Genomic DNA, 52,362 nt, shown 5'->3' with positions numbered 1-52,362 from the left:
ATACGCACCTATAAAAAGAGTGGCTATGCCACAATACGCACCTATAAAAAGAGTGGCTATGCCACAATACGGAACTTATACACCTATAAAAAGAGCAGCTATGCTGCAACAACGGATCTTAATTATTTCAGTTAGCAGTTAACAGTTTACAATTGAGTAGAAAAGTAGATGGCTATTCCATAATACAAAATTTTCCTGCAACCAAGAACTAATTCACTTTTCCCTTTGGGATTTCTTTAATTGCAATGTATAATTTTAATTAGAATTTATATATATGAACAGCTTATATTTTTATATATACATACTCAAATTGTTTTAGAAATTGAAGTCCCTTGTGGTTCAGCTACTTATTTTTTTTGTATATATATACTCAAATACCAATTAAAAGTATTGGAATTGGAAGTATAAGATTATATAATAGTGGTTGAATAACTAAATTTTCATTAGAAAAGAATATGTTCTAATATTCATAATAAAGATGAAGTTAAGAAAGGGAATTGATTTATGAAGAGAATCGAATTAATTCTTATGAAGCTTAAAGAGAAAACGAGTACAAATCCTGAGGGATGCTCTGCAATGGAAATTGCAGAAACTTTAAAGCTTATTAGAGGAAATGTAAGTACTGATTTAAATAAATTAGTAAGTGAAGGCAGGGCTATCAAGTTAAAAGGAAAGCCAACTTTATTTATAGCTGCTGATGAAGAAAAGGCTGAATCAGAAGTATCGGTAATAAATAAATTTTCAGAGGCAAACCCAAGCCTATATACAGCAATAGAACAAGCTAAAGCAGCTATATTATATCCACCTAATGGTATGAATTTATTGCTTCTTGGAGAAACTGGTGTTGGTAAATCTACTTTTGCAGGTATTATATACAAGTATGCAATTGAAATGAAGGTAATGCCTAAAGAAAGTCCCTTTATAACCTTTAACTGCGCAGATTATGCAAACAATCCTCAGTTATTACTTGGACAATTATTTGGAGTAAAAAAGGGTGCATATACAGGTGCTGATTCTGATAAGCAAGGTCTTTTAGAAAAAGCTGATGGGGGGATTTTGTTTTTAGATGAAGTTCATAGACTACCAGCAGAGGGACAAGAAATGTTTTTTACCTTTATGGATAGAGGTGTATATAGAAGACTTGGAGAAACTGATAGTGAAAGAAGTGCAAAAGTACTTATAATAACTGCCACAACTGAAGATCCAAACATGAATTTACTTCAAACCTTTACAAGAAGGATTCCAATGGTAATAAATATACCAGCCTTACGAAATAGAGGAATGGAAGAAAGATTTAATCTTATAAAGCAATTTATGATTGAAGAATCTGGCCGCTTAGGAAAGAGTATTAAGGTATCAGTAAATTCCTTAAAAGCCTTTTTATCTTATGATTGCCCTAATAATATAGGACAGTTAAAATCTGATATACAGCTTACTTGTGCTAAAGCTTATGCAGAATTTCTTTCTAATAGAAAAGAAGATATAAGGATTAGTAGTCTAGAATTGCAGCCTTATATAAGAGAAGGGTTATATAAAGAAGTTGAGCATAGACAATTATGGAACAAATTAATTGATATAAATAATAGATATTGTGTTTTTGACAAAAATGAAAAGCAAATGATTTTTGAAGAAAAAGAACAAAATCAAAATATTTATGAAATGTTAGAGGCAAAAACCAGGGAACTTAAAGCAAAGGGAATTGAAGGTAAACAATTTGAAGAAGAAATGGAAAGTGACATAGAAGAGTATTTTAAAAATTACATGATTAAGTTTCATAATAAGGCGGATACTGCAAATTTTGAAAACATCATTGAACCATATATTATGAGTGTAATAAAAAAAGTTGTGAACTATTGTGAAACAGAATTAAAAAGAGAGCTTGATAAGCAGATATACTATGGCTTAGCAGTTCATATAAGCAATTCTATAGATAGAATTAAAAGAAATAAAAAAATTGAAAATCCAAAGTTAAATAAGATAAGAAAAGAATATAGTAAAGAATTCAATATTGCCCTAGAAGCTTTAAAGCTAATAGAAGAAGCTATAGACAGGGAAGTTCCTATTGATGAAGCTGGATTTTTAACTATGTTTTTAATTTACAATAGCGGAAAAATAAAAAATAAACGAGATAATGTAAAGGTAATAATAATTGCCCATGGGGAAGGAACAGCTACTTGCATGGCTAATGCAGTAAATGGACTTTTAGGAACACAATATACTAAAGGAATAAATGCCCCAATAGAGGAAAAACCACAAGTTATATTAGAAAGAACTAAGGATTACATTAGGGAAAATAAAATTACCTCAGATGTTTTATTCTTAGTTGATATGGGTTCCTTGGTTACCTTTGGTAAAGAAATAGAAGTAGAATTTAAAATAAAAACAAGGACAATTCCCTTGGTAAGCACTTTACATTGCATTGAAGCTACTAGAAAAGCTATGATTGGATATACTTTAGATGAAATATATAGAGATACCTTGGAGGTAAATAATTTATATGATAACAATGTATTAGATTATATTCCAGAAGCACCTGAAGAAAGAAAGTTAGCAATCATAACGGTATGTACCACTGGTGAAGGCAGTGCTAAAGCTATGAAGGCATTACTAGAAAGAAATCTAAAGTTTGAAAATGATTTTTTAGAAATCGTTCCTGTTAATTTTATAGGAAAGGAAAGCATATACAGTAGATTAGATAAATTATCAAATAAATATGAAATAATTTGTTTAGTTAGCCCTTTTGAACTTGAAAGTGATTATATACAATATAATTTGGAAGATATCATTGAGGGCAATTGCATAGAAAATATACAGGATTTAATAAATAGAGAAAAAGTTTATGCAAGGATGGAAGAAACATTAGAACATCAATTAAAGAACATTGAAGGTAAAGCAGTTCTTAGTGATATAAAAAGGTTCACTACAACCGTTACTAAGCTGCTAAATATAAAATTAACCTCAAATGCAGTTATAGGAATAACGCTTCATATGGCAGTAATGATAGATAGATTATGTGGTGACCAAGGTGTAGCTGCATATAACAACATGGATTCATGCATAAAAGAAAATTCAGAATTATATAGAATAATAAAAACTGAATGTTCAAGAATAAATACTAAGTACACAATTTATATTACAGATGATGAAATATGTTATCTTATGAATCTATTTACAATGAAAAGTAGAAAAAATAAAGCACATTGATAATGTGCTTCAAAAGGTTTTCAAAAAGTAAAGCACATAAATACTTTTTGGAAACCTTTTTTATATTAAGCTAAAAAGGCTGAAATACAGGGCTTGAAGAAATTAATAAAAAAATTTTATTAATTCTTTAAGTTGGCATGAAGATTGCTATATATATTATTGAGATGCAAATCAAATAATTAAAATAGAAGGTGAAGAAATGGATACATTATCAATGGATCAAGTAGTTATGGAATTAGTAGTTAATGGCGGACATGCGAGAAGTAAATCTATGGAAGCTATTAAAGCAGCAAAAAAAGGTGATTTTGAGTTTGCAAAGGAAAAAATAAAGGAAGCTAATGAAGCCTTAAATAACGCTCATAATTTTCAAACTAGCTTAATTCAAAAAGAAGCAGCTGGAGAAAAAGTAGAAATAAGTTTACTTATGGTGCATGCTCAAGATCATTTAATGAATGCTATGACAGTAAGAGATTTAGCAAAAGAAATGGTTTCTATGTATGAAGAGTTTAGAAAGTAGTTATTATATTTATATTGCAATTGTCAATATTCAATTCCCCACAGGGTACCCTTTTAGGGCATCAAGGATCAATTGATGACGAAGTCCCTTCAGGATTTCTTGAATTGAAGGTACAATCTTAATTAGAATTTTTATATTAAAATAAAAAGTTAAATTTTAGGAGGAATAAAAATGAGATATATAACTTTAGTTTGTGCAGCAGGTATGTCAACAAGTATATTAATGGGCAGGATGCAAGAAAGTGCAAAGAAACAAGGAATAGAAGCAAAGATTGTTGCTATGTCAGAATCAAAATTTGAGGAATATGAAGAACCAACAGAAGTTTTACTTTTAGGGCCTCAAATTGAATATATGGCAGATGAAATGAAGGAACAATATGAACCAAAGGGAATTAAAGTAGCAGTTATAGATATGATGGATTATGGAACTCTTAATGGAGAAAAGGTTTTAAAGGATGCACTTGCATTATTAGATTAATCTAGAAAATTAGGATTAATATTTTAGTGAATTGCAAAACTAATGAAAATTAAATTGGATAAATTATTGAGGAGGAATTATTATGTCAAATTTTGATGCAAAAGCTATATCTAAGAAAATATCCCCAATATTAAATAAGATTCAAAAGAGTAAATTAGCTAATGGTATTTCAGGGGGAATGATGGTTGCAATGCCTATTACACTTTTTGGTGCCTTTGCTGCATTGTTTTTAAATGTACCAATACCAGCATGGAAAGGTTTTATAGCAGCAACAGGAATTGCATATGCCTTAAATGTAGCTATCATGTTTTCAACAAACTTTTTAGCTGTAGTTTTTGCAGTAACTATAGCAAGCAGTTATGCGAAACAGTATAAAGAAGATGGTACAGTTCCATCGCTATTAGCTTTGGTTTGCTTTTTCATAGTAACGCCGTTTACTACAGAGAAAGCAGGTACTACACTCTCTATGTACTGGTTAGGGGCACCTGGTATATTCTCAGCTATGATTATTGCTATAGTATCAACTAGAGTATACATCTATATTAAGCAAAAAGGGATCACTATTAAGATGCCTTCAACTGTACCACCTGTTGTATCAAGTAGTTTTAGCAGTTTGATACCTGGTTTTGCATCTATTATTATATTTATAATTGTAGCAGCTCTTTTTGCTGCAACACCATTTAAAACTATGCACCAATTTATATATAACTTTGTTCAAACTCCACTACAAGGGGTTGGTGGAAATATTGTATCAATAATAATTTTATGGACATTTGCTCAAGTATTATGGTTCTTTGGTATTCATGGAACATTGGTTATTTATTCAGTTGTGCTTCCAATATTTACAGCAATGGATGCTGCACAATTAGCAGCATACTCAGCAGGAGAAGCTCTTCCTAACATAACAGGCCGTGCATTTGTAAGTACCTATACAATGTCTGCAAGTGCTATTGGATTTACACTACTTATGTTATTTGCAGCTAGGAGTAAACAATATAAAACTTTAGGAAAGCTAACAACAATACCAGCTCTATTTGGAATTAGCGAACCATTAGTTTTTGGTACACCTTTAGTATTTAACTTTAAGTTTGTAGTTCCATTCGTATTTATGAATGCAATTAACTTAACTATAGCTTATTTTCTAACAGTAGTAGGAATAGTTCCAAGAGTTGCAGGAATATCTGGTATGAGTGGAATACCAATAGTAATTACTGGTTTTGTAGAAGGAAGCTGGAAGATAGCTGCATTACAAGTTGTACTTGTAGCTTTATCAACCTTAGTATGGTATCCATTCTTTAGAAAAGCAGATAGAGAAGCTTATGAATTAGAACAAAATACAGAAAAGCAATAATATAAGCTTAAAATAAAATATAGATATCCAGCGCGAGAATTAAACTTATGTGGTAAATTACCGAAATCCAATACATTTATCTTCCACAGGACTAGTGAAATTTTCGCTGGAAGGTTCTAAATGGCGGCTTGTAGTCATTTCAGCGTGTTCCGATTGATAAATCGGACAAGCTGAAATGAAACAAGCCCCCATTAACAACCTTCAACAGCTCAATTTCACATGCCTGCTTCCAGAAAAATGTATCTGATTTCTAGTGTAGTGTTACGATTATAATTTCTCAATGATGCATTTATGTTCCATTTATAAGTTTGATAATTAATTGGGATATCTATATGTATAAATAAATTTAATTTTTGACCACCACTTTCTTAGTGGTGGTTGAATTATTATTCATAAGGAGGAGAAGATTTTGAAGACAATAGATTTGAATGATAAATGGTTATTTACAAAAGAAAATAGTGAGATTTGTATAGAAAAAGAAATAGATAAAGGTGAAAATGTAAGCTTACCACATTGTTTTAATGCTGTGGATGGACAAAGTGGAGAGGGTATGTTCAAAGGAGAAGTCTGTTATCAAAGAAAATTAAATATAACAGAGGAAGAATTAAAGAAGTTTATATTTTTAGAAATAGGGGCAGCAAGTCTTGTAGCTAAAGTATATGTTAATGGAAAATTGGCAGGAGAAAGTAAATGTGGATTTTCTATGTTTAGGACTCAGCTTACTTCTTTTTTGAAATGTGGAGAAAACCTTATTTCAATTATTGTGGATAATAGCCGTCATGATGATGTTTATCCTCTTATGGCTGATTTTTCATTTTATGGAGGAATATATCGCGAAGTAAAACTTATAGTTGCTGAAGATCTTCACTTTGACTTATTGGACAATAGTAGGGACGGCATATATTTAACTCAAAAAAGTATTGGCGAAGATAAGTTTGAATTAAAGATAAATGGAAGAATTATAAATGAATTAACTGAAGCTAAAGCTTCTAAAGTTGAATTTAAATTATTAAATAAAGAAGAAAAAATAGTATTTAATAAAACAACTGAGGTTGAAGTTTTAAAGGAAGCAGGATTTGAATTAATAGAAGAAATAAATAATCCTGAGTTATGGCAAGGGATAGAAAATCCTTACCTTTATAAATTTGAAGCTGAATTATACTCTGAAGGAGAAATCTGTGATAAACGAAGCATAGATATTGGCTTTAGAACAGTTGAAATTACTCCAGATAAAGGTGTTTTCTTAAATGGTAAAGCCCTTAAGTTTAATGGTGTAAGCCGTCATCAAGATTTTGCAGGTATAGGTAATGCTTTAACTAAAGAACATATGGATTTAGATATGTCTATTATTAAAGAAATAGGAGCTAATACAATAAGGCTTTCACATTATCAACACAATGATTATTTTTATAGCCTTTGTGACCGTGAAGGAATACTAGTTTGGGCAGAAATTCCATTTATCAGTATTCCAACGACTTCAGATAAAGAAAATACTAATGCAAAAGAGCAATTAGAAAGATTAATAAAGCAAGCCTATAATCATAGTTCAATTTATTGCTGGGGAGTTCAAAATGAAATTACTATAGCAATAGAAAATAAACAAATATATGAAATGGTAAAAGAGCTTGCAGTTATGGCTAAAGAGTTAGGCTCAAGCAGATTTATTGCACAGGCCAATATTCATTCTGTAGCTAATGAAAGTGCATTAAATGAGTTGACTGATTTTGTAGGTTATAACCTATATTATGGCTGGTACTACAAGGAAATGCAGGATTTAGGAACAAGATTAGATGATTTTCATAAAGCAAGACCAAATGTACCAGTAATGGTTACTGAATATGGAGTTGATACTAATCCAAAGCTTCATTCTTATAACCCAACAGTAAAAGATTATACAGAAGAATATCAGTTGCTGTTCCAAAATAATGCCCTTAAAACTTTTAATGAAAGACCTTTTGTTTTAGGTGGTTATGTATGGGCTATGTTCGATTTCGGAAGTGAAATAAGAAATGAAGGCGGAGAAAAGGGAAGAAATCAAAAGGGCTTAGTGACTATAGATAGAAAGCTTAAAAAAGATTCCTTCTATTTATGCAAGGCTTATTGGTCAAAGGAAAGCTTTGTTAAGTTGGCTGGCGAAAGATTTGTAAACAGACATGAAGAAATGAATGACATAGTGGTGCTTTCAAATATTAAGCATATTAAACTTTATGTTAATGATGAATTTGTAAGTGAAATTAATAGCAGTGAACCAATGAAAAAATTTGAGGCAGTTAAACTTGCTTTAGGGGAAAATAAAATTAAGGCAGAAGCTTTTGATGAAGCAGGAAATACTTATACTGATGAAATGCTTTTAAAGCATGTTAAGGAAGCAGATGAAAGCTATGTACTTAAAAAGCCAGAAGAACAAACCCATGTTACTAACTGGTTCCAAAAGTTTGATTTATCAAATGTTCAAGAGGTAGCAATTAAAGAGGGATATTATTCAACCTTTGATACCATTGAAGAACTTTATAAAGACGAAGAAGCAAAAGCTGTATTTATTAAATATTTTGGAGATATAGCTGAAAGTCAGCAGTTTAAAGTGATGATGGGATTGATGACTATTGATAGTATGTCCAAGAGATCAAGATTTAATATACCAAAAGAACTATTAACTGTTATTAATACGGAATTGAATATTATACCTAAAAAATAATACTAAAACAATTTAAAGATATTTTTAAAGTTATATAAAAATTCAAAGGGGGGCTGTTCAGTGACAGCCCTTTTCTATGCTACATTAATTAGTTTTATCTGAAACTTTACGCCTATATTGATTGGGACATTCCATTCTTCTAAATTCATGTTATTTCCCATTATATCTTGTTTTAAGTTACCAGAATAAACATATAACATTTCAAAATAAGAATGTTTATTAAAATTAAACTACTGCTTTTGCTATTTTTAAAGTATTGACATAATATAGTGTTTAAACGAAGTACATATATGATAGAATAATACTAGAGGATGGTGATTGAGCAATATGGAAAAGGAATTTAATGTAACAGGAACGTGCGTACCTGAAATCCATTATATAGTAGATACCTCTAATAAATTAGAAAAGGTTATAAAACTTATAGAAAAAGGAAAGTACTTCATAATAAACAGACCAAGACAGTATGGGAAGACAACAGCATTATTCATGCTTGAAAAAACTTTAACTCAAAATGAAGAGTATTCAGTCATTTCTATAAGTTTTGAAGGTATAGGCGACTTAATATTTGAAGATGAAACTAAATTTTCAAAAGGATTTTTGAAAATATTGCAAAGAACCGTTGAATTAGAAAATTTAGAAATAGCAGAATTTATAGATAGAGGAAAAGAAATAGTTGAAAATTTAGATGACTTATCAAGCTTTATAACAAAACTCATAAAAAAGATAAATAAAAAAGTAGTATTAATGATAGATGAAGTAGATAAAAGTAGTAATAACCAATTGTTTTTAAGTTTTCTAGGAATGCTTAGAAATAAATATCTATTAAGAAATGTAGGGAAGGATTATACATTTTATAGTGTAATTTTAGCTGGGGTACATGATGTTAAGACTTTAAAAGTAAAGATAAGACCAGATGAAGAACAGAAATACAATAGTCCGTGGAATATTGCTTCTGATTTTGATATAGATATGAGTTTTTCAAAGGAAGAAATAGGCACAATGCTTGTTGAATATGCAAAGTGCAATGATTTAACAATGAATGTAGCTAAGTTATCAGATAGAATTTATTTTTTCACATCTGGATATCCATTTCTCGTAAGTAAAATATGTAAAACTTTAGATGAGAAAATTTATCCTTACAATAAAAAAAATTGGAATGTAGATGATATTGATAAAGCTGTTAAGCTTATAATAGGAGAAGTTAATACATTATTTGAAAGCATAGTTAAAAATCTTGAAAACAATGAAGAATTATATGACTTAGTAAAAAGGCTTTTAATAAATGGAGAAATAATATTATTTAATGTTCTTGATCCATTAATCAATTTAGGTTTAACTTATGGCATTTTTAAACAAGGGATTAATGGAGTTGAAATAAGTAATAAAATATTTGAAGAAATAATCTACAATTATATGCTTTCAAAATCAAGAACAACCTATAAAGATATGAGTAAATACAATTTTAAAGATAAATTTATAGCGAATGATGGTGGTCTGTGTATTGAGAAGATATTACTTAAGTTTCAGCAATTTATTAGAGAACAATATAGTCATATAGATGCTTCATTCATAGAAAGGGAAGGGAGACTTCTATTTCTTGCATTTATTAAACCTATAATTAATGGTGTGGGATTTGATTTTAAAGAAGTTCAGATCTCAGAAGAAAAGAGATTAGATATAGTTATAACTTATAATAGTTTTAAGTATATAATTGAACTTAAAGTATGGAGAGGAGAAAAATATCATAAAAGGGGAGTAGAGCAGCTTAGTGATTATTTAGATATTAATCATATGAATAAAGGTTTTCTACTTGTATTTAATTTTAATCGAAATAAAGAATATAAAAAGGAAGTTATTATTGAAAATGACAAGGAAATACTTACTGTGTATGTATAATGCACAACAAATTAAATTCTAACCTTTAATTTTTAAAGATAGTAATGGAAAAGACTTAGATTAGAAAAAAATAAGTTGATGATAATAATATGGATTTTTTAGGGTCACATGGAGCTTGTGTTTAAAGAAAATATAATAAGTTTATAATGTGAAAAGAGGCTGCTGATTTAGCATCCTCTTTTTACTAAATTTAGATTTATATATGAAACTAAATTCACCTAGTTTTTTATGGATTTTTATGAACACTAAAATGAATTATATTATTGACATTGCAGTCATATATCCATCTCTAACTGAATCTCCAACCTTACCTGGCTTTTTACTATCGCCTATAACATATACATTTCTTTCTTTGCAAGCTTCCTTTAGACTTTCAACTACTTCAAGATTTGATTTCATTCCCATAGAAAAAATTACAGTATCGGCTTCAATAAATGATTCTTGTCCATCTTTTGAAACAAGAATACCATTTTTCTTAAATTCAAGGCATTTGGCTCCAAGAACCTGTTTAATAGATCTTTTATCCATTTCATCTAATAGCGCATTTCTATAATATCCAAAAGTTTCATAAGCCATCATTGTATTCATCTCAACAACAGTGACATCGCTACCTTCATTTGCAAGATGAAGTCCTACTTCACAACCAACAAGACCACCACCTACAAGTACAACTTTTTTGCCAATTCTATTTATAGAATCATATGCTTCAAGAGCATTCATAGCAGTTTCAATTCCAGGAATTTTGGGTACAAGCGGATGAGCTCCAACTGCAATAATTACTGCATCTGGATTTATATTATTTATAAGCTCTTCATCTGCAACTGTATTCATAATAACTTTAATATCAGCATCATTTTCAACTTCTCTAATTTAGTAGATTTTTGAAATTCCTTAAATCAACTTTGTCTTCATCTTTATCTGTAAAATTAATAATTCCACCTAATTTGTTAGTCTTTTCAATAAGGGTTACTTTATGTCCTCTTTCTTTAGCTGTCAATGCAGCCTGAAGGCCTCCTACCCCTCCACCTATGATTAATACATTCTTGCTTTCCTTTGGAACAGGCATACGATCTGGATAATGTCCAAAACCTGAATTAGGATTAATAGCACATCTTCCCATAGATGCTGGTGAATAAATTTTGAAAGCTTCTTCCTTAGGTAGCTTTTCCCATAGTGGAATATCTGTCTTATGTTCACAGAACCCTGGATAGCATTGGAAGCATCTTACACATCTTCTTATTTTGTGAGCTTCACCATTTTTTGCTTTATTAGCAAATTCAGGATCTGCAAAGCCCTGTCGGCCAAGCTCAATAAAATCTGCCTTACCTGATGAAATGATTTCTTCAGCTAGTTCAGGACTATTAATACCACCAATTACAGCTACTAATGATTTCTTTACAGCTCTTTTTATTTTTGCTGCATGCTCAACATTAACACCATGTTCATTAAAGAAATCTGAGAAGGTATTGGTTTGATTACCGGCCCATTTTAAGCCATTTGATACATGGATTATATCAACCTTTCCATCAATTAGTTTACAAAATTCAACTGTATCATCTATTGTAAGACCGCCATCAACACCATCTTCTGCACTTATCCTAAGCTCTATTATCATTTCCTCACCAATGGCTTCACGAACAGCATCAAGAATCATCATTGGAAAACGAGCACGATTTTCCATACTGCCGCCAAATTTATCAGTACGGTGATTTGTCCATGGAGAAAGGAATTGCTGCATATTGAAACCATGTCCACCATGAACTAATACACCATCAAAACCGCAGGCTTTAGCAAAACGTGAAATTCGAGCAAAATCATCACATACTTTCTTCATCATTGAAAGGTTCATTTCTTTAACTTCAACACCATCTTCCCTTACATATCCATCAGGTCCCCAAGGCTGATAAGGTGGCCTTGCTTCAGATCGTGAACCTTCATGACAGAATTCTAAATATGCAATAGTACCATGTTTCTTAATTCTTGTAGCAAATTCTTTAATGTCTTCAAAATCTGATCCTTCATATTTATTAAAATCTACTGGACGTTCTAAAAATAAGCATGAAGCTTCTTCAGCATTAACTGAAATTTCTCCAGTTGATACAGCTGCTGAACCCCCTTTTGCTCTATTTTCAACCATTCTATAGACATTCTCCTTTATTTCAGGGAGAAATAGCACAGAATGTGCAAATAAGGTAGGGGCATTTATAATTCTATTCTTATAAGTATAGTTACGCACCTTTATTGGATTAAATAAGTTTGGAAAATTACTCATATAAATTACACTCTCCTTTGTTAAATAACTCCTTTATTGTTTATGATAACGTTTTATATTATTATGATAGCATAGCTGTTTTTTTTAACAATCATCAAAGTTATTGTGAATTATTGCTTAAGCAACATTCTTTATATAAAATGTTTATTAACTTTTTTGAATGTGTTTAAATATTAAAAAGCAAGGAGTATAAATATGAGTGAAAAAGATTTAAGAGTGATTAAAACAAAACAAAGCATATATAATGCATTGCTCGAATGTATGAATAAATACCCAATAAAAAAGATTACGGTAGAAAAAATAACAGAGCATGCTCAAATTAATCGTTCAACTTTCTATAAGTATTATGTAGATAAATTTGATTTAATTGATACTTATATTAAAGAAGTTCTCGATAATTTTGTGAGAAATATAAATGCTGATTTTATTAAGGCTTCTAATAATGAGATTTATGATTCGATATATCATGATTATTTTAAAAATATATTGAAGTTTTTCAGTGATAATAGCAAAGCGTACAAAATTTTGTGGAATGCTAATATAGAAAAAGATATTTTCATTGAAATGCTTAATGTTCTTCAAGAAAATATACTTAATATTATTTATACAGATAGTACCTTTAATAAATCAAAGAATAGCTATGCCAAGCTATATTCTTATCTTTTTGCATCTAATTGTATGACTACTATTAGATGGTGGCTTGAAAGTGCTCCTGAAATGTCTATTGATGATGTTGGAGTACTTATGAAAAGTAACATGGAAAATGGCTTCTTCCAAACGTATAGATTAATAATTGATGATAAGTTACTAAGTAAATAGACACATTAATTATGATTTAAGATAAGCGCTGTAACAGCCTGTTTAAAGTGAAATTTTAGTTCAGCTATATCATGGAAACATTTGCTAATACCAGCAGAAAGCTTCTTTTCTTGGCTTAATAGAGTGTGTTAAGACCTCTCATCTAATTACTTTGTAAAAGTATATTAAATGAGAGGTTTATTTATATGATTATATTTGTTAAATAACCAATAATTTTTTGCCTTTTATATACATTCAACTAACATATTTATAAATTCTTCAAATGAATTACATCGAATCAATTTATCTAAATTAATTTCATCAGATAAAATGTTTGTTAATGCATCAAACATATCGTTAAATACCTTTCTTTCGCTTTTATTTATAGTTAATAAAAAAATAATGCTTACTTGCTGATTTCCCCAGTTTAAAGGTTTTTTATTTACAAGTGTAAACATACCTGTTTTTATGGCATTCATATGCATAGAATGTGGGATGGCTATACCATTAAAGGCTGTAGAGGACATAGCTTCACGTTCAAATACTTCTTGTTTAAAATCAGGCTTTATATAGCCTTTTTTCTGCATTTCATCACACATAAATTCAATTGCTTGATTTTCATTTTCAAAATATTTATCTTTAAAAAATAAGGATTCATTAAAAATTGAATGTAAATTCTCTAAAAATTCTGATTTTTGTTTATTTTTCTTTACTTCCTCAATTTTGTTAGCTATAAGTTTGCGATCTTTTTCTGTCAAAAAGGTATTTACAATAATAAAGGGGAAGGATTTAAAATTAACAAATTTAATTGTAGAAATAACAAAATCAACTTGTAGATCTTCTAATTCTTTTTCCTTTGTAACGATATTTTTAACTAATAGAGAATCACCAAAAGCTGAAGCTATGCTTTCTGCCAATTTTATATCTAAATCATAATGCTTAGGAAAAAGAATTGCACAAGTAATTTTAGTATGCATATTTTTTTGATTAACTAAATTAGCGCCAATATGCAAAGCTATATAAGCAATTTCATCTTCATTAATTTCACAATTTGTGTAATTTTTAATTTTGTATGAAATAGTAACAGCACAATCATAAATTAATGGACAATTACTTTTAATAGAGTCAGTTAAGGGATTTTTACTAAAGTTTCTACTTTTAATTCGAGTAAGTAGATTTTTTATATGTAGAGCAAAGCGTACTAAAAATTCGGGTTCATTAAAATCAATATAATATTGAGTGTTAATTTCTTTGATTAAATCGTTTACTATATTCATGCATTCTTTTCCAACAAATTGTTCCAAATTAATTTTATTAACATCTTTATAATCCACATTAGTTGCATTACTGATAATTAACAAGGTTAATTCATAAATTTCATTTTCATTATAATTAATTTCAAAAGCATCTTGAAGTTTTTTTACTATCTCTTGCGCTATTCCATATTCATGGTTTTTAATTAATAATTCTTTACTTGCTTCTGTATAATCATAAATGTTATTATTTTTAATTCTATCAATAGTAATAGTAATATGTAAAACTAAATTCATTAGAGAATATCCATTAATAAAATAATGATATTTCTTAAATGCATTTACAATTATTGATTCAATTTCTTCAATGTCATAGTCCACAAAGGCAGCTTGTATTGTATTAATATCTAATGGATTTTCATTAAGCTTTTCATATAAAATTGAGTTCATAATTTTTCGTTTATTCTTTTCTAATCCATCTAAAGAAATATTATTCCCCTTAATATATAAAGTTAAATCAAATTTATAACATTTTTTCTTAACCTTATTTAAATCTCCTTTTAATGTAGCTTCACTGATATAAATTTCTTGACTAAGATCATATATGTCAATGATTCTCTCAGTATTATTAATTAGCTTTATAATAATATAATCGATTCGTTCTTCAGGGGTTTGAGGAATCAAAGAATCTGACATTTTTAAAAACCTTTGAACTTCAGGCTTATTTACTTTATATCCATTTCTTGATGAAATAATTAAGTTATTATTGGCTTTTTTTATTTCTGAAATATAATTCTTTACACTCCTCAAAGAAACATTCAATTTTAATGATAATTGTAAAGCTGTTGTCCAATCGTCTTGATTTTGTAAATAACTTAATAATTTCAATGATTTTGAATTAACCATACAATCCCTCTATCTTAATTTATTTTATTAGCTTTAAATATACTACATTTTATAGTTAAAACTTAAAACAGTCAAATAATTATTTGCACCATAGATAGGCAATAAATACCTGCACCTTTAGGGTGTATTTATTTAGTTGAAAGGCTTTCTATTTTAGGCAATAATATAGACATAAGCTAACCTTAAACGTTATCAATTGAACTTCGAAAGGGGAATTATAATATGAAAAAATTAAATGTTTTATTAGTTTGCGGTTCTGGTGCAAGCAGCGGATTTATGGCTGCAAATATGAGAAAGTCAGCAAAAGAAAAAGAAATAGACATCACTATAACTGCAAGAAGTGAGGCTGAAATTGATAATTATGTAGATGAAATTGATGCACTAATGATTGGACCACATTTGGCTTATTTACTTGACGAAATTGATGAAATTTTAGATGGGACCCAAGTAAAAGCAATTTTAATGAAACCAGAATATTATTCTACACTTGATGGTAACAAAGCTTTAGATCATCTATTATCAGAAATTTAATATTTAATAAACAAAGGAGGATAAAAATCATGAATAATTTGATTAACTGGCTTCAAAATAGCTTTTCACCAAAGATGAATAAAATTAATAATAATGTGTGGGTTGTTTCAATAAAAGATTCTATAATGCAGACACTTCCATTCATTTTCTTAGGTTCAGTATTTTGCTTGTTAGCTATCTTAAACGACTATTTTCCAAATTTACCTAGCTTTTGGACACCATTTGGATGGACGATGGGAAAAATCTCTCTATTTGTTGCTTTCTTAATTCCATTCAACTTGATGGAAAAGAAACGTCTACGTAAACAACGTCTTATTGCTGGTATGAGCAGCTTGATATTGTTTCTAATAGTAGTTACTCCTCAAGTTGAATTTGATAAGGTAATAGGTTTTGGACACACTTCTTTAGGTGCAGGTGGAATGTTTATAGCAATATTCTGCGGAATTTTTACTGGATATGTCATGAGCCTATTTGGAAAATTTTCTTTCTTTAAAGAAGATTCTGTAATTCCTGATTTTGTAAGATCATGGTTTGACGCAATGTTGCCTATAGCAATTATTATATGTACAGGCTGGATTGTTGTATTAATTATGAAAGTTGATTTATATAATGCTGTACTTTCAATCTTTATGCCATTATCTACATTTATTCAATCACCATTTGGATTTATTCTAGTAATGTTTATTTATTGTTTCCTATATTCTATGGGGATTTCAAGTTGGGTATTAACACCAGTAACTTCACCAGTATTTTTAGCAGCTATAACTGCTAACATTGCAATGGCTCAAGCTGGGACAGCTACTGCTGCTAACTTAAATTTAGCTACAAGCAGTACAATTTATTCAGCATACCTATGGGTTGGCGGTATAGGATGTACCTTACCTCTAGTAGTAATGTTAATACGTTCTAAAGCAAAGAAATTAAGTGCATTAGGAAAAGCTTGTCTTGTACCGAGTATTTTCAATATAAATGAACCAGTAGTATTTGGAACTATAGCTTGGAATCCATATTTAATGATTCCAATGTGGATTCAAGGAATTGTACTTCCTATAGTAACTTATATATTTACTAAAGTAATTCCATTTGCACCAATTCCAACCTTACAATTTGAAATGTGGTATTGTCCATTCCCAATTTCAACATGGATTACAACCGGTTCAATTAGCGGTATCCTATTACTAGTTGTAAATGTTGTTATTTCGGCTACTATATGGTATCCATTCTTTAAAGCTTATGAAGCACAAGAAATAAAAGCATTAAATGAACAAGAAGCTGCTAATTAGAGCACAATAAATAATAATAAATGCAAGAGGAGAAAACACATATGGATGATAATAAATTACAAGCAGCTATGGAAATAATTTTAAATGCAGGTGATGCTCGTGTAAAGTGCAAAGAAGCTTTAGATGCAATCGCTGCTTATGACTTTAAGCTTGCAAATGAAAAGCTTAAAGAAGCTCAAGTAAAAATTAGTGCTGCACATAAAGTACAAACTGATGCTATTCAAGGAGAAAGTGCAGGAGAAACTAGCAGCTATTCAATATTATTTACCCATGCACAAGATACATTAATGACAATTAATAGTGAAATCATTATTGCAAAACAAATGATTAAAATCTTTGAAAGCTATGAAAAAAGAATTGCTGCATTAGAAAAATAATAATAACGTGTCTTCAAGAATTAACGCTTGGAGACACTTTTTAAAAAGGAGGAACAATATTATGAACAGAGTACCAAGTGGTTTTCCAAAAGATTTTTTATGGGGCGGCGCTGTTGCAGCGAATCAATTAGAAGGTGCATATGATTTAGATGGAAAAGGTTTATGCATTGCTGATATTAACGAATTTCATGACGATATAGCATTAGATAAAAAATATAATGGTGAAGTAACTTCTACATATATAAAAGAAGCTGTAAATAGCACCAAGAAAATATTTCCTAAAAGATGGGGTATAGACTTTTATCATACTTATAAAGAAGATTTGAAATTATTGGCAGAACTTGGGTTAAAAACCTTTCGTACATCAATAAACTGGGCACGAATATACCCAAATGGTGATGAGAGTACACCAAATGAGGCAGGATTAAAGTTTTATGATAATCTTATAGATGAAATTATTAAAAATGGTATGGAGCCAATGATTACAATATCTCATTATGAAATGCCATTAAACTTAACAACTGCTTATAAAGGCTGGTATTCAAGAGAGACCATTGGATTCTTTGTAAATTACTGTAAAGCTCTTTTTGACCGATTTAAAGGCAAAGTTAAGTATTGGATTATAGTTAATCAAATTAATCTTATTATTCACGAGTCCTTCAATCATTTAGGAATAGCAGAAGATATGGTAGATGATATGCTAAGTGCTAAATATCAAGGTGTTCACAATGAAATGGTAGCATGCGCTCTAGCAACAAAATATGCGCATGAAGTAGATCCAAATTATCAAATAGGCATGATGCTATGTGGCGGTCCTGCTTATGCTGCAACCTGCAAGCCTGAAGATGTATTTGCTACATTAAGAATAAATCAAATGGAATATTTCTTCTCAGATGTTTTATTACGCGGCTACTACCCTGGTTATGCATTTAGATATTTTGATGATAACAATATTCATATAGAATTTGGTGAAGATGATGAAGAAGCTCTAAAAAATACTGCTGATTTTATGTCTTTCTCTTATTACTATACTCGTATTTGTGATGCTGAAAGTGTTAAAGAAAAGCAAGGTACTTACAGGAATCCTGAATTATCTGCCAACCCATGGGGGTGGAGTATTGATCCAATCGGACTTCGCACATTTTTAAATTTATTTTATGATCGTTACCAATGTCCAATTTATATTACAGAAAATGGTGTTGGATATCATGATGTTTTAGAAGCAGATGGCTCAATTCATGATCCATACCGAATTGAATTCTTTAAAGCACATATTGAACAAATGAAAGAAGCAATTAAGGATGGAGTTGATTTACGTGGATATTATGCATGGGGACCAATTGATATAGTTAGCTGCTCCTCGAGTGAAATGAGTAAACGATATGGCTTTATATATGTTGACATTGATGATTACGGAAAAGGTAGCAGAAAACGTTATTTAAAAGATAGTTATACATGGATGAAAAAAGTTATAGAAACCAATGGTGAAGATTTAAATATATAAAAATCATACCAAAAATGTAGAAAAAATCTATCAAAATTAAAAAATAATTTTGATAGATTTTTTTCTATGCTCCATTGGCAGCATTTCAAATTTTTCTTTAAATTTTGAATAAAAGTAGTTTAAATTAGAGTATCCAATTTGCTCTGATATTGAATATATAGATGTAACAGGAGGAATAAACTATTAAAAAATTTAGATAAAACCAATAAAAATAATAGATGAAATATTTTAGCGAAAGTTATAAAATATAGATAAGAGTATAATTTTTGCTAATTTTTTGTATTAAAATTAGTTTTCTTTGGATAAGATTACAGGAGGGGATGATTTGCATGATAAAAGGGATAAAGCTAAAAGTATTGTTACCATTAATAACACTTAGTTTGTTTTTTTTGGTGTTTATGGCAATACAATTTAATTCAACAAGTAATAATCTAAAAAAAGTACGGGAAATGAATAGTAAATACTTCTATACAAGTACTAAAGCTGATCAGCTAAAATTGGATGTTGTACAGGTTCAGCAATTTCTAACCGATATTAGTGCAACAAGAGGCGCAAAAGGCTTTGATGATGGTTTTGATGAAGCAGAAAAATATGCTAAGGATTTAGAAAGTGTCTTAGGTGAGCTTAAAGAAAAAAATCCAGAAAGTGCAAGTGAATTAGATAATATACAAAAAAGTTTCAAACCCTATTATGAAACAGGAAAGAAAATGGCTCAAGCTTACATAGACGGTGGACCTGAAAAAGGAAATTTATCTATGGAGGAATTTGATTCTACTGCAGAAAAGATTAATGATGAAGTTGATAAATTTAACGAAGAAGCAGCAAAAAATATCGAGATATCTATAAATAGTATTGAGAATGATATAAGAAATACAGTGATTTTAATAGGAATATCCATCGTAGCTTTAATAATAATATTAGTTATGACTTGGAGATATATCTCTAAACATATTGTTACACCAATAACTACTATGCTTTCGAAACTTAATGAAATGTCTAATAATGGCGGAGATTTAACCCAAAGGATAGATTTTCATAGCAATGATGAGATTGGTGAAATGGCAAAAAGTTTTAATTTAATGCAGGATTCTTTTAGGCAGATTATCCACGTAGTTATTAATGAATCAAGAAGTGTTGAAAATAAAGTTGAAAAAGCTAATGAAAATATGGGTAAGTTATCTGGATTAATCGAAAATGTTTATGCTACAACAGAAGAATTATCAAGTGGTATGGAGGAGACAGCAGCGTCAACAGAGGAAATGAGCAGTACTACGTCTTTAATTAACTTAGATATGAAAGGAATTGCAGAAAAGGCAAAAAGTGAAGCTGAGAATTCTAAGTTGATCAATGAGAGGGCTAATGAGCTTAAAAATAAAGCTGTTCTTTCTATGGAAAATGCTAAAAGAATTAATTCACAAACTCAAAGTAAATTATTAGAAGCTATTGAAAAAGCTAAAGAAGTTGAAAAGATAAAGGTTTTATCAGAAGCTATTTTAGAAATTTCATCTCAAACGAATTTATTAGCATTAAATGCATCAATAGAGGCTCAAAGAGCAGGTGAAGCAGGCAAAGGGTTTTCAGTAGTAGCAGAAGAAATTGGAAATCTTGCAGAAGATTCTAAAAATACTGTATCAGAAATAAGTAATGTTAGTAATATAGTTATGGAAATAGTAGACAACTTAGTTTCTACTTCTCAAGATATGATTAAATTTATCAATGAGGATGTAGTAAGTGATTATGAAATGATTGTTAAAACAGGAGAGCAGTATAGTGAAGATGCAGCTATGATTTATGATATGACAACAGAATTTAGCAACAAATCTAATCATATAATGGATTCTATGTTTAGGGTTGGTGATGCTGTAAAGCAAATAACTGATTCAAATAATGAATTGGCTATTGGAACAAATAATATTGCAGAAAATATGAATACTATATCTGAAAGTTCAGGAAATGTTGTTGAATTAATTAAGGAAGTTAATGTAAGTACGAATGAGCTAGTTAGTATGGTTAATAATTTTAAGGTATAACTATTATTATTAAAAATAAGTAAGAGAAAAGACAAGTATAATAGAGATGAAAAAAATAATAGGCCAGTATGCTTGCATATTTGGTCTATTATTTTACAGACTTTTTTTCACAGTCTCTTTTTTTCATATGAATTAGTGGGGAAGTTTTTAGTATATGAATGTTTCAATTTAAATTAATTTAGCAGTTAATATCCAAACAAATTTATTCATTTGTTTGAAGTCTACAGTGAAACCTTCAGCTTCAAATAATTTATTTAAAAATTTACAAGTTGAATAAAATTCTGTTTCTAGATCATGTGCTAGTGCTAGGAAATTCTTGTTATAGGTATCTTTTATTATAAATTCTCTACTTTCAGTGGAATCATACATGGTATCTGTTATTATTATAGTCCCATTCTTCTTAAGTTTACTTTTTAGTAGCTTAATTGATTCTTCCTTTTCAGAATCTGTAAGGTGGTGAAAGGCATAACTGCTAATAATAGCATCAATACTATTATCATCAATAGGCAAGGATAAAAATGTTCCTGGCAAGAAGGAGAGTGATGGAGCTTTTTTTAAAGCAATAGTACGCATCTTAACATTTGGCTCAATGCCTACAACATTATAACCAGCCTTTGAAGCAGCTAAGGTTAAATTTCCAGTACCTGCACCAATATCAAGGATTTTAGCAGCTTTAGATTTTGAAATATGCCTAACAGTTTCATCCAATATTTCTGTATAATTTTTAAAAACCTCCTCATACTCACCGTTTTTAGTATAAACAGTTTCATCATAACTATCTGCCCAATCATCAAATAGAGCATTAAAGCGAAAATCAGATAACTTTATGGAAAAATCATATAAGTTTTGACTGAAATATCTATCACTTCTATCTGGCAAAATAACAACAATGTTACTTTTTTCTTTTGTTTTGTATGCCTGTCGTATAGCACCAGCCACAGCAGCACCAGAAGATGAACCAGCTAAAATACCTTCTTTTTGTGATAAAAGACGTACAAAATACATGGATTCATCATCAGGTATCTTTTCAACTTCATCTATATAATTTCTATCAAAAATACTAGGAATGAAGTGATTTCCGATACCCTCAACCTTGTAAGTGCCTTCTTCACCACCACCTAATATAGAACCGATTGGATCACTTAAAACTATTTTTATGTCAGGATTTTTTTCTTTGAGGTAGGAAGCGATTCCAACAATTGTTCCACCAGAGCCAGCGCCAGCAACTAAAATATCAATTTTACCATCTAATGCATCATAGATTTCTTTGCCAGTCTTTCTATTTGCAACTACATTAGCAGGATTATCAAATTGTTTTGGAACAAAGGAGTTTGGAATTTGTTTTGCTAATTCATTAGCTTTTGCTACAGCACCCTCAATTCCTTCTGAAGAGGGCGTTATTATAAGATCTGCTCCAAGAGCTTTCATTAAAATTTGTTTTTCAATAGAAAATTTTTCAGGAATGACAATTATTAAATTATATCCTTTTTCAAAAGCAGCCATAGCAAGACCAATACCGGTATTACCAGCACTTGCTTCTATAATTGTATAACCAGGCTTTAAAAGACCTTGCTTTTCAGCAGTTTCTATAATTTCCATTCCTATTCTATCTTTGATACTTCCGCCTGGATTTAAATATTCCAGCTTGGCAAAGATATTTACATTTTTATTTGGTGATATGTGGTTTAGTTTTAGCAATGGTGTATTTCCAATTAAATCTCTAATATCATTAATATAATTCATTATTATCACTCCTTATCTATAAAGTGCCTGTTTGAAGTCTTTGATTAAATCCTCAGGATCTTCTATAACTACAGAAAAGCGAACAAGACTATCTTTTATACCAAGTTTCTCTCTTGGTTCTAATGGAATTGAGGCATGTGTCATGATATAAATTTCATAATTTAAAGTAGCTTGATATATTATTGATTATTTGAAAAATAAATTACTAGCTTTAAAAAATATAAAATACACTAAACCAATATGATTAATAAAATATGCTTGTTTTTAGATGAATGTTACTAATATTTTTTTCCTTGCCTGATGAAGAATATCCATGAAATTTTTTAGAATTATCCATGTGAAAATATAGATTATGTACTAAAATGGTTGATTATAAGCTTGAGTATAATTAAATGTGATTAAAATAGTAGGAATTATAGAGTATTTGTTCAATATAAATTTGAACCTGAAAGATGCGTTGCAAGAGGGAGTAGGTTATTAAAAGATATGAGTTCCATGGAACAAAATACACTTCCTTAATATTTTATTCAACTATGATTTTGTACAGGGAATATGTAAAGTGACAAGACAAGCATAAATATTTACACTACATTTGTAGTGTCTATAATTTTTTTATTTTATGCTTTAGCGTTCAGAAAACCACCTTCATTTTATGGGTGGTCCTGACTAAGGATTGTTTGATAGGATTTTAGAGTAAACATTTTCAAAAAAATATGCACCAAAACAGAAAAAATACTCACTATATTGTAAAAGTATACACTAGTATAATTAAGCTGTACCCGGGAGAAATAAATAATTATTAAACTTAAAAAATTATTCTATTTTAGTGTGGAGAGTGATAATGTGGAAAATCTATTGAGAGATAAAAAAGCAATTGCAGTATTTATTTTACCAGCATTGATTTTATATTTAATAGTTGTATTTGTTCCAATAATTTGGTCTATTGTGTATTCTTTATTTTCAGGAATGCCAGGGATGGATTTTAAATTTACTGGCTTAAGCAACTATCTACATCTTTTTAAAGATGCTGACTTTATTAACAGTGTAGTGACAAATTTAAAGTATGTTGCAGTAGTTGTTATAGGACAAATTGGATTAGGATTTTTAGTATCATTATTATTTGTATTTGGGCTTAAAAAATATAAAACACTCATAAGAACCATAGTGTTCTTCCCAGTTGTTTTACCAACAGTTGCAACCTCACAATTATTTGCAAAGATTTATGAGATAGCACCCCAATATGGATTATTAAACAGCTTACTTCATGTGTTAAACTTGGATTTTTTTATTCAGCCATGGCTAGGACAACCATCAACAGCTCTTTGGGCTCTATGTGTAGCTGATATTTGGAAAGCGGTAGGATTATATGCATTAATCTTTTATGGTGGTTTAGTTGAAATTCCAGATGAAACTATAGAATCAGCCAGATTAGATGGAGCTAGTGGTATAAGACTTGTTAGACATATTATTTTACCTCTCGTTAAACCAGTTATAATTACTGGATTAGTATTAAGCTTAACAGGAACAATAAAGGCTTTTGATTCAGTTTTGGCATTAACAGCTGGAGGGCCAGGAACATCAACTCAAATGGTATCAATGTATATGTATGATACAGCATTTAAATATGGCCAATATGGTTATGGAAGTGCTATTGCTATATTTATATTATTTGAATGTTTAGTGGCAACAGGTATCGTAAATAAATTATCCAGAAATAATTAATTAACTTTAAGGAGGGTTTCTATGAATATTACACAAGGCGGAATGGAAAGTGTAGGAAAGAATTCCAGCAAGACTAAAATTATAGGTATAGTATTAAAAATTCTTATAGGCCTTTTACTTGTTGTTGAAATATATCCAATTGTATGGCTACTGTTATCATCAATAAAGGGGCCAACAGAATTTTCTACATCACCTGTTTATGCATTACCAAAAGGATTCTATTTAAAAAACTATATAGATGCTTGGAATATAGGAAAAATGAGTATTTTCTTTAAGAACAGTTTATTTGTAACGACAGTAGCATTAGTTGTTATTATTGTTTTTAGTGCAACAGCTGCTTTTGCGATAACTAAATTAAAATGGAAATTAAGCAAAGCTACATTAACTTTATTTTTAATGGGAATAATGGTTCCGGTTCAAGTAGTTTTAATTCCTTTATTTATGATATATAAAAAGTCTGGATTATTAAATAATCCTTTAAGTCTTATTATTACTTATGCAGCATTCGGATTACCAATGTCTATATATTTGTTTGTAGCATATTTTAAGAATATTCCATTAGAAATAATGGAAGCAGCCGTAATGGATGGCTGTAGTATATATGGAGTATTTTTAAGAATAATTCTTCCACTAATACAAAATGCAATTGTGACTGTATTAACGTTGCAGTTCTTATTTAACTGGAATGACTTGATCTTTTCAATGACCTTTATAAGTAAAACAGATCTTAAGACAATTCAAACTGGAATGATGATGTTTACAGGTCAGTTTGGTCAAAAAGATTGGGGACCTATATTTGCATCAATAACAATGGGAACTATTCCAACCTTATTACTTTATATAGGATTAAATAAGATGGTAATTAAAGGAATGACAGCAGGAGCAGTTAAAGGTTAAATATATAATATTTAATTCTAGATATTAATGTCAGGCAAAGAGATTCGTTAAGAATTAATAACGTACAATAAATAATTTAAGAGTATATAATAGTTACTAGTATTCTGTTATAAAATTAGAAAAAAGTGTACATTAACTAAAAAAAAGTACACTATAACAAATAAATATGATGTGCTAATATTACAATGTAAACGTTATTCAAATATCTAAGTGTAAAAATAATTTGTTCAAATTTAATTTTAGGAGGGTATTTATGAAATCGATTAGAAAAAAGGTTTTAAGTGGAATTTTAGTAGGAATAATGAGTGGAGCATTACTAGCAGGGTGTTCTTCATCAGGTGGTGATAGTAGTAAACAATCAAGTGGAACAAAGGGGAAAACAGTTAAGTTCGTATCAATATGGAATGAAAGTACTGGTGTAGGAAAGGTTATAACTGACTTAACTAATGAATATAAGAAGGATCATCCTAACTTTAATCTAGAAATGGAAGTAGTTCAACAAACTGATTTAGATCAAAAGTTAAATGTACTTGCGGCTAGTAACGATCTTCCTGATTTATTTGTATCGCAAAGTAATTCACAATTGCTTCAATTTGTTAAAGCAGGTCAAATTATAGATATAGATACTTCATTACCAAGTGCAAAGGAAGCTCTTCTTCCAGCTACAGTTACAGGTGTAAATAACATATTAGGTACAGATAAATTATATGCATTGCCAACTGAAAATAACATTGAAGGAATTTGGTATAACAAAAAGATTTTTCAAGATAATAATATTAAAGTACCAACAACTTTAGATGAATTAATGGCTGCATGTCAAAAGTTAAAGGATAAGGGAATACAACCAATGGCACTGGCAGGAAAAGAAAAATGGCCGATAACTCGTCAAATTGCAAACATAGCTATGCGTAAAGCAGGCGTAAATGTTATAGCTGATGCAAACAGTGGAAAGGTATCATATACTGATCCTGCATTTGTAGAAGCAGCTAAAATGGTACAAGAAATGGGAACTAAAGGATACTTTGGAGAAGGTGTAACTACAATAGACTATAATGTTGCAAATGACAGTTTCTTAAATGGAAAAGCTGCAATGTACTATATGGGTAGCTGGGCTACTAGAGATCTTAATGATGATGCAAAAAATACTTTAGGAAAAGATGGCATTGGATTCTTTAACTTCCCAAGTGTAAATGGTGGAAAAGGAAGTCAAGAAGATTATTTAATGAACTTTGGAACATTACTAGCATTCTCAAAAGACAAGTTTGATGATCAAACAGCAGATTGGGCTAAATACATTGCTTCAAACTTTGGTGATTATTCAATGAATAAACTTGGTAATATTACTGGATTTAAACTTAACAAGACAACTGGAGATATACCAGTATATACAAAAATGGTAACAGATGAAATGAAAAAAGTTAAAAACAGTGGTCTATGGATGGAATACAATTTCGATCAAAAGACTAGTGACTTAAATCAAAATAATTCTCAACTTTTACTACTTGGTAAAATGACTCCAGAAGATTATTGTAAACAACTTGATGATGCAGTAAAAACTAGCTTGAAAAAGTAATAGTTAAATAATAAATTTTAAACATATAAATTCAAAAGCAACTTTGGGAAATTATTCTTTAGGTTGCTTTTGAACTATTTATTTTAAGAGGAGAAGAATGTATATGAACAATATAGAATATAAAGAAAACATTATTTTTACTGCTTTTAACTATATAGCATGGTTTGTTTTAGGAAATCTTTATTTTCTAGCGGCAAATGTACTTTTTATTGGATACAATATTATCTCTGGAATTGATATGTCATCAAATATTTCTATTTTAGGGTTCATTACATTAATTCCCATGGGGCCAGCATTAACTGCACTTTGTGCTTCAATGGGTAAAATAATAAGAGAAAAAGATATTAACATCACAAGTTACTATATTAAAGCATATAAGATAAATTTTAAACAGTCGCTGCAATTATGGTGTGCGGAATTAGTAATACTTTTTATATCTTATATTAATTTGAATCTTTCAGTAAAAGAGGGGATTTTAAGTGAATTTGCAATTTTATTTATTGCTATATGCGTTTTTACAGTGGTAATAGGAACAATTGCTTTCCCTATAATTTCGAGATTCAATTTTACAACTATAGATGTAGTAAAAATAGCTTTTATTTACTCTATAAAAAGGATCCACGTCACTATTAGTAATATAATTGCATTATTAATTGGCTTCTTTTTTATTTATATACTTCCAATAACAGTATTTCTATGTTTAAACAGTTTAATATGCTTTGTTATTATGTTCAATAATAAAAATATAATAACAGAAATAGAAAAAGAATTAGCTTCAAATCAGCAATAAATTACTGTGCATATTTGATATAATATAAATATGGTAGAAGAGAGATATTATTAGAATACTGCAACTAGAGAGGTGATAAAGATTATTAATATAACACATAAATTACTAAATATGATTGAAAAATATTTTAAAATAAAAACTATTAAAAATAGATTTTTAGCAGTAATGATTATTTTGATTATTTTTCCAATACCTTTAATAGGAATAATTTCATTTATAAACTCTTCCAATATGATTGAAAATAATCATAAAGCATCATATCTCTTGAATTTGCAGAAGTCCAGTGAATTAATGGACAATAATTTAAAAAACACTACAAATATTATGCGAAGTATTACAAGTAATGAAAATTTGAGAAATGAACTTAAATCATCGAATGAAGTTACTGAAGCTACGGATAATTATTTTCCTATTCAAAGTGTTAATGTATTTAGTAGAATATTTAGGGAGTACACAATAGATACTACATATATTGATTCAATATGCTTATATGATAATGATGGACGGCTTTATTATTTTGGAACAAAATTTAGTGGAGCAACAGTATTAAAAAATAATCCTTACGATAAAATAAAAGAAAAAAATTGGTATAAAGAAGCAATAAAGGCAAATGGAAAAGAAGTAATACTGGGTTATAATATTTTAGATGAAGAAAGCAGAGAATTTTCATTTTCTACAGTGAAACTGGTAAGAGATGTGGACACTTTAAATCCAATAGGACTTATGATTATTAATGTAAAGGAAAATGCATTTACTAAAGCTTTTCCTAATATAAATCCAGATTCTGAAGAAGGAACCTTTTTGGTTTTGGATAAAAATAAAAACAATAATAATAATAATTCTCCCATTGTCTTTATGAATAGAAATGACGAGGATATTAAAAAAATAGTAGATAATTCACAAGAATTTAATTCAAGCACTTTAGAGAAGCAAGGATATTCAGTAAGTAGTTATACTAATGATATTACTGGATGGGAAATTGTACATATTATAAAAAAGAGTCAATTACTAAAGGATACTAGGCTTATAGGAGTTTATACAGCCATAGTTTGTTTAGTGACAATTTTATTTGCATTGATATTATCAATAGTTTTTTCAAATACTATAAATAAACCGATAAAAAGATTAAAAAGAGCTATTTCAGATGTAGGTAAAGGTAAAAGGGATATTACTGAAGAATTTGGTGATGATGAAATAGGTATTTTAGGAAATCAATTTAAAGTTATGGTAAAAGAAAATTTAGAATTAAATGAGAGAATAACTAGCTCAAAGCTAAAGCAGAGAGAAGCAGAACTTAAGTTATTACAGGCTCAAATTAATCCACATTTCCTCTATAATACTTTAGACTCAATTTATTGGCTGGCAAAAATAAAAAAGGTTGATGATATTGCAGATATGGCTATTGCATTATCTGATATTTTTAAGTTGAGCTTAAATAAGGGAAGTGAAATAACAACTGTAAGAAATGAAATAAAGCAGGTGCAGAGCTATTTAATTATACAGAATTTAAGATATAAGGATAGATTTAAGGTAGACATTGATATAGATGATAAGATTATGGATTATGAGATAATAAAATTAATAATTCAGCCATTTATTGAAAATGCAATGATTCATGGGCTGGAACCTAAGGCTGGAGATGGAGAAATTAATATAATAGGGAAGTTAGAGGGAGACGAAATTGTATTTGTTATTGAAGATAATGGAATAGGTGTAGAGGATATTAATAAATTTAATTCAGGTTATGGCATAAAGAATGTTCAAGAAAGAATTGAACTCTATTATGGAGAAGAATATGGAGTTACATTTGAGAGTGAAATAAACAAAGGAACTATAGTCACGATTAAAATCCCATTTGAGAAAAAGATAATATTATAAGGGGAGAGTAAGATGATTAAAGCTGTACTTATTGATGATGAATATATTGTGGTTGAAGGATTAAAAGCCATAGTAAATTGGAGTGGATTTGGAATAGAAGTGGTTGGATCAGCTTCTGATGGTGTAAGTGGACTTGAGTTAATTGAAAAGGAAAAGCCTGATATAGTATTTACTGATATTACTATGCCTCGTATGAACGGGCTAACATTGATTGAGAATGCAAAGAAGATAATTCCAAGTGGAGTATTTATAATTTTTAGTGGTTATAATGAATTTGAATATGCACGAAAAGCTCTAAGTTTAGGAGTAATTGATTATCTTGATAAGCCTGTAACAATTGACAAAGTTGAAGAAACCTTAAAAGAAGCAATAAAGATTATTGACAAAAAAAAAGAAGAAACTAAATTGGTTGAAAACTTCTTAGAGTCTAAAAAGGCTATATTAGAAGGGTTAATTAGAAGATTAATAAATGGGGAAAATATTAATGATGAAAAATTGCTTTATATGTTAAATGATAACAATATAAATTTATTAAGCATGAACAATTTTACAGTTGCTGTTGCAAAGCAAGAGGAAGATACGGAGAATACTAAGAAGTTTATTAATGAAGTAAAAAAAACTTTTGACTTAAATAATCATAATAATTTAATAAGGCATTTTATTTTAAATGAAGGTAAAGAAGTAATCTTTATATTTTTTGAAATATCAGATATAAATAGTGAGACTGAATCTAACTTAATAAACTACATGACTAAAGTTAGAAAGCAGCTTCAAGAACAAAATATAGATTTCTATATGGGAATCGGGGAAAGCCAGAAGCAGGTTTTTGATATTAGTAAATCTTATTCAGATGCTAAGAAGGCGTTGAAGTATGCATTTTTTAAGGATACTTCTTCAATAATACACATTAGAGAGGTTGAATATAGTAATCATATATCAAAATTAGCAGATGATGGTCATGACTCAATAATTTTTAATATTAGATCTTCAAATAAACAGGAGGTTATAGGGCAGGTTAAAAACTTTTTGAAAAATTTAGAATCCTATAATTTACCGCCGGAAATGTTTTGCCATGAATGTTTAGAACTTATATATTTAGCTTTAAAAGTATCTACTGAAACAGGAAAAGATTATGTAGCTGAAAAAGAAGGAGGCTTTATACCTCATGTTGAAATTTTAAAAGCCAATACAGCCTTTGAGATTTCAGCTTGGATGATTTCATTTTTCGATGACTTAATGAATTGGATAGCTAATATACAGAAAAACAGCAATAGAAAATCTATTGTGAAGGTTAGGGAATACTTAGATGAAAATTACCATAAAGATATTACTTTAGATGAAATGGCCGAAATGGTAAACATTAATACTACTTATTTAAGTATGCTATTTAAAGAGCAAGTAGGAACAACTTATATAAAATATTTAACAAATGTAAGGCTTGAAAAAGCTAAGAAGCTGTTAAATGAGGGGTATAAGGTTAAGGAAGTAAGTGAGATGGTTGGATATCATAATAGTAGACACTTTAGTGAACTTTTCAAGAAAACTGTAGGGTTGACTCCAGATCAATTTAAAGGAAAAATTAAGTAGGATAGATAAAAATGATAATTATGGTTGTAGTTATTTGGTAATAGAGGACCAATTTACAAGGAGTTATAAAGTTAAACCACTACGTTTGTAGTGGTTTAGCTTTATAATAATGAATAAGCTTATAGGAAATATTTCCTTATAAAATATGATGGTGTACAGCTCCAAGAATGGCAGTAACTATTAATAATACGAGAACCATATGGTGATGCATATTTATTTTTAGGATTATATAATTCCCAGAAGCAGTCAGCTCCATCCTTAACCATTTCGCCCCAATAGCTTCTCACACAAGATAGTGCTTCAGCTTTTCTGTTATTTAAAATTAAAGCTTCTATTAAGTGGTGATATGCATAAGGAGTTACAAGATCAACTCTTGGAGAAACCTTTAGTAGGTTATCAAGTATTTTGCCATTAATATCTGTATCAAATACTTCAGCAAGTACAAACCAAATTTGTGAAATCCAAGATACTTGCTTTTGATTACCGCTTACAAAAAAGCATTGTTCTTTATCCCATAGCTGATTAATTGCCCCTTCAGTAGTTTTCTTTATTTCTTTTTTAAGTTTTTCTTTTCTTTCAGTATCTCCTAATACATTAGCTAATTTTTCAGCTTGTTTTAATGTATATATTAGAATTGCTTGCGCTCCTGCCTGCTTATTTAATTCATCATGCCAGTCTAAGAAGCACCACCAGTCGTCGCTATCACGAACTACACCGTTTTCATCTATACGATTTAAAGCCAGTTGGGCTTGATGATATGCAACTTCCCATAGATCATTTAATACAGTCAAATCTTTTGTTTCTTCATAATAATCATAAAGACAAGAAATAAAGAATAGTGAATAATCGTATAATGCAGTATCATCGACCAAAAGCTTTGGCTCAATAAATAAACATGCACCAACTCTTCCTTCATTTTGAGCTAAACCTCCAAATAAGTATAAGCATCTCTTTACTAAATCATAGTTTTTAAACGTATAATAATTTGCTTGAGCTTGTAGTCTCAAATCGCCAATCCATAAACGTCTATCTCTCTTAGGTCCATCTTCAAATACAGAATGCATACAATCTTGAAGGGTTTTTAAGGATATTTTATCCATTTTAATTAGATCATCAGAAATTTTAGTTAATGGAGAAACAGTTGACATATCAGCAGAAGATACAGCTATGCAATTTACATCTTCAATTACAATTTCATATTTAGGGGATGTATCTACTACCTTAATTTCCATATATCTAAAAGCATAACGTCTTGGCATGCTAACTGTATTTGGTAATATATCTATATGGAGGAACTCTTCTTGAATCCAGCTGCTACTAATGCTTCCGTTATAAGTCGAGCTATCTTCAGCTATTTCACATAAGGTTTCACCAAGTTTAATTCTAAGATGTGCAGGTGCATCAGGAGGACTTCCTACTGGTTTAAGCTTAAAATTTACATATCCAACGTGATGATCACCAAAATCAATACATACGCTTTGACCTTTACCTAAAGAGATATTAGAAAGTTCATCAATTGATTTTATTTCAGTTATTTCCCAGTCTTCTTTTCCTTTTTCAATGGTTACTAGCCCAATTGGTTTAACTGTATTTTTAATCAAACTTGGTTCTAGTGCTACTGCTTTATCTACAAGAGCTTTATTAACTTCCATTTTAAAATCTTTAATACTGTTAGTAATACTCATATATTCATCTCCTAATTTATGATTTATGCTAAAACTCTTTTGAAATGCAGAGTTTTAGAAACACTACTGTGATTTCTAACTAAGGGCTGTTATTATTTTAGATGATAACATTTTCATAAATTATCATCATAAACTAAGTATATATTTATAAAAAAATCTTAACAATTATCATTTCTAGTCAATTTGATTGATTGATTTTAATATTTGTGATAAATTTTTAATTAACAGACCATGGTGACTGTCACTGATTTAAAGGAGTTTTTATGAATTTAAATGATTTAACCCAATATTTGTATACTTATAATGAAGATGAGATATTTTACAGAAAATATTATGAAGCAAGACAGGATATCGTATTGCATAAAGGCTTTTTAGAAAATATAGATAAAGACTATATTATTAAACATAAATTAATAATTCCTGAAGTTTCAGATAAAGAAATACCAAAACAAATGGCTGATGAAACTTACTTTGAAATGAATAGTCAAAATAGTATTATTCTTCTTAAGCATAATCGCTATACGCCAGAATTTACACATAAGCATGTCTTTTTTGAATTAATTTATGTATTGGCAGGTCAATGTACTCAAAAAATAGGTGAACATCATATAGAAATGGGAGAAGGAGATATAACTATTGTTTCCCCTAATGTAAAACATTCTATTTCTGTGTTTGATGACAGTATTATTATCAATTTATTAATACGCAGAAATACCTTTGAAGATATATTTTTTGATTTTTTACGAAATAATAATTTACTTTCAAATTTTTTTATAAATAATTTATACAAAGAACAGCGAAATGATTATATTATTTTTAGAACAAGTAAAGATGAGGAAATAAGAAATTCAATTTTAGAAATGTTCTTAGAATATAAGAATCGTTCCAGGTATTATAATAATATTCTCAATAATCTTCTTATGGTGTTTTTTGCTAGATTGCTTCGCTCTCATGAAAAAAATGTTGAATTGCCAAGCCTCTTAAAAAAAGAGACATTGAGACATATAGAAATGATTACTTACATTCAGGATAATTATATAGGGATTACATTAGATGATGTTGCTAGGAGATTTCATTTTTCTAGTCCACATAGTTCAAAGTTGATTAAAGAAGCAACAGGACTTACTTTTACTCAGCTAATACAAAAGATACGTCTTGAAAGAGCAGAGAATTTGTTGAGCAATACTAATATTTCTATTGCAGATATCAGCAATAGTGTAGGGTATCCTACTGTAGAGCATTTTATTAGGCTATTTAAAAGGAAAAATGATATTTCTCCAAGTCAATATAGGAAAAATAATAAATTGAACTAGATGTTTTAGCTAATGCTGAAGATATACCTGCTAAGTGACAACTGTGTATTTATCTTGGGCAACAAACAATTTTAATTAATAAAAGTTTTTCAAAGCCTTTTAAATCATTAGTGATATTAATTTTTTTAACATAGGCTTCACCGCCAGGCATTAAAATAGTTATAAAGGTTTTTTAAAATTATGTCTTCATTGGAATTATGGAACTGAATTAAAAGTTTTACTGAGTGGAAAAGGCTGTGATGAGGAATTAAAAAGTGCAATGGAGGCAAGTATATATAACAAACCAAAAACTACTACATACTGAATTTGCAGTATATAGTAGTTTTTATTTCTTGATGATATAGTTCTTTTCTTAATGAAATTATATATTTTGAGCAAATAACTTATTTTATTTGATTGTGGCTAATTATATTAATTGGTTTTATTATGGTTAAACTCCTGAATAAGCTGAGAAACCACCATCAATTGGTATAATTATACCATTTACAAAGCTTGATGCTTCTTCATTTACCAAGAATAGAAGTGCACCTATAAGTTCTTCGGCTTCACCAAATCTTCCCATTGGAGTAGCATTTAAAATCTTGTGAGAACGCTCAGTATAGCTTCCGTCTGCATTTTTAAGAAGTGCTTCATTTTGTTTTGTTACAAAGAAGCCAGGAGCTATAGCATTTACTCTTATACCAACCTTTGACATATGAACTGCTAGCCATTGTGTAAAGTTTGATACTGCAGATTTTGCACCTGAGTATGCTGGTATTTTTGTAAGTGGAGTGAAAGCATTCATTGATGAAACATTGATAATGCTGCAACCTTTTCTTCCGATCATGTCTCTTGAAAATTCTTGTGATGGAAGTAAAGTTCCAAGGAAGTTTAAGTCAAATACAAATCTGATTCCATCTTCATCAAGATCAAAGAAAGTTACAAGATCTTTGTTTTCTTCTTTTAAATCTTCTTCATATAAATATTCCTTAGTAGTTGTTCCTTTTGGATTGTTACCACCAGCACCATTTATTAAAATGTCGCAAGGACCAAACTTTTCTAAGATAACTTCATGAGCTTTTTTAAGACTTGCTTTATCAAGAACGTTAGCTTCAACACCAATAGCAGTTTTTCCTTTAGCTACAACTTCAGCAGCTTTCTTTTCTGCACTCTCTATGCTTCTATCTAAGATTGCAACTTTTGCGTTGCATTCAGCTAAGGCATCCACCCAAGAGCTTCCTAGTACTCCAGCGCCACCAGTTACGACAATAACTTTATTGCTTAAATCTATACTAAAAGGTAATTTCATTTTATATCTCTCCTTTATTTATTAGTTTTTTCTAAAGTTTCCCAAATTCCTGCAATGTACATAGCACCTAAAGCACGGTCATATAAACCATAGCCAGGTCTTCCAGTTTCTCCCCAAATCATTCTTCCATGGTCTGGACGAAGATATCCATCAAATTTATTTTTATGAAGCACTTTCATGATTTCAACTATATCTAATGAACCACAAGGTGAGTAGTGAGCACTTTCTTCAAAGCTTCCATCTTCAAGAAGTTTTACATTTCTAACATGCATAAAGTGAATACGACCTTGACTAGAATATTTATCTACCATTTCTACAATATTATTAAAGCTTGCTGATCCAAGAGAACCAGTACAGAAAGTTAGTCCGTTGTATTTGCTGTCAACTAACTTTAAGAATCTATCTAAATTCTTTTCGTTTGTGATTATTCTTGGTAGTCCAAAGATATTATATGGAGGATCATCTGGGTGAATTGCCATCTTAATATCATTTTGTTCAGCAACTGGAATAATCTGCTTTAAGAAGTATTCTAAATTGCTCCATAAAGCTTCTTCATCAACTTTTGAATATTGCTTGAATAAATCTGCAAGTTGATCCTTTGTATAGCTTGAATCCCAGCCTGGAAGTGATAATTCACCAGTAAGAGGGTCCATTTTTTCAAGTTGTTCTTTATAATAAACAAGAGCAGTAGAACCATCTTCTAAAACTTTATCAAGTTGAGTTCTAGTCCAGTCAAATACAGGCATGAAGTTATAACAAATTACTTTAACTCCTGCTTTTGCAAGACGTCTTATGTTTTCTTTATAATTTTCAATATATTTGTCTCTTGTAGGTAAGCCAAGTTTTATGTCTTCATGAACAGGAACACTTTCAATAACATCAAATTTTAAGTTAGCGTTTTCAACTTCAGCTTTTAATTTAACTATGCTTTCATTGCTCCATACTTCTCCTACAGGAACGTCGTAAATTGCAGTTACAATGCTGTCCATACTTGGGATTTGTCTAATGTATTGAAGCTTAACGGCATCGTCAGCTCCATACCATCTAAATGATAATTTCATATTATTAATCCTCCAATTTTAAATAATTTTTTATATTTTTGTAGCAGATGCCTTCAATGATTTCTTTTAGAAGTTCAGGATCATTTTCAAATTCATTATCATCAACTAATGAGCCTACAAAGCTACATAATATTCTTCTAAAATAATCATGTCTTGCATAAGATAAAAAGCTTCTTGAATCTGTAAGCATTCCAACAAAGTCGGCTAACATTCCTTGGTTTCCAATTGATTTTAAATGCTCATACATGCCTTCTTTATGATCGTTAAACCACCAAGCAGCCCCAAATTGAATTTTTCCTCTTACACCATCTTCACCAAAGCAGTGAGGAAGTGCAGAAAGTACTAGATTATCTTTTGGATTTAAAGTGTAAATTGCTGTCTTTGGAAGTCCAGAGTTTTCATTAATATCATTAAGAAGTTTTGATAATGATGAAGCTATATTAAAATCATTCATAACATCAAAACCTGCATCAGGACCTAGCTTTTTAAACATAGTTTCATTGTTATTTCTCATTGCTCCTATATGAAGCTGCATTGCCCAGCCATTTTTGTGATATTCTTTAGCAAGCAATTTAAGAGTATAACATTTAAATTTTTCAGCATCTTCAGCTGATATTTTATCTTTATATAAGCGCTTCTTGAAAATCTCAGCTACTTCTGCTTCAGTAGTAGGTAAATAATATAAACTTTCTAGTGAGTGGTCAGAAAGCTTACAACCAACTTCATTGAAATATTCAACTCTGCTTATTAATGCTTCTATTAAAGTTGAATAAGAGCTTGTAATTTTTATACCAGAACTTTCTGATAAGGCATTAATATAATCTGTAAAACCTTCATTTAAAATATTAAGAGCTTTATCAGGTCTAAAGGTTGGTAATACTTTAAAAGTTAAAGCCTTATTTTCAGCTATTAATTTATGATATTCCAAATTATCAATAGGATCATCTGTAGTGCAAATTAATTTTACCTTGGAATTAGTTATAAATTTTACAGGAGATAAAGCTTCAGCAGCTATTTTCTTATTACAATGCTCATAGATTTTTTCAGCATTGCTTTCCTTTAAAATTTCTGTAACTCCAAAGAAATTTCTTAGCTCAAGATTAGTCCAGTGATATAAGGGACTACCTATTAATCTTTCACAAGTTCTTGCCCACATTTTGAATTTATCAAAATCATTTGCAGTACCAGTAATATATTCTTCAGGTACACCTGCATATCTCATAGCTCTCCACTTATAGTGGTCAAACTCAAGAAAAATTTTAGAAATATTACTAAATACCTTATCCTCATAAATTTCTTTAGGGGATAAATGACAATGATAGTCATAAATAGGAGCATTTTTTGCAATATCATTATAAAGGATATTTGCAGTTTTTCCCTTTAACATAAAATTGTTATCTAACAAAAAATCACCTCATTTTAAATATTAACAAATATAATATTTATGATTAGTTGTACTTTGATATAAGCGCAACTAAATTAATAAATCTATTCTATACTGTAAGCTTATATAATACATTAACTATTTTGATATATTGTATAAAATTATTGCATTAAAATAATATAATTAAATATACTGTTCTAGGAGCTTGAAAACAATTAACTTTGATTCACCTTAATTATATTAATAATTCAAAACGATGAATATGTTATTATTGCTATATAACTTGCAAAAATTGCTGTGATAATATTAATAATGGACTAGTTCTTACAGGAATTTTTAAGATAGTTTTGAGTGTTAGAGTCAAATGACCTAGGTGATGAAATGAATAATTGAAACTGTTATGAGAATTGCAAACTTAGTAAAAGATAATGAATTAGGCGAGGAGAATATAGTTTCTATTGTATTTAATGAAGGAGTTTTGTTGTAGCAGGACAATCAGTGATATGGCGAAAAATATACAAGGAATGATTTGATTTTTGCTTATAGACAAATTATATAATTTAGTAACTTGTTTATAAGCTTTTATAGGATTGGAATTATGCTTTTAAGATAGAGTTCTAGATATCCAAATTTATAAATGTAATATACATGCATAATTGAGAAATTATAATCGTAACACTGCACTAGAAATATGATGCATTTTTTTCTGGAGCAGGCATGTGAAATTGAGCTGTTGAAGGGTATTAATGTGGGCTTGTTTCATTTTCAGCTTGTCCAGATTTTACATCTGGAACACGCTGAAATGACGGCAAGCCCACATTTAGAACCTTCCAGCGAAAATTTGACTAGTCCTGTGGAAGATAAATGTATCATATTTCGGTAATTGTTGCATAAATCTAATTCTTGCTTTGGATATCTATAGTTAAGATGAAGTTATATTTAAAGTTATCGAAACCAAAAATAATTTTTCTCTTCTTTTAATATCAAATTCTCCTTTATGCATTTCTATGATCTTCTTGCAGGTTTTTAGTCCTATACCTGTGCTATCTAATGCTTTTAAATTATTTATTTGGTTTTCTACAGTTATAAATAGTTTTTCTTTTTCAATGTAGTAGTTAACTTTAATCACTTTAGATTTATCTGCATATTTAGATAGATTAGAAAAAATATTATCAAAAACTCGTTGTATTGATATTAAATTCACTTCAAGTAAAAAAGGTGTATTGCAAGAAGAAAAATCAAAGAAAAATCCTTTATTGTCTAACAGGAAAATTTGCTCTTGAATTAGTTGTTCTAGTAGTTCATTTCCATTAAAGGTTTCTAATTCTAAAGCATCACAGGTATTAAAAACTGTAAAGTACTCGAATAGTTTATCTGATAGATATTTAATTTGATATGCTTTTTCTCTACTATTATGAATATATTGTTTAAAGTTTTCTTCAGTTTTATATTTTTTATATTCTATAATATCTAAATACCCAACTAATGCGGTTAGTGGAGTTCTTAGATCATGGGATAAGGCTGTAATCAACTCACTATTTGCAAGTTGAGCTTCACTTTCATTTTCTAACCTTTCGATAAAGGATTTTCTCATATCATTAATGCTTTGGGCCAAGGATGAAAGCTCATCATTGCTATCTATAGTAATATCATAGGTTAAATCTCCTCCTTCTAAGATTTTTATTTCATTTTCAAGAAGTCCAATATAGGTGATTTTTTTGTTAATAAAAAACAGTATAAGAATTATAAAGAAAAGCAATGATATAGCGATTCCAGCAAAAGCTAGAAAATAGTAATACTTGTATTCAAAAAAGCATTCCATATGCATTTTTGCATCAGAATCAATAAATGACACATCAACAAGAGTATTACTAGGGAAAATTGGACTTTCTTTATATTGTTCATAACTTGTTACTTCATCATTTATATTAGAAGCATAAACTAAATCATTATCTTTATAAATATAAAGATTCACATTCTTGTTTTTGCGAATCCAACTTTCGATTTTGTCATGATCATTTATTGATAAGCCATTATCCGATACATATTCCTTAAACTCTGACACAGCTTGCTTTTTTTGGTTTACAAGAAAGGAAGTCTTGTTAAAGTAGTTATCTAGTATATTTTCACCTGCTGTATATATTAAAAGAAATATACAAACAGATATAATAAATGAAAATATTAAAGCTATGATTAATTTAATTTCTAATTTAGTAGATAGAAATTTTTTATTCAATCCTGTACCCCTTTCCCCAAACTGTTTTTATATATTTTGGATTTTGTGGATCGGATTCTAACTTACTTCTTAAATTTCTTATATGAACCATGACCGTATTATTACAAGAGTAAAAATAGGGTTCGTTCCAAATACTCTCATATAAATTTTGTGCTGAAAAAATCTTTTTACGATTTTTAGACATCAATAAAAGAATACTATATTCAATTTCAGTTAAAGCAATTTCTCGCCCGTCTATTGAAATTTCGTTTGAAGTTAAATTTATTTTTAATCCGTTAATACTAATTGAATCTATTGAGTCATTTGCCTCTTTCCCTTTATAAACATAATATCTTCTAAGTAAAGCCTTGACTCTTGATACTAGTTCTGTATAGGAAAATGGTTTTGAAAGATAATCATCACTTCCAGCAGAAAATGCCATATATTTATCTGAATCTTGGGATTTAGCTGTTAAAAATAAAATTGGTGCACTTGTCTTCTCGCGAATTTCTATACACGCTTTAAAGCCAGTTTTTTTAGGCATTACTATATCAAGTATTATTAAATCAATGCTTTCATCGACCTTGCATATAGCATCTTCACCATCTACAGCCTCTAGCACATTGTAACCTTCACTTTCCAATAAAACTTTAACTATTTCCCTTATCTCATTATTATCATCCGCAATTAAAATATTCCTCATAGTACTTATTAGCCACCTCCATTTGTTATTAGTATATAACGCTGTATTGTTTAAATCTACATTATTTAAGATGACTTAAGAATTCTTAAGATTTAGTATATGTAGATTTTAAGATGTTGTAGATAAACTTTTAATTATTAGATTACAAACAAGAAAGGAAAAAATTATGGATAGGATCTAATATTCATTATGGAAATTATATGTCAACAATAGTAATTTCACTTATAGCTTTAATAGCATTTGTATTAGGGATAATTTATAAGGATAAGCTTATAAGTAAGTTTTCCCAAGGTAATCAAGTTAATGAACAGATATAGTTAAGTAAGTAAAAGGAGTCGAGGCATGGTTAAAAAATTTATACCTAATATATTAACATTTATGAATTTATCTTTTGGAATTCTTTCAATAATTGAAGTTTTCAATAAAAATTTTAGTAGAGGAGCTTTATTTATAATTGTTGCTGCGTTAATAGATAGATATGATGGCAGAATTGCAAGATATTTTAAGGTATCCAGTGAAATAGGAAAAGAACTAGATTCTTTAGCAGATTTAATTTCCTTTGGAGTTGCCCCAGCTATATTAATATTTTCTAAATATATTTTTGATTCTCAGGCGTTTGGCGTGATTGGAATTATTTCAGCACAAGCTTATATTATATGTGGTTGTTACAGATTAGCAAAATATAATGTTAGTGAATTTAATGGAACTTTCACAGGAATTCCAATAACTATTGCAGGTTCAATTCTAGCATTATTTTCGTTATTTGTACCTAAAAATAACGTATTTGTAATAATACTATCGGTTATTTTAATGAGTGTTCTTGCTTATCTTATGATAGCAAAATTTAAGTTAAAAAAGATTTGATCTGATTAGTAAGTAAGGCTTGAATAAATGTTATCAGCTACAGAGGAGGAATTTTAATATGGAAGTAAAGAAATATGAGTTTTGGAAAAATGTAATAAGAACTGTTATGGAATTTATGGTTATAGCCTTAATAATTTATCTTATTAAAGATTTGTTTAATCTAATTATTTTTACATTTTTATTTTCTTATTTACTATATAATTTGCAAAAATATATAGTAAGAAAAACGCGCTTGCCAAGAACCTTAGTAACGATTGTTTTATATATTATTATTTTTGGATTAATAATATTTTTTGCGTGTAGGTATATTCCTGAAATTATAAGAGAAATTCAAATCATATATGAAGAGCTATGGAAAATAAATGTACCTGATAATTGGAAAGAATATATAGATATCTTAAGGAAGCAGATTGATATATCAAAATCTTATGATACGCTTATGAATACTTTGATAGTTACTGGCAAAAGCTTAGTACAGGGAAGTGCTAATTTATTTATTTCATTAATATTAAGTATGCTTTTTATCTTAGATATAGAAAGAATAAAAAAATTTATAAGCAAATTTAAAACGAGTAAAGCATCAAGACTTTACAATCGTCTTGAGTATTTTGGATTAAATTTCTTAAATTCCTTTGGAAAAGTAATACAAGCTCAATTTTTAATAGCATTAGTAAATTCTATTCTTTCTACCATAGCTTTATGGATTATGGGATTTCCACAATTAATAGGTCTAGGCTTTATGATATTTGTGCTAAGTTTTATACCGGTGGCTGGAGTTATAATATCTTTAATACCACTTTGTTTAATAGCATTCAATGTTGGAGGTGTAATTAAAGTAATATCCGTTATTATAATGATTGCTTTATTACATGGATTAGAAAGTTATATATTAAATCCAAAGTTAATGTCCGATAAAACATCATTGCCAGTATTCTTTATATTTATAATATTAATTTTGGGAGAACAATTTATGGGAACATGGGGATTATTGTTGGGAATACCTTTAGTTATTTTTATTTTAGATATTTTAGAGGTTAAGGTATCGGATGAATAATTAAGACTTAAAAATTAAATTGAAAATGAAAGGGAAAGTTATGCTAAAGTTACTTAAATATTTTAAGTTTAATAAAGTAATTGTTACATCATTAGTTATAGTTATATTGCTCAAAACCTTAGGAATATTATATGTTCCAACCTTGACGGCTAGTATAGTTAACAATGGAGTAGTGAAAGGGGATATGGACTACGTATTAAAGACTGGTGGGATAATGATAGGTGTTGCAATACTTACTGGAATATTAGCTATATTATCTACATATTTGTCAGCTAATTTATCAGCAGCACTTTCGCGAGATATGCGTAGGAAAATATTTTTGCATTCACAAAAGTTATCTATAGAAGATTATAAAAAATTTTCTACTTCCTCTTTAATAACACGATGTACAAGTGATGTAAATCAAGTGGAAAATACAGTAATAATGATTTTTGAGATGATTATTCCTGTCCCATTTATAACCTTAATAGGAATGTTATTAGCATTTTTTAAAGATAAGTATATGGCTTTAATAATACTTATAACAGGGGGATCACTTCTAATATTTATTTTACTAATAAGTAAAAAAGTTATAAGTTTATCAATTGGAATGCAGGAAGAGTTAGATAAAATAAATTCTAGAGTTAGGCAATTTATTTCTGGAATACGAATTATACGTGCTTTTAATCGTGACAGGTATGAAAAAAAGCTAATGGATAGCACTTTTGAGAGCTATGCTGATATTAATATAAAAATGAACAAGATATTTGCAATGGGAATGCCGTTAATATTATTTATATTAAATATATGTACTGTGGCTATTTTATGGTTTGGAGCTATCAGAATAAATGCTGGAAAAATGTTAGTTGGAGATATTATGGCCGTTATAGAATATTCAATAATTATACTCGTGTATTTAGTTATGGCTGTAATGGTGCTTATGAATTTACCACGTGCTAGTGCATGCTCTAAGCGTATATTAGAAGTGTTGGCGTACAAGCCTGAAATTATAGATGAAAAAATAACTAACCAGATTTCAAATAATAAAAAAGTCTTAGAATTTAGAAATGTTATATTTTCATATAAAGATGCACAGGAGCCTGTACTTAAAGGTATTAATTTTACTTGTGAAAGTGGTAAAACAACTGCAATTATAGGTGCCACTGGTTCGGGAAAAAGTACTATTGCTAAATTAATACCAAGATTACAGGACGTAAAAAATGGAGAAATATTAATTAATGATATTAACATAAAAAAGTTTTCACAAAAAGATTTAAGGAATATTATAAGCTTTTCGCCACAAAAAGCATTTCTATTTAGTGGAACTATAGCTAGCAATATAAGACATGGAAAAAAGGACGCAACGTTAGAGGAAATAAGAAGTGCTGCTATAACGGCTCAAGCAGATAACTTTATAATGGATTTAAAATCTGATTATGATTCAATAGTCTCGCAGGGGGGAAGTAATTTCTCAGGAGGGCAAAAACAGAGAATATGTATTGCAAGAGCTTTGATAAAGAAAAGTGATATATATGTATTTGATGATAGCTTTTCTGCCTTGGATTATAGCACAGATGCTAGACTCAGAAGAGCGATGAAGGAAAGGTTAAAGGATTCAATTGTTATAACAATTGCTCAAAGAATAAGTACTATTATGGAAGCAGATCAGATTATAGTCTTAGATAAAGGACAAATAGTAGGAATGGGAACGCATAAGGAACTTATGAAAAATTGTTCTATTTATATAGAAATAGCAGAATCACAATTGAGCAAGGAGGAATTAGCTAATGAATGATGAAAGATCAAATGATATACTCTCCTTCGATAGTGAAATATCAATAGAAAAAGCTAAAGATACGAAGAAAACATTAAAAAGGCTAATGAAACTGCTCCTTAATCAAAAATGGAAATTAATTGTTGTAATATTTTTTGCTATTATGAGTTTAGCCTTTACTATGATTGGTCCATTAATTTTTAGTGAAGCTATTAATACTATATATGATGGAATAAAAAATACATCTTCTAGTAGTTACTTTAATATAAGATTTGATATCATAATGAAGTTAGCTTTTATGCTATTGGGAATATATTTGTTATCCTTCGTATCTAATTATATACAGCAGTATATAATGGCATCAGTAGCTCAAACTTTAGTGTTATCTATAAGGAAGAAAATAAGTGAAAAGCTCACAAAAGTAACTTTAAAATATTATGACACACATAAAAAGGGAGAAATTTTAAGCAGGATATCAAATGATTTAGAAAAAGTATCTGATACACTGCAGTCAGGACTCATGCAGTTTATTACAGCTGTTCTATCAATAATAGGAGCTGTCTCATTTATGATTTTTATAAATTGGATATTAGCCTTAGTAGCTATTTTTATTATTATCATGGGAATTATAGCAGCATCTATGTTTGAGAAAAAAAGCATTAATTATTTTACGAATAGACAGGAATCTTTAGGAAAATTTAATGGGCAAATTGAAGAATATTTTACTGGGCAAATGGAGGTAAAAGCCTTTAATATGGAAGAAGATATAATAAAGGCTGTGGAAATGTCTAATGAGAAATTATATTTAGATGAGAAAAAAGCACAATTTATCACCTATGCCATAAATCCTTTAATTCGCTTGATGAACCAGGTAGGATATGTAGTAATAGCTGCTATGGGAGCTATATTCGCTATTCAAGGAAGATTGTCTATTGGAATAATACAAGCTTTTTTTCAATATGTAGACCAAGCCTCAGAGCCACTAACTGAAGCAGCATATATATTAAATTCAATGCAGGCAGCTATTGCCTCAGCAGAACGAGTATTTGAAATTCTAGACGAAGCCCAAGAAGCAGGAGATATTGCAGATAACAAAATAATATCAAATCCAAAAGGCAATATAGAGTTTAAGAACATAAGATTCGGATATGAAAAAGAAATTCTAATTTCAGGTGTGAGTTTAAAGGTGACAGCAGGGCAGAAGGTTGCTATAGTTGGTCCAACTGGTGCAGGAAAGACTACATTGATAAATTTACTTATTAGATTTTATGACTTAAATAGTGGGAGAATAGAAATTGATGGGATTGATATTACCAACTTAAAACGAAGTGATTTACGAGCTTTATTTGGTATGGTGCTGCAGGATTCATGGCTTTTTGATGGAAGTATAAAAGATAATATTTCATATGGAAGAGAAGGCACAGATATTTCAGAAATTCAAAAGGCAGCAAGACTTGCAAAGATTGATGATTTTATAAGAGCACTTCCACATGGATATGATACAGTTTTGAGTGATGAAAATTCATCCATATCTCAAGGGCAAAAACAGCTGTTGTGTATTGCTCGTGCAATTTTAGCAGATCCTAAAATCTTGATTTTAGATGAGGCAACCTCAAGTGTAGATACACGTACAGAATTGGAAATACAAAATGCTATGGATAATCTAATGAAAGGTAGAACAAGCTTTATAATTGCTCATAGATTATCTACCATAAAGAATGCTGATAAGATATTAGTTATGGATAAGGGAAATATTGTTGAACAAGGTACACATGGAGAATTACTGACTAAAAATGGGCTATATAATAAGATATATAACAGTCAATTTTCACATGGGAAGTAACAATTTATATTGTCATAAAAGCTACAATGCATGAAATATTTTTGCCAATATTGGATTTGTTATTAGAATTATGTTTGTGGTAAAATTAAACAGAATGTAAAATCTGTAATTAAAATAATACTTAATTCGTTCAAAGAAAGGAAAGGATAATATAGATACACAACGTAAGAATTATATTTATGCAACAATTACCGAAATCAGATACATTTATCTTCTACAGGACTAGTGAAATTTTCGCTGGAAGGTTCTAAGTGGAAGGTTGCACCCATTTCTGCATGTTCCTAAAGTAAATTTATGACAAGCAGAAAATGAAACAACCTTCCACTAATAACCATCATCAGCTCAATTTCACATGCCTGCTTCCAGAAAAATGTATCTAATTTCTAGTGTAGTGTTACGATTATAATTTCTCGATAATGCATACATATTCCATTTATAAGTTTGATTATTAATTTGGATATCTATATTTTTATTTGGTTTCCTACTTGGAACGAGTGAAAGGAATGGCATAAATATGAAAACAATATACAAATGTTTCCCAGAAGGAAAGTTTAAAGCATTAACAATGAGTTATGATGACGGAAGAGAACCAGACAAAAGATTACTGAAATTATTTAATAAGTATGGAATAAAAGGAACCTTCCATTTAAATTCTGCACTTTTTAAGGATGCTCCACCAGCACCTAATGATGTTTATGGTTTAAGAATACCTGAAGAAGAAATTAGAGAGTTATATAAAGGGCATGAAATATCATGTCATACTGCTACACATCCAACTATAGCAAGATTACCATTAGCACATGTAGCAAAGGAAATTATTGCTGATAGAGAAAAGCTAGAAGAATTAGTTGGATATACAGTAAGAGGTTTATCTTATCCAAATGGGTCTTATAGCAATGAAATAAAAACTATGCTGCCAAGCCTTGGAATAGAGTATGGTAGAGTAGTTGAAACTACAGGAACCTTTGATTTGCCAATAGATTTTCTTGAATGGAAAGGAACTTGTAAGCATGCAGATCCTGATTTACTTAAATATGCAGAGGATTTTGTGGCATTGACTAAAAAACAATATATGTACATGTTTTATGTGTGGGGACACAGCTTTGAATTCCCTAGGGACAATAACTGGGAGGTAATTGAAAAGTTCTGTGAAAAAGTAGGTAATAGAGATGATATATGGTATGCAACTAATATTGAAATTGTTGATTATTTAAAGGCTTGTGATAATTTACAATATTCAATGAAGGGAGATTTTGTATATAATCCAAACTTCAGATCAGTTTGGGTCAGTGTAGCAGGAGAAATCTATGAAATTCCTGGAGGAAAGCAAGTTTACTTTAAATAGTATAACGGAATAGTTTTAACCTCAGAAGTGGGGTTAGAATAATATATGAGGCATAAAGGAATATAAAGTAAAACAACTTAATTGGTTAGATTAGTAGCCAAATTAAGTTGTTTTATTTACTAGGTGACTTTTCCGTTACTTTACGATATACTTTATTGAATCTACTATAGATATCAAACGCGAGAATTAGACTTATACAACAATTACCGAAATTAGATACATTTATCTTCCACAGGACTAGTGAAATTTTCGCTGGAAGGTTCTAAATGTGGGCTTGCAGTCATTTCAGCGTGTTCCAGATGTAAAAGCTCCAGGGAGAAAGTTCGTGTTTCCAAATATAAAAGCTCCACAGGAGAAAGTTCATGTTTCCAAATATAAAATTTGGACATTCACTTTTTGGACACTTACTTTTTTGACACTCACTTTTGGACAAGCTGAAAATGAAACAAGCCGCAGTTTGATTATTCATTTGGATATCTATATTAATAAATCAATAGTTTATAAAAAACTAATACTAAAATCAAAAATGTAAGGAACAAAGGAGATGAGGACATCAATGTTGCAAAATATAGATGATTCTATACTAATATTTATAAAAAATAATATGCATAGCTATATTATGGACAAGGTTATGATTACAAGTACTCACTTAGGGAATAATGGAGCCATATGGATTGTAATAATTCTATTATTGATGATAAATAAAAAATATAGAAAAATTGGACTTATAGCTTTAGGTGCTTTAATCATAAGTGCAATTTTAGGGGAAGGAATACTAAAGCATTTGGTTCAGCGAACACGTCCCTGTGTTAATATTCCTGCAATTGATATGCTGATTAAAAAGCCCACATCATATTCTTTTCCATCAGGGCATTCAGCTTCAGCTTTTGCTGTTGCAGCAGTATTAGCTAATTATTTTAAAAAGTATAAATTTGTTTTATTTGGGTTAGCGTTATTAATAGCCTTTTCAAGGTTATATTTATATGTGCATTACCCAACGGATGTACTAACTGGAGTTATTTTGGGGTTGATTTCCAGCAAAATAGCAATTGCTTTTTCAAAATATCTTACAGAAAAAATAGATAGCAAAGAATGCAGAACTATTTAAATTAATAAAGGTTTTTACATATTTATCTAGAATACTTTATTAAATTTATATTTATTTATATGTTGAGGAGGTATTGGGGATGAAAGAAATGGCAGGTTTATTTGGATGGATTGGTGTTTGGGGCTATGCAATAGCATTACTTAACTTTTTTATGAAGTATATAAATAAAATATATATAAATAGGTTACCCAAAGACAAGGAGAAATTCAAAAGTATTTATAGAGGTATAATGAAATTTGTAGTGAAATATCATAAAATAGCTGGAGTAATTGCATCAATAGCAATCGTAGTACATTTTTACTTAATGTATAGTTATAAAGGTTTATCAATACCTGGACTTATAGCTGCTATTGTAATGTGGATTGTATTTACAATAGGGATATATGGCTTTGGAATCAACAAAAATATGAGGGGGAACTGGGTGAAAATACACAGGATTTTATCCTTTCTTTTAATAGTCCTTATAGTATTTCACGTAATGTTTACAAAAGTATTATTAATACATAAATAATACTATAAGTTGCCACACTAATGACATAATTATCTTATATTATAAAGGTATAAGATAATTATTTATTATTTACCCCTTATAAAAATATATAACCAGTATTTAGAATGATCTATTCACCCTAGTAGATCATTCTTTTTTTGTTTTAAGTAAAGATATCCAAAGCGAGAATTAGACTTATGCGGAACTTACCGAAATTAAACACATATTTATTACAGCGGACTAATGAAATTTTCACTGGATGGGCTCTAAGTGGAAGGGGGCACCCATTTCTGCATGTTCCTAAAGTAAATTTATGACAAGCAGAAAGTGGAACAACCTTCCACTAATAACCATCACAGCTTAATTTCATATGCCGCTTGCACAAATATGCATCTAATTTCTAGTGTAGTGTTACTATTATAATTTCTCAATGATACATGTATATTCCATTTATAGGTTTGATTATTAAATTGGATATCTATAACTTATTGGTTATAATAAAAATAAATAATGCCCAATTGAGAAGCAGGAGTTTGTAATAATTCTCAAGTCTTTATTATTTAAAGAAGGAGAGGCTAACAATGCTATTTGAAAGAACAAAATTTTATAACGATTTTAATCCTGCTCTGGATAAAAATAAATTAAAGCAAGGAATAGACTAGAATTTAATACTTTAATGGTCGATTTTTATAATAACAAAGATGGTGATAGGATTTGTGAATTTTTCTACGAGCATTGTTTGGAAAGATATTAAGACTGAAGTATATGATAATTGATTAATTATATAAAAACGTTCGACAAAATATTTGCGTAAATCTTTGTTATACAATGCTTTATGTCGAAAAATGAAGAGAATAATATACATAAATGATATGAACATTATTGATTAGAAAATCTGGGAAAAGGCTGTATGTATGTCGGATTGCTAGCTTTGCGATTTTAGTGAATGTAGAATATAATTACTGTGCTTGTGCGATTGGAGTAGTAAATTCATATAAAAGAGTTATTAAAGTAATTTTAATACAAACCGATAATTAAAGTGTAATAAATACATTTATTACTAAATTTAATTTGAGGAGTGGGTTATATTGGTCGAAAAGATTAAAAAAAGAAAAATTGCTATGGGTATTGTTACAAGTTTATTTATTGGTTTTTTATCAGGAACGAACTCTTTTATCGACAAGGCATATGCATCTGCATTACCAGGGGTGCACCATGCTACTGTAGGAAATGATGTATTTCTAGGCGGAAATTACATAGAAGTTGGAGTTAATAAGCATGGATCTTTTGGTACGTCAAGTGCAGCGCCTGCTGGATTCCATCCAGTAAGCAGAACAACGCTAGGAATGGTGGTAGATGGAGATGGTTTTGATACAGGGAATGCATCAACTACAGGGGATTTCTTTTTGCCAGGTTCTCCATATGAAGGCTATGTGGTTGGATATAAAGATTCAGAAGGCACAAAAACATTAGCAAAGGTTTCTGAGAGAACATCAATGAATGGTATAACAAGTATTTCTACAACAGATACATCAAGTGGAGATACGCTCTCAGCAACAACTGAAGGAACTACTAATGATGGAAAATTAAAAATAACTCAAGTAGTGTCTTTTAATGTTAATGATAAATATTTCAAGGTAAATGTGACATATGAAAATTTGAGTGGAGATAAAATCTATGATGCTAGATATCTAAGAAGCGTTGATCCAGATCAAGATGCAGATAAAAATAGTAATTATGCAACAAAAAATTCAGTTGTAGAAAATCCACCTGAAGATAGTAGAGCTATTGTTATTGCAAAAGGTGCTGTTACAAATGAACCATTTTTATATCTTTCTTCAGATTCAAGAGCAAGAGCAGCAATTACCAATCAGACAGATCCTTATAATACAAGTTGTTATATTGCTGATGGAGCAGGATTATTGAAAGCTGAGACAACAGCTGATACATGGATAACTATTACTTTTGATTTAGGTGACATTGAAGCAGGAAGCTCTGTTTCCTTTGAGTTAATAAATAGTTTGGATCCAGACCTTAGTTCTGCATTAAATATAGTTGGAACTACAACACCACCGGCTGTAACTGTAACAACACCAGCAGCAGTAACAACACCGGCAGCTGTAACAACTAAAAAGCATCATGATACAACAAGTATATATACTGATAAAAAGAATGTGAATAATGATAGCACAAATAATAATACAACAAATAATAATACAACAAATAGTAAAGCAGGATGGGTAGAAGGTGAAAATGGCAAAAAATATCTAATAAAAGAGGATGGCTCTAAGGCTACTGGCTGGAAACTAATGGATAATAAATGGTATTTCTTTAATAATCGTTCTGGTGAGATGGTGACTGGCTGGTATAAATCTGAAGTCGGAGATTGGTCTTTTGATGGAAAAGATACAGCAGGGGTATGGTTCCATTTAGGGGCAGATGGTAAGATGGATACAGGATGGTTTAAAGACATAGATGGTAAATGGTATTATTTGTGTGATGGAAAAAACTATGGCACTTTAGGGCATATGGAAACAGGTTGGAAATACATAGATAATAAATGGTATTATTTAAATGCTGATGGTGCTATGGCAAGTAACACAGTAGTTGATGGATATGAATTAGGTAGAGATGGTGCTGCAATTTAGTAGTATATGAAATTTATATTATAGAGGTTTCGTAGCAATAAGTCTTTGGATTACATAAAACAAGTAAATGTGGAAAATAAAAATATGTTTTGATAAGTGCAAGAGTTAAAATTGATCCCAGTAAAGTATAGAAAATTGCTTTACTGGGATGTTTTAATTGGTTTGATTTTTTATAAAATTATTATTTTATCTGGATGCAGAAGTGAAAAAAGGACTTGCAATTCACGGAGGTAGCGTGAAGAGAGCAAAAAATTCGATATTTAACTATATTGAAAAATAAAGTAACAAAATGATGTTAAGGAAAGAATAGATAAAGGACTCATT

40 protein-coding genes and 1 pseudogene are annotated in these 52,362 nt (G+C 29.5%); 28 read left to right on the top strand and 13 right to left on the bottom strand.

Going from position 1 to position 52,362, the window contains the following annotated elements; all coding sequences use genetic code 11:
- Positions 1-504: 504 nt before the first annotated feature.
- The 5 genes from L3B98_RS13905 (at position 505) to L3B98_RS13885 (ending at position 8,244) form a co-directional block, all read left to right on the top strand.
- Positions 505-3,204 carry a sigma-54-dependent transcriptional regulator gene (locus L3B98_RS13905; protein WP_238917147.1) on the top strand — a complete coding sequence of 900 codons (2,700 nt, stop codon included), beginning with the start codon at positions 505-507 and terminating at the stop codon, positions 3,202-3,204.
- A 199-nt stretch (positions 3,205-3,403) separates the two neighbouring features.
- Entirely contained in the window at positions 3,404-3,721 is a 318-nt protein-coding gene (locus L3B98_RS13900) for a PTS lactose/cellobiose transporter subunit IIA (RefSeq protein WP_015391830.1), read from the top strand.
- A gap of 171 nt (positions 3,722-3,892) precedes the next feature.
- Positions 3,893-4,198, top strand: coding sequence for a PTS sugar transporter subunit IIB (locus L3B98_RS13895; RefSeq protein ID WP_015391831.1), 306 nt, complete (start codon positions 3,893-3,895; stop codon positions 4,196-4,198).
- Between the two features lie 82 nt (positions 4,199-4,280).
- Positions 4,281-5,549: a PTS transporter subunit EIIC gene (locus L3B98_RS13890; protein ID WP_238917146.1), complete on the top strand. Its 1,269-nt coding sequence runs from the start codon at positions 4,281-4,283 to the stop codon at positions 5,547-5,549.
- Between the two features lie 409 nt (positions 5,550-5,958).
- The gene (locus tag L3B98_RS13885) at positions 5,959-8,244 is read left to right on the top strand and encodes a glycoside hydrolase family 2 TIM barrel-domain containing protein (RefSeq protein WP_238917145.1); all 2,286 of its coding nucleotides are present in this window, start codon (positions 5,959-5,961) and stop codon (positions 8,242-8,244) included.
- A gap of 74 nt (positions 8,245-8,318) precedes the next feature.
- Here the strand turns inward: L3B98_RS13885 and L3B98_RS28950 are convergent, their stop codons facing one another.
- Positions 8,319-8,444 carry a hypothetical protein gene (locus L3B98_RS28950; protein WP_275298421.1) on the bottom strand — a complete coding sequence of 42 codons (126 nt, stop codon included), beginning with the start codon at positions 8,442-8,444 and terminating at the stop codon, positions 8,319-8,321.
- A 127-nt stretch (positions 8,445-8,571) separates the two neighbouring features.
- On the opposite strand from L3B98_RS28950, the gene L3B98_RS13880 reads away from it, so the two are divergent.
- Positions 8,572-10,140 carry an AAA-like domain-containing protein gene (locus L3B98_RS13880; RefSeq protein ID WP_238917144.1) on the top strand — a complete coding sequence of 523 codons (1,569 nt, stop codon included), beginning with the start codon at positions 8,572-8,574 and terminating at the stop codon, positions 10,138-10,140.
- Positions 10,141-10,395: 255 nt separating this feature from the next.
- Here L3B98_RS13880 and L3B98_RS13875 read toward each other — a convergent pair whose 3' ends face one another.
- Together L3B98_RS13875 and L3B98_RS13870 are read right to left on the bottom strand one after the other, a co-directional pair.
- Positions 10,396-10,971: an FAD-dependent oxidoreductase gene (locus tag L3B98_RS13875; RefSeq protein ID WP_238917143.1), complete on the bottom strand. Its 576-nt coding sequence runs from the start codon at positions 10,969-10,971 to the stop codon at positions 10,396-10,398.
- 34 nt (positions 10,972-11,005) lie between these two features.
- The gene (locus L3B98_RS13870; RefSeq protein WP_238917142.1) at positions 11,006-12,412 is read right to left on the bottom strand and encodes an FAD-dependent oxidoreductase; all 1,407 of its coding nucleotides are present in this window, start codon (positions 12,410-12,412) and stop codon (positions 11,006-11,008) included.
- A gap of 195 nt (positions 12,413-12,607) precedes the next feature.
- On the opposite strand from L3B98_RS13870, the gene L3B98_RS13865 reads away from it, so the two are divergent.
- Positions 12,608-13,231, top strand: a complete 624-nt coding sequence (locus tag L3B98_RS13865) for a TetR/AcrR family transcriptional regulator C-terminal domain-containing protein (protein ID WP_238917141.1) — start codon at positions 12,608-12,610, stop codon at positions 13,229-13,231.
- 224 nt (positions 13,232-13,455) lie between these two features.
- Here the strand turns inward: L3B98_RS13865 and L3B98_RS13860 are convergent, their stop codons facing one another.
- On the bottom strand, positions 13,456-15,369 hold the full coding sequence (locus tag L3B98_RS13860) for a BglG family transcription antiterminator (protein ID WP_238917140.1): 1,914 nt from the start codon (positions 15,367-15,369) through the stop codon (positions 13,456-13,458).
- 222 nt (positions 15,370-15,591) lie between these two features.
- Here L3B98_RS13860 and L3B98_RS13855 point away from each other — a divergent pair, with 222 nt between their 5' ends.
- The 5 genes from L3B98_RS13855 to L3B98_RS13835 all read left to right on the top strand — a co-directional run bounded on the left by L3B98_RS13855 (position 15,592) and on the right by L3B98_RS13835 (position 21,094).
- A complete protein-coding gene (locus L3B98_RS13855) occupies positions 15,592-15,900 on the top strand; it encodes a PTS sugar transporter subunit IIB (RefSeq protein WP_238917139.1) in 309 nt (102 codons plus the stop codon).
- 29 nt (positions 15,901-15,929) lie between these two features.
- Positions 15,930-17,183 carry a PTS transporter subunit EIIC gene (locus L3B98_RS13850; protein ID WP_238917138.1) on the top strand — a complete coding sequence of 418 codons (1,254 nt, stop codon included), beginning with the start codon at positions 15,930-15,932 and terminating at the stop codon, positions 17,181-17,183.
- Between the two features lie 41 nt (positions 17,184-17,224).
- Positions 17,225-17,560 carry a PTS lactose/cellobiose transporter subunit IIA gene (locus tag L3B98_RS13845; protein WP_238917137.1) on the top strand — a complete coding sequence of 112 codons (336 nt, stop codon included), beginning with the start codon at positions 17,225-17,227 and terminating at the stop codon, positions 17,558-17,560.
- Positions 17,561-17,621: 61 nt separating this feature from the next.
- A complete protein-coding gene (locus tag L3B98_RS13840; RefSeq protein ID WP_015391854.1) occupies positions 17,622-19,064 on the top strand; it encodes a glycoside hydrolase family 1 protein in 1,443 nt (480 codons plus the stop codon).
- Positions 19,065-19,393: 329 nt separating this feature from the next.
- Complete coding sequence (locus L3B98_RS13835) at positions 19,394-21,094, top strand: methyl-accepting chemotaxis protein (RefSeq protein WP_238917136.1); 1,701 nt, start codon at positions 19,394-19,396, stop codon at positions 21,092-21,094.
- 168 nt (positions 21,095-21,262) lie between these two features.
- Here the strand turns inward: L3B98_RS13835 and L3B98_RS29120 are convergent, their stop codons facing one another.
- From L3B98_RS29120 to L3B98_RS13820, 3 genes and pseudogenes are all read right to left on the bottom strand, one after another.
- Positions 21,263-21,802 carry a class I SAM-dependent methyltransferase gene (locus L3B98_RS29120; protein ID WP_238917150.1) on the bottom strand — a complete coding sequence of 180 codons (540 nt, stop codon included), beginning with the start codon at positions 21,800-21,802 and terminating at the stop codon, positions 21,263-21,265.
- A gap of 129 nt (positions 21,803-21,931) precedes the next feature.
- Positions 21,932-22,837, bottom strand: a pseudogene (gene cysK / locus L3B98_RS29115) (cysteine synthase A); the annotation flags it as partial.
- Between the two features lie 12 nt (positions 22,838-22,849).
- Entirely contained in the window at positions 22,850-22,981 is a 132-nt protein-coding gene (locus tag L3B98_RS13820; RefSeq protein ID WP_238917135.1) for a PLP-dependent transferase, read from the bottom strand.
- Between the two features lie 699 nt (positions 22,982-23,680).
- Here L3B98_RS13820 and L3B98_RS13815 point away from each other — a divergent pair.
- The 6 genes from L3B98_RS13815 to L3B98_RS13790 all read left to right on the top strand — a co-directional run bounded on the left by L3B98_RS13815 (position 23,681) and on the right by L3B98_RS13790 (position 31,284).
- On the top strand, positions 23,681-24,559 hold the full coding sequence (locus L3B98_RS13815) for a sugar ABC transporter permease (protein ID WP_015391857.1): 879 nt from the start codon (positions 23,681-23,683) through the stop codon (positions 24,557-24,559).
- A 21-nt stretch (positions 24,560-24,580) separates the two neighbouring features.
- Entirely contained in the window at positions 24,581-25,456 is an 876-nt protein-coding gene (locus L3B98_RS13810; RefSeq protein WP_238917134.1) for a carbohydrate ABC transporter permease, read from the top strand.
- 253 nt (positions 25,457-25,709) lie between these two features.
- Positions 25,710-27,029: an extracellular solute-binding protein gene (locus L3B98_RS13805; protein WP_015391859.1), complete on the top strand. Its 1,320-nt coding sequence runs from the start codon at positions 25,710-25,712 to the stop codon at positions 27,027-27,029.
- A gap of 103 nt (positions 27,030-27,132) precedes the next feature.
- The gene (locus L3B98_RS13800; protein WP_238917133.1) at positions 27,133-27,819 is read left to right on the top strand and encodes a DUF624 domain-containing protein; all 687 of its coding nucleotides are present in this window, start codon (positions 27,133-27,135) and stop codon (positions 27,817-27,819) included.
- 72 nt (positions 27,820-27,891) lie between these two features.
- Positions 27,892-29,697 carry a sensor histidine kinase gene (locus tag L3B98_RS13795; RefSeq protein WP_238917132.1) on the top strand — a complete coding sequence of 602 codons (1,806 nt, stop codon included), beginning with the start codon at positions 27,892-27,894 and terminating at the stop codon, positions 29,695-29,697.
- Between the two features lie 12 nt (positions 29,698-29,709).
- On the top strand, positions 29,710-31,284 hold the full coding sequence (locus L3B98_RS13790) for a response regulator (RefSeq protein WP_015391862.1): 1,575 nt from the start codon (positions 29,710-29,712) through the stop codon (positions 31,282-31,284).
- A 119-nt stretch (positions 31,285-31,403) separates the two neighbouring features.
- On the opposite strand, the gene L3B98_RS13785 is transcribed toward L3B98_RS13790, so the two are convergent.
- Entirely contained in the window at positions 31,404-32,969 is a 1,566-nt protein-coding gene (locus L3B98_RS13785; protein ID WP_238917131.1) for a sugar hydrolase, read from the bottom strand.
- A gap of 263 nt (positions 32,970-33,232) precedes the next feature.
- Here L3B98_RS13785 and L3B98_RS13780 point away from each other — a divergent pair, with 263 nt between their 5' ends.
- Entirely contained in the window at positions 33,233-34,282 is a 1,050-nt protein-coding gene (locus L3B98_RS13780) for an AraC family transcriptional regulator (protein WP_238917130.1), read from the top strand.
- A 430-nt stretch (positions 34,283-34,712) separates the two neighbouring features.
- Here the strand turns inward: L3B98_RS13780 and L3B98_RS13775 are convergent, their stop codons facing one another.
- The 5 genes from L3B98_RS13775 to L3B98_RS13755 all read right to left on the bottom strand — a co-directional run bounded on the left by L3B98_RS13775 (position 34,713) and on the right by L3B98_RS13755 (position 40,933).
- Positions 34,713-35,570, bottom strand: a complete 858-nt coding sequence (locus L3B98_RS13775; protein WP_238917129.1) for an SDR family oxidoreductase — start codon at positions 35,568-35,570, stop codon at positions 34,713-34,715.
- Positions 35,571-35,584: 14 nt separating this feature from the next.
- Positions 35,585-36,631 carry a mannonate dehydratase gene (gene uxuA, locus L3B98_RS13770; RefSeq protein WP_077361710.1) on the bottom strand — a complete coding sequence of 349 codons (1,047 nt, stop codon included), beginning with the start codon at positions 36,629-36,631 and terminating at the stop codon, positions 35,585-35,587.
- 4 nt (positions 36,632-36,635) lie between these two features.
- Positions 36,636-38,036 (bottom strand): glucuronate isomerase, encoded by a 1,401-nt coding sequence (uxaC, locus tag L3B98_RS13765; RefSeq protein ID WP_238917128.1) that lies wholly within the window; start codon positions 38,034-38,036, stop codon positions 36,636-36,638.
- Positions 38,037-38,937: 901 nt separating this feature from the next.
- A complete protein-coding gene (locus tag L3B98_RS13760) occupies positions 38,938-40,251 on the bottom strand; it encodes a HAMP domain-containing sensor histidine kinase (RefSeq protein WP_238917127.1) in 1,314 nt (437 codons plus the stop codon).
- Entirely contained in the window at positions 40,244-40,933 is a 690-nt protein-coding gene (locus L3B98_RS13755; protein WP_238917126.1) for a response regulator transcription factor, read from the bottom strand. The genes L3B98_RS13760 and L3B98_RS13755 overlap by 8 nt, the downstream gene beginning before the upstream one ends.
- Positions 40,934-41,275: 342 nt before the next feature.
- On the opposite strand from L3B98_RS13755, the gene pssA reads away from it, so the two are divergent.
- The 9 genes from pssA (at position 41,276) to L3B98_RS13710 (ending at position 52,038) form a co-directional block, all read left to right on the top strand.
- Entirely contained in the window at positions 41,276-41,797 is a 522-nt protein-coding gene (gene pssA / locus L3B98_RS13750; protein WP_238917125.1) for a CDP-diacylglycerol--serine O-phosphatidyltransferase, read from the top strand.
- A gap of 58 nt (positions 41,798-41,855) precedes the next feature.
- Positions 41,856-42,851 carry an AI-2E family transporter gene (locus L3B98_RS13745; RefSeq protein WP_238917124.1) on the top strand — a complete coding sequence of 332 codons (996 nt, stop codon included), beginning with the start codon at positions 41,856-41,858 and terminating at the stop codon, positions 42,849-42,851.
- A 40-nt stretch (positions 42,852-42,891) separates the two neighbouring features.
- On the top strand, positions 42,892-44,625 hold the full coding sequence (locus tag L3B98_RS13740) for an ABC transporter ATP-binding protein (RefSeq protein WP_238917123.1): 1,734 nt from the start codon (positions 42,892-42,894) through the stop codon (positions 44,623-44,625).
- Complete coding sequence (locus L3B98_RS13735; RefSeq protein ID WP_238917122.1) at positions 44,618-46,447, top strand: ABC transporter ATP-binding protein; 1,830 nt, start codon at positions 44,618-44,620, stop codon at positions 46,445-46,447. The genes L3B98_RS13740 and L3B98_RS13735 overlap by 8 nt, the downstream gene beginning before the upstream one ends.
- A 514-nt stretch (positions 46,448-46,961) precedes the next feature.
- A complete protein-coding gene (locus tag L3B98_RS13730; RefSeq protein ID WP_238917121.1) occupies positions 46,962-47,792 on the top strand; it encodes a polysaccharide deacetylase family protein in 831 nt (276 codons plus the stop codon).
- Between the two features lie 268 nt (positions 47,793-48,060).
- Complete coding sequence (locus L3B98_RS13725; RefSeq protein ID WP_238917120.1) at positions 48,061-48,324, top strand: hypothetical protein; 264 nt, start codon at positions 48,061-48,063, stop codon at positions 48,322-48,324.
- Positions 48,325-48,348: 24 nt separating this feature from the next.
- The gene (locus tag L3B98_RS13720) at positions 48,349-48,900 is read left to right on the top strand and encodes a phosphatase PAP2 family protein (protein WP_238917119.1); all 552 of its coding nucleotides are present in this window, start codon (positions 48,349-48,351) and stop codon (positions 48,898-48,900) included.
- Between the two features lie 79 nt (positions 48,901-48,979).
- A complete protein-coding gene (locus tag L3B98_RS13715; protein ID WP_238917118.1) occupies positions 48,980-49,411 on the top strand; it encodes a hypothetical protein in 432 nt (143 codons plus the stop codon).
- Positions 49,412-50,478: 1,067 nt separating this feature from the next.
- On the top strand, positions 50,479-52,038 hold the full coding sequence (locus tag L3B98_RS13710) for an N-acetylmuramoyl-L-alanine amidase family protein (RefSeq protein ID WP_238917117.1): 1,560 nt from the start codon (positions 50,479-50,481) through the stop codon (positions 52,036-52,038).
- Positions 52,039-52,362 lie beyond the last annotated feature (324 nt).

Origin of the sequence: Clostridium sp. YIM B02555, from assembly GCF_022320955.1 — a bacterium.
Lineage (GTDB): Bacteria > Bacillota > Clostridia > Clostridiales > Clostridiaceae > Clostridium > Clostridium saccharoperbutylacetonicum.
This window is presented reverse-complemented; position numbering and strand designations above follow the sequence as displayed.

Excerpts from the sequence above, each read along its gene's own strand:
- L3B98_RS13905 (WP_238917147.1), top strand. The coding sequence starts at position 505 with ATGAAGAGAATCGAATTAATTCTTATGAAGCTTAAAGAGAAAACGAGT.
- L3B98_RS13900 (WP_015391830.1), top strand. The coding sequence starts at position 3,404 with ATGGATACATTATCAATGGATCAAGTAGTTATGGAATTAGTAGTTAAT.
- L3B98_RS13895 (WP_015391831.1), top strand. The coding sequence starts at position 3,893 with ATGAGATATATAACTTTAGTTTGTGCAGCAGGTATGTCAACAAGTATA.
- L3B98_RS13890 (WP_238917146.1), top strand. The coding sequence starts at position 4,281 with ATGTCAAATTTTGATGCAAAAGCTATATCTAAGAAAATATCCCCAATA.
- L3B98_RS28950 (WP_275298421.1), bottom strand. The coding sequence starts at position 8,444 with ATGTTATATGTTTATTCTGGTAACTTAAAACAAGATATAATGGGAAAT.
- L3B98_RS13880 (WP_238917144.1), top strand. The coding sequence starts at position 8,572 with ATGGAAAAGGAATTTAATGTAACAGGAACGTGCGTACCTGAAATCCAT.
- L3B98_RS13875 (WP_238917143.1), bottom strand. The coding sequence starts at position 10,971 with ATGAATACAGTTGCAGATGAAGAGCTTATAAATAATATAAATCCAGAT.
- L3B98_RS13870 (WP_238917142.1), bottom strand. The coding sequence starts at position 12,412 with ATGAGTAATTTTCCAAACTTATTTAATCCAATAAAGGTGCGTAACTAT.
- L3B98_RS13865 (WP_238917141.1), top strand. The coding sequence starts at position 12,608 with ATGAGTGAAAAAGATTTAAGAGTGATTAAAACAAAACAAAGCATATAT.
- L3B98_RS13860 (WP_238917140.1), bottom strand. The coding sequence starts at position 15,369 with ATGGTTAATTCAAAATCATTGAAATTATTAAGTTATTTACAAAATCAA.
- L3B98_RS13855 (WP_238917139.1), top strand. The coding sequence starts at position 15,592 with ATGAAAAAATTAAATGTTTTATTAGTTTGCGGTTCTGGTGCAAGCAGC.
- L3B98_RS13850 (WP_238917138.1), top strand. The coding sequence starts at position 15,930 with ATGAATAATTTGATTAACTGGCTTCAAAATAGCTTTTCACCAAAGATG.
- L3B98_RS13845 (WP_238917137.1), top strand. The coding sequence starts at position 17,225 with ATGGATGATAATAAATTACAAGCAGCTATGGAAATAATTTTAAATGCA.
- L3B98_RS13840 (WP_015391854.1), top strand. The coding sequence starts at position 17,622 with ATGAACAGAGTACCAAGTGGTTTTCCAAAAGATTTTTTATGGGGCGGC.
- L3B98_RS13835 (WP_238917136.1), top strand. The coding sequence starts at position 19,394 with ATGATAAAAGGGATAAAGCTAAAAGTATTGTTACCATTAATAACACTT.
- L3B98_RS13820 (WP_238917135.1), bottom strand. The coding sequence starts at position 22,981 with ATGACACATGCCTCAATTCCATTAGAACCAAGAGAGAAACTTGGTATA.
- L3B98_RS13810 (WP_238917134.1), top strand. The coding sequence starts at position 24,581 with ATGAATATTACACAAGGCGGAATGGAAAGTGTAGGAAAGAATTCCAGC.
- L3B98_RS13805 (WP_015391859.1), top strand. The coding sequence starts at position 25,710 with ATGAAATCGATTAGAAAAAAGGTTTTAAGTGGAATTTTAGTAGGAATA.
- L3B98_RS13800 (WP_238917133.1), top strand. The coding sequence starts at position 27,133 with ATGAACAATATAGAATATAAAGAAAACATTATTTTTACTGCTTTTAAC.
- L3B98_RS13790 (WP_015391862.1), top strand. The coding sequence starts at position 29,710 with ATGATTAAAGCTGTACTTATTGATGATGAATATATTGTGGTTGAAGGA.
- L3B98_RS13785 (WP_238917131.1), bottom strand. The coding sequence starts at position 32,969 with ATGAGTATTACTAACAGTATTAAAGATTTTAAAATGGAAGTTAATAAA.
- L3B98_RS13780 (WP_238917130.1), top strand. The coding sequence starts at position 33,233 with ATGAATTTAAATGATTTAACCCAATATTTGTATACTTATAATGAAGAT.
- L3B98_RS13775 (WP_238917129.1), bottom strand. The coding sequence starts at position 35,570 with ATGAAATTACCTTTTAGTATAGATTTAAGCAATAAAGTTATTGTCGTA.
- uxuA (WP_077361710.1), bottom strand. The coding sequence starts at position 36,631 with ATGAAATTATCATTTAGATGGTATGGAGCTGACGATGCCGTTAAGCTT.
- L3B98_RS13755 (WP_238917126.1), bottom strand. The coding sequence starts at position 40,933 with ATGAGGAATATTTTAATTGCGGATGATAATAATGAGATAAGGGAAATA.
- pssA (WP_238917125.1), top strand. The coding sequence starts at position 41,276 with ATGGTTAAAAAATTTATACCTAATATATTAACATTTATGAATTTATCT.
- L3B98_RS13745 (WP_238917124.1), top strand. The coding sequence starts at position 41,856 with ATGGAAGTAAAGAAATATGAGTTTTGGAAAAATGTAATAAGAACTGTT.
- L3B98_RS13740 (WP_238917123.1), top strand. The coding sequence starts at position 42,892 with ATGCTAAAGTTACTTAAATATTTTAAGTTTAATAAAGTAATTGTTACA.
- L3B98_RS13735 (WP_238917122.1), top strand. The coding sequence starts at position 44,618 with ATGAATGATGAAAGATCAAATGATATACTCTCCTTCGATAGTGAAATA.
- L3B98_RS13730 (WP_238917121.1), top strand. The coding sequence starts at position 46,962 with ATGAAAACAATATACAAATGTTTCCCAGAAGGAAAGTTTAAAGCATTA.
- L3B98_RS13720 (WP_238917119.1), top strand. The coding sequence starts at position 48,349 with ATGTTGCAAAATATAGATGATTCTATACTAATATTTATAAAAAATAAT.
- L3B98_RS13715 (WP_238917118.1), top strand. The coding sequence starts at position 48,980 with ATGAAAGAAATGGCAGGTTTATTTGGATGGATTGGTGTTTGGGGCTAT.